Raw genomic sequence first — 57,671 nt, forward strand, 5'->3', positions numbered from 1 at the left:
AAATTTTGAACCCCTGTCTGACACCGCTTCGCTGGAACACTTGGACAAAGCTTTTCTAACCGAGAGCCTTAAAAAACTTTCAGACATTCACCTGGAGAATATTTTGGTAACCATCAACAAATAATGAAGACAACATATTTAACCCTATTGGCAGGTGCTTTGGCCGTTGTAGCAGCTGTAAGCTGTAACAATCCCAGCCAACACAGAGATGAAACCCAGGCCAAGCTGACTACAAAATCAGATGATAAGGAACAAATCTCTGCCTCTACGGAATCTCAGCCAGATACCATCAAGAAAAGTATTCCGTCAGAAACCACCGGAAAGATAGGCAAGGCCAACGTGCAAATTAACTATCACTCACCGGGTGTGAAAGATCGGACAATCTGGGGCGGACTAGTAGCATTTGACCAAGTATGGGTGACCGGGGCACACAAAGCAACTGCTGTCAAGTTTGATAAGGCAGTAAAAATTGACGGAAAGGAAGTGGCAGCAGGTACTTATGCCTTATTCACTATACCGGGGAGAGAAGAGTGGACCATCATCCTGAACAAAGATTATGAGCAACACCTGGCAGATGACTATGATCAGAAAAAAGACGTTCTGCGGGTAAAGGTAAAGCCGAAAACGCTTGATCAACACCAGGAAAGACTTAAGTACGAGATACATGCTACTACTACCGAAGAAGGAGCAATCACCATTTCTTGGGAGAAAGTCCAAGTTTCCTTGCCAGTAAGCACGAACTTCTAATAAGTATGGTGGCAAGGGCAAACAGTTAGAGTTCATTTCCTAGATAGGCAAAAGTACTGGCATGAGCGGCGCTTTCCTGTTACATATGGTGCTGCCTGTGGTTGTTCCATTGGCTATTGCGTGGTTGTTCTATCAGTCAATATTCAAGCGAGCCACCTGGTTGCTGCTGGCAGGGATCCTGATAGACTTCGACCACCTGCTGGCCAATCCAATTGTTGATCCCAACCGGTGCAGCGTAGGGTATCACCTGCTGCACCAATACTGGCTTATCCCCGTGTATGGACCAGGGCGTACGCATCAAAAATTCTAGACTTCTTTTCTAGCTTGTGAGAGCATACTGAGTTCGAAAACCTGAATGCTATAGCTGATGGTAAAACGGCACTAGCGCCGCAAAGGCACTTCGCTAGGTTTGATGCGTAAGCCCTGATCAACTACCCGCGATAAGGACTGATAAGAAGGGCTTATCGGTCCTTATGGTGAGGAGTAAAGCGGTTTACAACTCATTGTTGACCAGCTTCCACCCACTATAGGCACCCGCAGAGAGGAATAAGCCGATAAGGAGAAACCCTGACGTCCACTCTCCTGACTGCAGATCAAAGGATCCGGGCGCGACGAAGAGGTCAGGATAAGCGGCAGAGTGAAACAGCGGGATAGCACGGCGCCCGCTCACTTGCTGCCAGTAGGACCGAGTAACGAGAATAGAGTGCGCTTGGCCATGGTAGCAAAAGTGGATATAATAGCGTTTGCTCTTATTGCTATACCCCATATTTCTACTTACCACGTCAACGGATACGGTCTGACCTGCCTGCGCTACTTGTCGTGCGTGATAACTATTGTGTTGGACCAAACTCATCATCACGGCCATAAACGCACTCACAAGCAGCAGCAAACTCCACGGACTCCACAAGCGTTGAGCGAGGGGAACTACAGGCTGCATGGGTAATAAACCATATTTTCTAATACTCCCATTGGGCGATCTAAATCTACCACTTTTCCCAGACGGCGGGTATAACTACTGTGACTGTTGCAAAACACCCAACAGGGAATCCATGAGGTTGCTTTGGCGACAACTAGCGGCAAAAAAGACTGAAGGAGCGTTCCTTGTTGGCTGCCGAGGGGACTCACTGATCTGTTTGCAGCTACTGCCAGACTTTTGCAACAGCCACTACTCTTATGTTTAGCGACGAAAACAAGACGAAGGTGGAGCGTTTGGAGCTTCCCTACTGCCCCTAAAATCCTGTTTAGCCGTGCCTACAACATCGCCTAGCTCGGTGTTGAGGAAAGGCCTCCTTGTCGGCGGGGCGTACCCACCTGCACCGCTATACCTATGCCGGCCGCCTGGTCACGCCCCGCTTCGACTAAGCGACGGACGCCGAGCAAGAGAAAGAGGTAGAGCTGTCGCGCGCGGACCTGCCTAAGGGCGAGTTCTTCTGTCGTCGGCTGGCGGCGGGCACAGTAACGACTGCGCGTGTGGTGATACCACGTTACTACCGGTTGCCCTAATCAGCAGCCTGGGATAGCAAGGAGGTTCAGTTGTACTGGGCCTCCTTTTCTGGGGGCTACCTTTCGGCTCGCTACGCCAGCGCTAGTGCCCTTTCCGGCGCGCGCAACCAGCCTACCGGCCCAGCCGCTGCGGAAGAAGCGGAAGCGTGTGCGTTACCGTTACTGGCGGAAGGGGAAGGAGCATTAACAGAGAGGGAACTGCTCCCTTCCTTCGGATAATTCCGGCCAGAAGAACCCCGCGGTCAGCGGCGGACAAACCCGCTCAACGTGATATGGTGGGTTTGGGGCGCTGTCCCCGTGGCATAGATATTATACGTGGTGGGATAATACGTGTTGGTCTCCTGAAAGTAGAGAGGCTGCGCAAACGGGGTAGAGGTGCGGTTGCCGCTGCGCAGCTCCTCGAGGAGCACGTTGGGGACCATAAACGTATACTGGCCGTTATACGTCCCTAACACCATGGTATGAGTCATGCCCGCGAACGCCTGTGCATCGCCCCAGTGCCGGCCTAACCCCGGTAGGTCCCCTAAGACAGCGCGATACGGGGCGGGCAGATAGCCGGCGGGGGGCAGCACGTTAAACCGGGCAGTGGGATCCGCGCCGGCTGGGATGGCCTGCCGTTCGGCCCGCGAGGTCATGTAAAAGCGCGTATCATAGTGCGGACCAAATGGAATCGGACCATTCGGACCCTGCACCGGATGGCCTTGGGCCGACCACCCCAGCTGAATATGGTCGAAGGGGGTAAGCGCTTTGGCCTGCTCCGGCAGGGGTATTTCATCCACGCCAAAGTTGGTCGGGGGCAAGTTGTATAGGGCCTCATTGGTGAGTTCTAACCCTAGTTCAATTGGTTCCTGCCGGGCGTTGACGGAGATCCAGGCCGTGGCTTGTCCGTTGCCGACCTTCACCGAGGGGCCCCGGTACACGGTGAGCCGCGGCTTGGGCTGGAGCCCGTAGTCTTCCAAAAGGTCACAGGAAGGAAGCAGCAGACTGCTGGCCAAGAAGAACAGAGCGTGTACTAAGCGTTTCATCGTAGGAATGGGTTAACGTGGGGGTAAGTGAATGGAAAGTAGGCAGTCAGAAGATGCTGCCGGAAGAAGTATCCGGACAGGCCAGGGAGCAAGGTGTAGCTAAGCTGTGGAGCTTCCTAGGGTTTGTGCGGTTCGGTTGAAAGAGGAACTGCCAGCAATAAGGCGCCCGTAAAAACGGACCCGGGCAGGTGCTGGGCTGTTTCTGTCGGAGGCGTGCCGGGGGCTTGCGTGAGGAGGCCCGGGCGACCGACAACCCGGGCTTAGTGCCGGGCTAGGCGGCGCACGGCGCGGATGCCCGTTGTCTGAATCTGCACGGCGTAGATGCCGGGCGCGAGGCTATGCAGGTCTAGCCCAGTGGCGTGGGCTTTCGCGGAGGGGGCCACCGTACGGGTCCACACGACCCGGCCCCGCGCATCCAGCAGGGTGAGCGTGGTGGGGCTTCGGCTCGGGGGCAACCGCACGGTCGTACTTCCCTGGGCCGGATTGGGGTACAGGCTCAGGGCCTCGGCCCCTGGGTCGGCGTCGGCCGTAGCCAGCGGAAGGCCATCGGGGAGCGTGGCCAGGAAGCCGGTGCCCGTATTCGGCGGGCTAAGCAGGGGGATGGGACCAAAATCGGCCGGGCCACCGATCACGCCCGCCACATACACCGTGCCCCCCTGCACGGCCAAAGCGGTGCTTGCATCAAACGACTCCCCCCCGGCTTGCTGCACCCACATAAAGCGGCCACTAGGTCCCTCATCCGTGAGCTTAGTGACGAATACGTCGGAGAAGCCGGCACTGCTCAGACTGCTAGTACCAAAGCGGGCCGGCGTGCTCGTAAACCCACCCCCGATATACACGGTGGATCCGCGGACAGCCAGCGCCTGCGCAATATCGCTTCCCGGCCCGCCGACTTGCTGCACCCAGGCAACGCGGCCACTGGGCCCACTATCCGTTAGCTTAGTGACGAACACATCGGAGGCGCCGGCACTACTCAGGCTGCTACTCCCAAAGCGGGCGGTCGACCCCTCGAAGCTGCCAGTGACATACACCGCGGACTCGCCCAGGGCCAGCGCCAGCGCCCAATCATCGGTCGGCCCGCCCGCTTGCTCGGCCCAGGTAAAGCTACTGCTGTTGCCCGCCTCCGTGAGTTTGGCCACAAAAATGTCCCCGCCGCCGGCGCTCGTCAGCGCAACAGGACCAAAGCGGGCAGTCGACGTCCCGACCGGAAAGTCCAAAAAGCCAAAGTAGCCGGTGACATACACCTCCGCCCCCCGCACGGCCAGGGCCATCGCCCTGTCCCCGTACTCCCCCCCCGCGCGCTGGACCCAGCTAAAGCTACTCGTCGCGCTGTTCCACTTCGCCACCAACACATCCTCCTCGCCCGCACTGGTCAACGTCGTCGCTCCCACCATAATCGTGCCCGCGAACGAGCCGGCCAAATACACGTTCCCACTTTCGTCGAGCGCTAGGGCCTGGACCTGGGAGAAGCCGTTCGGGGTGGGGGCTAGGCTGAGGGCCACCGCCGTGGCCCACGGCGGCGCTTGCGCCCGGACTGGGGAAGCGGCCAGCAGCAGCAGGAGCAGCAGCCCAGTCCAACCGAGCAAATGCTTCCGTCGAAGCGCGGAAGCGTGCAGAAGAGCAGGGGGGTTCATCACGAGCCAGGACGTTAGCCCAGCCAACCGATAGGCTGGGAAGGAACCGAAACAAAAGATGTAATACTAGAACAATATAAAGAAATGATTTAATAATATTAAGTATGACTTTGCCTAGTCTGGGTTTCATCCCTTGCTTCACGGCGCGGCGGCGCGAGCTAGTAGCGCTTAACCTTTGGCTTGTATAAAAGAGGGGAGTGGCGGCAAGCTAGGGTTGACAGCTACTGACTGGTGTGGATAAGGTGCTCCTTGCAGACTTATTGCTGTCCAAGAAGGGCCGTGGCTGTTGCAAAAGTCTGGCTGTAGGCTGCCAACCGGCTATTCAGGCTTCATCCGCTGTCAACCAGGGACCTCCCTTGGGGCTTGCTAACCTCTTCTCGTCGCTGAGGCGACGTAAGACCTGCACCGTTGGGCGTTTTGCAACAGCCACGGCCCTTATGCTAACCAACTTTTCAGGACCTGACCCTCTCCTGTCGGGTCCTTAGACTCCCCTTGCCAGGAGGCCAGGCCCTGCGCGGCGCGACGTGGGCGGGTCCACCGGGAAGCCGTACCTTCGACCCGGCTTTTTGCTGCGTATGACCTCTACTCTTCCGTTTCCCGCTGCCGCCCCCCAGCCCGTGCTCATCGTGGGGGCCGGGCTCGCTGGCCTGACCGCGGCCCATGTTCTGCTGGCCGCCGGCATGCCGGTTCGGATCCTAGAGGCCCGGGACCGGGTTGGCGGACGGACCTGGGCTGTTCCAGCCTTGCCGGCGAAGGGAGAGAATGACCTACTCGACCTAGGCGCCACCTGGGGCTGGGCCCACCATCCGTACCTGCTACAGCTGCTGGGCGAGCTGGGTATCCCCTCGTTTAGGCAGCCCAGTGCCGGGGCCACGGCCTACCAGACCCGGCAGGGCGTGCACCGGCTGGCTCAGCCGGCCGGCTCGGCGGGCTATCGGCGCTTCGCGGGCGGGGCAGCGGTGCTCTGCCGCACCCTGGCGGGGCGGCTGCCGGCGGAATGTTTGCAACTGAACACCCGCGTTACGCAGCTTCGGCTGCTGGTTCCCGGCCAAGGAGTAGCCGTTCAGGTGGAGCAGGGCGTGGCCACGCACACATACCCCGCCGCGGCCGTGGTCCTGGCGCTGCCTCCGCGGCTGGTGGCGCAGTGCATTTCCTTTACGCCCTCCCTGCCCGCGGCCCTGCAGCAGACGTTGCGGGAAGTGCCGACCTGGATGAGCCACGCCATGAAAAGCGTGGTGGTGTACGAGCAGCCCTTCTGGCGGGCGCAGGGCTGGTCGGGGTTTGCCGTCAGCCAGACCGGCCCGCTGACGGAAGTGCACGATGCCTCGCCTGCAGGTGGGGCTCCCGGCGCGCTGTTCGGCTTCTTTGCCGCGCCCCATCCGCTGCGCGCTGCCCCCCTCGCGGCGCGGCGCGCAGCGGTGCTCGCCCAACTCGAGCTCCTCTTCGGGGCCCCGGCCGCCGCCCCGCTGGCTTACCACGAGTGGGACTGGGCCCGGGATCCGCTTACCAGCGGGCCGGGCGACGAGCAGCCCCCCCGGTCGGTGCCCCTGCAGGGCCCCGCGCTGCTGCGGCAGCCGGCCTGGGCGGGCCGGCTGCACTGGGCCGGAGCCGAAACGTCCGTCAGCGAGTGGGGACGACTCGACGGGGCGGTGGAATCGGGACGCTATGCGGCCGCGCAAGTGCTGCGGCAACTAACCACCGGTTAGGCCGTAGCTACGTCCGAACAAGAGCGGCGCTCCCGGCGAATGCGCCTACCGGGAGCGCTGGCGGTGTGGGCGTTGACGCAGGGCCACCACGTGAGCGGGCCTCTGGCGGTCTCCTAGTTTTTGGTTGCCCCAACCGGCCCGGGCGTCGGTAGTCGGCGGCTGGTCAAGGGCTCGGCTTTGAGCAGCAAGTCCGTGGCCAAGAAGGAGTCGTCCTTATTCAGGTACCACTTGCGCGTTTTCGGTAGCTTGACCCCCTTCACGGTCAGCTCTTGGTCGAGCAGCACGTATTCGCCGTCGTTGGGCTCTTTATTGTGGGAAAAGCGGTAGGCCCGCAGCGCAGAGGTGCGCGGGTCCAGGTAGAAGGACCAGGTGTCCTGGCCCACGGCCGGGTCGTAGCTGACCTGTACGGTGGGGTAGGTCTTGCCGCGTAGCGATTGCTGGGGGGCTTCGGCGGCCACCCGCGTGCCGGCGTCACGCAGCTTCATGGGCAGGCCGTAGAGATAGGTGTAGAAGTTGCGCGCAGCCTGCACCGCCCCGGCCACCAGCCGATACTGTTTTTGCTCGGCCGCGGTGAAGTGGGGTTGGCCATCGAGCAGTAGGACCTCTTGCCCGTTGACCACGCCCTTGACGACTTCGCGCCCCCCGGGGTGGCTGATGTGGCAGAAATAGCCGGTGGCATTGTCCAGCTCCACTTCAAAGGTGCTGGCTTGGCCCGCGGCCGAAGTCGACTGGAAAAACAGCCGCGTGCGCAACGTAGGCCATTTTCCTTGCGGGTCGTGGTAGGCAATGGACTGCTGCACCAGTTGAGGACCCGTCAGGGGTGGGGCCGGAGCAGCCGGGAGCAAGGTTAGAGCGAGGAAAAACAGCAGTTTGGGCATCATGGCGGGAAAGCAGGGAAAAGAGGAGTAAGCGGGGAGCTCTTAGTAAATAACTCCTGCATAAAGAACGGAGCCTGTTTACCCTACGCTTCTTCCTCGCTTCCGTTGGCGGCCTAACCGGCTAGCCCGCCTCGGGTACCAGGGGCTTGGTGCTCCAGACCAGAATCGTGCAGCCCGTGGGGCTGGTGGCTTGATGCTCGGTGCCGGCCGGATAATACAGATAGGAGCCTGGCCCAAACACGCGTTCCTACGCTACTCCTGGGTCCACGTACGTGCCCTCTACCACGAACACTTCATCGGGCACGGCATGCGCATGCACGGGGTAGCCCTGCCCGGCGGCGAGGCGCAAGAGTACCCGCGAGTCGCCCCCCTCGGCCCGTAAGACCTGCTTGTCCACCCCGTCGCTCACCCGCTCCCACGGCGCGGCCGCGCGCTCTACACTGGTTACCTGTGTCATATGCTATGCTTTTTGTTATAACGGTTGTTATACCAGGCAAACGGTCACCCCGGTACGGCTCCAACTAGTACGCGAAGCAGGGTCCGAAGGACGGGGTATCAAGCAGATGAACCGGTAAGCTGGCCTCCAGCCCTAGGCTGGAAATGGCTGGGGGACGCGGCAGCTAGGGTGCCCGGAGTGAAGACTGGAACCCGCATAGCCTTTGACCAGGTAGTCATTCGAAGATAATTACTACCACCGGGTGAAAAGCATAATGAAAGAGGTTTAGGCTATTTGTAAATAATATTTAGGCTAATCTAAACTTATTTACCTCTAAGCGGTAAGGAAGCTATCGCCGGCTACCGCTCCCCCGTGTGTTGACGGACAGAACCTCGGGTTATGTTGCTTCCCTTCCGGGCTTTCCTTCTATTGTCGCTGCTGCTAACGTTAGGCAGCAGCCACCCGCCAAAGCCTGGGGTTATCCGCTGGCTCGCGCCCCAAGACCTGGCCGATAGCCTGCGGGTACGGCCCCGGCCCGTGCTCGTAAACATCTACACGCCCTCATGCCGCTACTGCAAGTTGCAGGAGCTGACGACCTTCCAGGATCAACGCGTAGCCGACCGCTTGAATGCCCGTTTTTACGCCGTGGCCCTGAACGCGGAAAGCCCCGAGCCGGTCCGGTTGCTGGGGCACACGTTCACGTTTCAGCCCACGGGTCCCGGCCGCGGGGTGCATGCGCTGGCCCTGGCCCTGGCCCGCGACGAGCGCGGACAGATAGCCTATCCCACCCTCGTGCTCCTGGATGAGCACTTACAGGTGCGCGGGCGCTGGCCCGGGCTTATCAAAGCCGAGCAACTCACCCCCGCCTTGGATAAGGTGGCGCCGGAGGCCGGGCCGTAGCTACCGGCGTGCTTGCCCGCACTGTGTGTTATCCTTGGCTGGCGCAAGTAACGGCCTGGTTTTACCCACTTTGCAGTCAGGCTTGACCACCGGAAAGCTTCGTGGGCCCAGCCGACCCCGTTATTCAATGATCATATGGCAGACGTTGGTTTCGGCCCGGCCATCGGCGCTGACCAAGGCCCAAAACAGCCCCTCCGTGCTGTGGGGCATCGCTGCGTGCCCCTGCCAGTCGAGGGCAATAACGCCCCCTCGCCCCCCCGCCCGGGCTACTTTGTCGATGACTTGCTGCGCCGCTTCCTGCACGCCTAAGCCTGTATACTCCACTATGGCGGCAATATCGTGGGCGACCGCGTGGCGGATGAAGTACTCCCCGTGGCCCGTGCCGGACACGGCGCAGCCGTGGTTGGCATAGGTGCCCGCCCCAATCAGGGGAGAATCCCCAACCCGACCGTAGGCCTTATTGAGCATGCCCCCGGTGGAGGTGCCGGCCGCCAGGTGGCCGGCCTGGTCGAGGGCGACGGCCCCTACGGTCCCATACTTCGTGGCGGGGAGGTCAACGTCCCAGCGCGTCGAACCGGGAGCAGCGCCCCCTTGCAGCGCCTGCCACTGCTGCCAGCGCTCCTCGGTGCGAAACCAAGCCGCAGGGGCCGTTTCCAGCCCCATATGGGCGGCGAACTCGTCGGCCCCGGCCCCCGTGAGTAGCACGTAGGGCGAGCGCTCGAGCACGGCGCGGGCGGCCGTGATGGGGTTTTTCACCGTGCGCACCCCTGCCACGGCCCCGGCCCGCAGCGTCGCGCCGTCCATCAGGGCCGCGTCCATCTCGTTCACCCCGGCCCGGGAGAACACTGAGCCCCGGCCCGCGTTAAACAAGGGCGAGTCCTCGAGCAGCTGCAGGCTGGTTTCGACCGCGTCCAGGCTCGTGCCGCCACTAGTAAGTACGGCATACCCCGCGTGGGCGGCCTCGCTTAGGGTGCGGGTGTAGGCGGCCTGCTGGGGAAAGGGCGTGCCGGGGGGATGCAGCCGGCCCGAGCCGCCGTGCAGCAGCAGGGTGGCGGGGTAGAAAGAAGGAGAGGGCATAAGAAGAGCGGAAGGTGGGGAGAATAAAGACTGGTGTACGGGCGCTCAAACGCCGGCACTAGGGACGGCAAGATAGGAGCTATGACCGCCTGTTGGGTTTGCCGCCAGCAGATGCGCTGGGTCCGTCGCTCCAGCAGCTCCTCCTAGAACTCAGGTCCACCCCTTTCAACGGACCCACGCGCTTACCCATCCGGCTGCCTATCTTCCACTTACGGCTGGTGATGCTGCCGACCACGGCATACCCGTTAGCCCCCTTGGCCAGCCGCGTGGCGCAAGCTGCGCAGGGCCGCGCGGGTGCGAGTCCGGACCGTGCCCAAAGGTAGTTCCAGTTCCTGCGCCGCCTCGCGCACGGTGTAACCCTCGACGTAGAGCAGCTCGAGCAACTGGCGCTGGGCCGGCGGCAGTTGGGCGACCAGTTCTCGCACCCCGACATGCTCGGGTTGAAAACCGGCGCTGGCGTGGGCCAGGGCGGGGCTGCCCTCCAGGGACTGGGTCTGGCGGGCCTGGTGGGCGCGGCGGCTGCGCAGCTGATCCAGGGCCAGGTTGCGGCATAGCGTCAGGGCCCAGGTGAATAGGCTACCTTTGGCCGCCTGGTAAGTCGGGAACTGCTGCCAGATCTTGACCAACGCTTCCTGCAGTAGGTCTTCGGCTAGAGCATCGTCGCGCAGCAGGCGCCGCAGCAGGCCGTACATCGCCGCGCCATAGCGGTCGTAGAAGTCGACCATGGCGGAGGGATCGCGGGCGTAGAGGCGCTCGAGCAGCGCCGACTCTGAGGACGGCAACATGGGGGTGGGCGGGGGTGGAGCCTGTGTACGCGAACGCCCCATACAAGGTCACCGCCGCCCCTGGGGCTGGTACCGGCGCGCTAATGGAAAAGGGGCGCATAAATCGACCAAGGCGACTGCTAGGTCGGTAGACGTCCCCGCGGAGACGCTGAAAAAGGTTGGCCTTCAATTCCCGGCCCGCGTACTTTTACTGCTATGTACTCTCCCCTCAGCCTGCCTACGCGCACGATTACCTTTCGTCCGGACCTGAACGTGCTGGTCGTGCGGTGGCACACCCATGCGGCGGTGGAGGTGGTGCAAGCGGACTACGCTCAGATGCTGGACGCGGCCGAGGCGAGCCGTTGCACCGACTGGCTGCTAGACGTACGCCGCCGGGAGGCAGCCCCGGCCGCGCTGAGTGCCTGGGTGAGTCACGTATTTTACCCGGGGGCGGTGGCGCGGTTGAGCCCCCACCGGCTGCGGATGGCGGTGCTTAGCTCGCCGTCCTTGACGGAGCTATACCGCACTGACCCGGAGCACCAGAAACACGTGGCCTACAGCACGGACCCCGCGCGGCCCTACGACATTCGCTTGTTTGACGACGAGGGGCAGGCCATGCACTGGCTGAGCACGCGGCTGCGCTAACGGATAACGCGGCCGCTAGGCCAGCTGCCGCAGCCAGGCCACGGCCGTTTCTTCGCGGTCGAAGACGCGGTAGGTCAGGGCTGCCGTTTTCGCTTCGTGCATGACCTGATCGTTGGAGAGGCGGGCGAACACATCGTTGGCCAACAGGACGGCCCCGTAGAGCCCTTGCGGTCCTTGCCGGGAATGGTCGAGCCAGTAGTCCACGATCCAGGCACTCTCTTCCTCGGTGAAGGGGGCCATCAGGCGCTGGTCGCCGAGCAGGCGGTGCCACCGGTTGCGCACAAGCAGGTTGCGGGTGTGGGTGAGCAGGGCCTGCAGCTCGGCGAGTTTGCGCTTGCCCGGCTGGTACTGGAAAATCACGTAGCCGTCGGGGTGTTCGAGCACACGGCCCACGGGGTTTTCAAAATACAGTTTCGGTGTAGCGAGTGGAATCATCCGAAAGGCAATGAAGGGCGGGTGGAAGGGGCGGGAGCAGACCCAGGACAGAAGCAACAGCCCGCGAGACGGGCAACAGGCAGCGGGAAGCAAAGCAAGGGATTTTTCCGCAAACCAGCCAGCTCGAGCCAGGGGCGCAAGCCCAGTGGTGGCCTACGAGGCCGGGTATAACAGGCTTACGTTCGGGGGAGGAGCAGTCCATGTGCTGCCTGGCACGCCACCCCACCCCAGCGCCGGCAGAGGCTACGGCTTCGTATGTCTGGCCTGGCGGTGTGCCCAGGAAGCAGAAAACAGGTCGTTGGTACGCGCGGCCGTTCCCGGGCAATACAAGCCAGCTTTCCTACCGCTGCTTCAACGGGGGGCAGTCTTTCGGCGTACTGCCGGGTCTATGGCTACCACCCCCTTGTCCGCCGTTATCTTCCTACACGGTTACCTGGAAAGCCCCGCCATCTGGTCGGCCTTTATTGGCGACCATTTTGCCGACTACCAGGTGCTCACGCCGGCTCTGCCCGGCTACGACCCCACGCATGCGGCCACCGACTACAGCCTGGAAGCGGCGGCCGAGGCGCTACGAGCCACGTTAGCCGCGGCGGGCGTGAGCCGGGCCGTACTGGTGGGCCACAGCATGGGCGGCTACGTGGCCCTAGCCTTTGCCGAGCAGTACCCTGGCCTGGTCGCCGGGTTAGGCTTGTTTCACTCTTCGGCCCTGCCCGACAACGAAGAGGACCTTGAGCGGCGGACCCGCAACCGCACCTTTCTGCAGGAGCACGGCGTGGCCGCCTACGCGGACGAGTTTCTCCAGCCGCAGCTCTCGCCCACCCACCGTGAATCCTTAACCCACGAGGTGCAGCAGTTGCAAGCAATCGCCGCGGCCGTGCCCTTAGCCGTGGCGCTGGGCAGCTTGGACGCGATAGGGCAGCGCCCGGATCGGCGCGCCGTGCTGGAAAAGGCCACCTACCCGGTCTTGTTTATTGCCGGCAAGGACGACCGGGCCGTCCCGCCGGAGAAAACCCACGCGGAAAGCTTGCTGCCCGACTACTGCACGGTGGTCTGGCTGGCGGGCGTGGGCCACCTCGGGTTTGTGGAGCGGCCCCGCGACACGCGCCGGGCCGTGCGCCAACTCGTGGAGGCGGCCTTCCGCCCCGAGGTCGGCAGGTAGCGTAGCCCGTTAGTGGCCAGGTTCCAAGGGGCCGGGGGGGAGTGACCTGCTGGTAAGGGCACGTGCGGCCGCGTGCGTTGTTTTGAATGGGCTCTCTGCCCGAACCGGACCCAACGCAAACCCCGGGTGTACGTACAGGAAGGCTTCCCCGAACGCAACCTCCGCGTTGAGTTCCTATCCCCTGACCATGCACCGCACCCTCGCCCTGACGCTCCCCCCTGACGCTACTGATGCCCTTCTGCGCGAGTTAGAACCCCTAGACGAGGTGATTGGCCTGAGCGTGCAGCGCGGAGCCGCCCGCAAGCCCGTGGGCGACGTGGTGACCGTGCAGGTGCTCAACCGCGGGGCCGATGAGGTGCTGCGTCGCGCCCGCGCCGCCGTCTCCAACCCGGCGGCCCTCAGTATCGTGACCACCGAAGTCACCAGCTTCATTGCCCCCGCCCAGCACCAGGCCGTCGATGATGACCGGGACGAGGCCATCTGGGAGGAGATGGAAAGCGGGTTGCGCCACCAGGGCCGCATCACCACCAACTACCTGCTCTTGATGGGCCTGGGCGGCATCGTGGCCGCCATTGGCCTCGTGTCCGAGCCGGTGCCCCAGGCCGTGGCCTTCGTGGCGTCGGCCATTATCGCCCCGGGCTTTGACCCAATGACTAAAGTGCCCCTGGGCCTGGTGCTCCGGCACTGGTCCCTGGTCCAGCGCGGAGTCCGCTCCGCGCTGGCCGGCTACGCCGTGCTGGTGGTGGCCGCGGCCCTGACCATGCTCGCGTTGGTGGCCGCGGGCGAGGCCTCGGGCGAGCAGCTGGCCACGAACCCGGAGGTGCAGCACCTGGCCCACCCCAAGCTGCTGGAGTTGTTGCTGGCCGGGGCCGGGGCGCTGGCGGGCGTGGTGATTTTGGCCGCCTACCGACGCAGCTTTCAGGCCGGCCCGCTGATTGCCATGGCCTTTATTCCGGCCGCGGCGCTCATCGGGGCCGGGCTGGCCGTGGGACGCTTGGATCTGGCCCTGGAGGGACTGGAGCGCTTCGGGGCGGACTGGGGCTTTATTCTGGCCTTGGGTATTCCCTTTCTGTGGCTTAAGCAGCGCCTGGTGCACCGCCGCCAGCCCCTCGTCTAGGTAGAACTACAGGGGCTGTACCCGGCCGGGAGCTGGTGCGGCCCTAGGCTGCTGGTTTACCTGGGGAGCAAGTAAGGCAGGACCGAGCCGGCAAGGGTCTCCTCCCCGTCCGCGTGTCGGCTGCCTCTCTTAGTCCACGTTGCTGCATACAGCTCACGCCCTCCTGACTTTCGCTAACCATCAGGCTATCCGGACCGTATCGTGGAAAAGTATGCCCCTGCCTGATTCGCTCCTGCCCGCCAACGATGCTTCCCGCCTGCAAGCTTTGGCGCCCTATCTGACCTTAGGCACGGCGCCCGACCCGGTCTTCACGGAAATGGGGCGGCTGACGGCCAAGTTATTTGCCGTGCCCATCGCCCTGGTCTCCTTGGTGGAAAAAGACAGTGTCTGGTTTAAAGTCAACGAGGGCTTAACCGGACAGGAGCGGGTAGCGCGCCACGAGAGTATGTGTTCGGTGGCCATCCTGCAGGAGGAGACCACCCTCTACGAGGATCTGCAAAAGCAGCCCTGCCACCTCACTGATCCTCAGGTGGCCGAAACCCTGCACCTGCGCTTTTATGCCGGGCACCCGTTGCTAACGGCCGAGGGGCACGCGATTGGCACCTTGTGCGTGATTGACCGGCAGCCCAGCACCCTCTCGCTGCCCGAGCTGAAGCGCTTGCAAGCCTTGGCGACCATTGTCATGAAGATGCTCGACCTACGGGTACGGATGCAGAAACAATCCGAGCAGGTTAATGCCCTGTGGTTGGGCCTCTACCTGCAGATGGAGGAATCACTCAACCGACTGACGACCTTGCGCGACTTGGCCAGTTGGGAAGAGAATAGCCACACGGCGGCGGCCCTGGGCTACCAGCAGTCGATTGAGGAAGAAGCGGACCGCATCCTGCGCGTGCTCGACGAGCAGACTACGGCCGCCTTAGCTGCCTACCTGGGGCCCCGCACCTAAGGCGGCCAACTACAGGCAGCGCTTTCCCCGCGCTACTGGGGACGACAAGACCACCCGAAAGAGTGCGTAAAGAGCTCCTAACCGATGCGCTGACTCTATGGACGGGTATATTAGATGGAGTAGCGTTGCAAGCACGAGTAGGTGTCCCTACAGAGGCTACTAGGCCGCTAGTAGCCTCAAACCAAGCCCTTAGCTGTGTTCTGCAACAGCACCACTGGTTAACGTAATGGCCCTGTTGCAAAAGTCAACTTCCTGCAGGTGTGCGAGGTGGGTAGCGTAGGCTCGCCTTCCCCCCCGTCAGACGTCGCTGCTGAAACCGGTGCCCGCGCACCATTACTACCAGCCACGGCTGCCGACCGTCGATTTTTGCTTCGTGCGGCCCCTGCTTCCCCCTTTCTATAACCCTGGCGGTCGTCCCTCGCTCGATCCCGTCGTGTTGGTCAAGTTGCTCTTGGTGGGGCACGTGGAGAAGTAAAAAAGCCTTTTCATACTTGAAAAGGCCTTTCTGTTAACTAGCAACGAACACTATAATCCGTACATACCTATTTATTGTAGAGTAGCATTTACCGCGGCATCCGCCGTAATAAATCCTGCCCCTGCCTCCACGGGGGTAGCCATAGGCAGGGCAGCACGTTCTAACGTACTTTCGGCCTGAGCGGCCGTTATCGTCTTATTCTTTTGTGCCATTAGCGCTACGATGCCCGCTACGTGCGGGCTAGCCATGGAAGTACCAGAAAGAAAATAATAAGAAAGCTGGCCGCTGTTCAGCTGATACGGTCCTACTACATTATGACCAGGGGCCGTTACATCTAAATCCTGACCAGGTTTTTGCCGGCTAGAAAAGCCAGAAATAAAAAAATCAGCTGGGTTAGTAGGATCAGGCACATTCAAGCGCAACCACCAGGTAGCAATAGAGCCCTGTGCTTTTAAGCCCGCACTAGCTACACTAATCACAGGCGCATAAGCCCCCGGATAGCCCATACCAGCAGGCCCACTATTACCGGCCGAAGCGACAATAATGACGCCTTGTGCAATAGCATAATCAATCGCTGCCTTCTCGATAGCATCTAACCCAGGACCACCTAAACTCATGTTTATCACGACCGGAGAATTCTTTAGCGGGCCAGCCTTTAAATCAGCTATGTGCACAATACCCTGCGCGACGACGGACGACCAGCCCGAACCATTCTGATTTAGTACTTTAACCGGAATAACCGTAGCTTTAGGAGCTACCCCATTAATAGAAGTGCCATTCAGGTTAAACCCAAGAATAGTACTGGTTACATGGGTTCCATGGGAGTTCTGATCGTGTTCCCACTTGTTCGGCTGATCTGATACATTGCCCCTTTCACCCCCTCCGCCGCCAAAGGACTTGGCGTATTGGGTAGCAATTCTTTCCTGCGGAAAATATTGGCGCCAAGAATCCGATAAACCCGTATCCAAAACTCCGATGTATACACCCTCTCCATCTTGCTCAATCGTTCGTCCAACACCTAAATCAGTAACATTAACGGCATCCAGATTCCAGGTATTTACCCCCCCACTAAAGTCCGATACGGCGACCGCATCTACGGGCGCCCCATTTCTACTGGCATCTGGATTAGCCTGACTTACATAAGAAAGCTGTTGAATGCTCGCTAATTTATCACTCGTGGTTTTCATGGTTAACGCATCGAGCTTAACCATGACTTCCCCGACTGTACCATACGCTTTCAACTCATTCAGAATGGTGTCGGTTATTTTCGTATTCAGGACCACATTAATGCCAATCATTTTGGTGGCCGTGGCATCGGCAGATGGCGAAGCACCAGTAGCAGGAGCAACTTGGTCTTCCGGCATTTTCTCGCAGGACATGAGTAAAGCAAGCGAAGGCGCTACCACCAATAAGGAGCAGAGCTGGCGAAAATGGGTACTCTCTTTGAGCTTCAGTAAGCTGGGTACAGATAGATAGATCTTTTTCATTGGGATGTTTATGTAGTTATGTAGAAAAAGCGGATGATCCGAGTACTAGCTACCAAGAAATGAATTAAAGTCCTAATAATTTGTACTTTATTTACGTATAAATAGAATAATTGATAAAGTTGCTTGTTGCTGATAGCACAGAAGCCATAGGATGTGATGAAACTACCCAGCACCGGTTCGACCGTGGAAGCCCGCAGTCGCCGCCTGTGCTAGCCGACATGCGTGGCGAAGCGCGTGAGCATGCGCTCGTAGGGGGCTTTGGCCGAGCCGTGTAAGGCAGGCGCTTTTCCCGCGCCTGCCTTACACGGCTCGGCCAAAGGCCAGTGCTTGCACTCGGCGGCCTTGGCCCTGTTGCGCTTTTTGGGGTTGCCCTGAGTCGACGGATTCGTTGTCGGTTGATGATACGTCCATCACGCGCCCGTTCTTCGGACGCAAACCGCCACAGCCGTAAGCCGGGCTACCCAGGGAGACACTCCACGAGGCTATAGGGCTCTCGTTTGGCGTGTACGAAACGCATCCCTCCTGCCCGTTTCCTACACGTTGAATTGTAGCCGGGTTTTGTACACTCCCCTGACCCTACCATGGCCCACGGGCACCGGGTGCCATGGTAGGGTCAGGCGTTCACGGAAAGGAGGAATAGGTCAGCCGACGGGTCGCGCGAATGCTCCCTTCGCGCTGGCCTCTACGGGGAGGCTAACCAGCTCTTTCCGGGCAATAAACGGGCCCCAGTGTCTCATTTGGGGGGTATGAACATAAATACCCACCAAAAAGCCGTACGACCCGGCAGGGGCAGCGGCTTGTCGAGGGAGGCAATCCCCGGGGCTTACCCGGCGTCGCCGGACCTGGAACCGGTGGGCTCCGGGGCTTGGCGGGCCCGGGCCGAAGCCAGCAGCCGACAGGCGTCGCGGTGCAACGCCGTCGCCGCGCGGGCCACCAGCTCGTTCAGTTCCACGCCCGGCAGGGCCCCACCCAGCGCCACGATGCCCGCGAGGCAGGCCAGGGCGAGCCCCGCCGTGAGCAGCGCGGCCGCCCGGAACAACAGATGGGCGTAGAACGGGAGCAGGGGCATAGGGCGGGGCAGCAACAGCAGAAAGGGGAGTCCTTCCGGCGGGCCAAGTTAGGGAAGAAAAATAGGCCAGCACCCGGGCGCGGGTGGCCGTGTCCACCGGGTTGGTCAGCCGAGCAGAACTGGCGTTCAGGAAAACGGTGATTTAAATTAAGGGAGCCCCCTTTTACATACTGGAAACGACCTGCTACTACATGTACAAGCTTGGTTAGGATTCGAGTAGAGCGGCGTTATGGGCCCTTATTTCTTGCCAGGTCCAGGTCCCTCACGGAGCGGAAGTAGACAGACCGGGAAGACAGAGAGGGCCATTGCCTGCCCAATACCTCGGTGGCAGTCCGCTGTTACCGCAAGTTTGCCAGCAAGGCTAAAGAGGGCTGAGAGGGGGCAGCAGGAGACGCAGCGAACGACATAGCAGCAAGCACAGGATGACCGAATTATAGGGACGTTACTTCCACGTTACCTGAAGGGGCGAAGCCAGGCGACGAGCAAACTCACTGAGATACTTATCCCAGTCCTCGGGTGAGAGAAATTGCCCACTCTTCTGCCACCCAAAGCCCGCGTAGAAAACGACGCCGCCCCGGGCGGGCTTGGTCACCACGTAAAGCTGGCTCTGATCTTTCTGGGTAGAGCGATGCTCTTGATAGTCTGTGAGGTAGTGGGGCTCCACGACCACCGCCGTGCCCAGGTAAGAGGCGTCTATTTTCTCCCAGTAACGAAACCACCCCGCTTGGCGATCCGCGCGCACCTGCCCTTGTTGCTCGTGCAGCGTCAAGCCAATAGTTAAGTTCGGTAGCGCCGGGGAAGCGCTCAGGTGATCTTCGTAGCGAGTTAGGTTACTGCCTAGATCCAAGGAAATACGCTTTGTTTCCTGTACGGTGCGGCCATTCGCCAGCCAGGGGGCATACGCGAGTTCAAACACCGTGCGGATGGGCCCCGTGGCCAAGATTTTATAGTGCGTGAAGTTTTTGGAAACGTAGAGCTGTCCGTTATCCAGCACGCCCGTGCCGCCCGTGCCCCGGCTGCCACCCACGTGGTAGGGGTCGTAGCCTTCGCCCGTATCCGTATGGTAGGCAAATGGTTTCTCGTGCACGTGGCGCCCGTACCACTTGTCAATGATCGGGTAGTCCACCCGCTTCAGCCAGCAATCCATACCACTGGTGAGCGTCCCACTGGGGTCTTTCGCTTCGTAAAGCTGCTGCGCGACGGGGCCGTAGGTGCGGAAGGCTACCCGCTCGTTTTCCCAGGCAAAGTCGTCCGTGCGCTCCGGCACAAAGCGCGCAAACGTGGTGTGCGGGCTAACCGGCAGAGGGCCGCCACTAGCGGCATCGACCAGTTTAAACTTCTTGGTGGCTCTAGCCGGCATATCTGTTTGAAAGAGCAGCTCGTCGGGCCGCCCATCGGCATCGCTGTCCAGCACTTGGCTAACTAAAGTGGTGGACGTAGCGGCATCCTGTACGCGCAGTTTTGCGGGGCTCATTTTGCGCAATGAGGCTGGCAGCTTCGCCAGAGGCAGGCTGATGGTTTCGGCGCGCCGAACCAAGTTTAGGGGGTTGCGCACCGTGACGGTTACGACGGCCGGGGAGGGGCGCTGGACTGCACCACTCAGCAGTAAGGCGGTGAAGGGCAAGATGGCTAGGGAGCGGATGGCTAGGGAGCGCGGCACAGGCTGGTACATGGGCAAGGAAAAGACGGCGGACAAGGCTGGGTTAACCCTGCTACTCCGGGTGGCGTAGCTAACAGAGTTTTTGCTGAGGCACCGGACGTGGCTATAGTGGGGCCCCAGAGTTGATCTTTCCTGAGCAAAAGGTGGCGAATCGAACGCTTAGCTACAGGGCGTGGTCAGGTTTTACGTCCTGGCCCGACCATATTTGACGGGCTGTCCAGTCTTGGGGTGGCTGGGCCCAGAATGCCGCCGTGGGGGGCAGCCCGAGGGGCAGAAAGGCGGTGGTGCAGAGGTAGAGGCTACCCGTAGAAATGTAGCGTTCGCCAATGCTGGGCTGATGGCCGCACAAGCCAATCTGCAGCCAGCCCATGCTATCAAAGGTGCCTTTGGGTTCCAAAGTGCGCCGGATGACGGCCGTCAGGGCGCTGCGCACCTGTCCGGGGGGCAAATCCGGTGGCAGCTGCTGGTGGAGGGCTACGTGGGCCAGGTGCTGGAAGGCGCCGCAGCGGTAGGCCAATGAGCGGCCGAAGGCGGCAAAGGAGCCCTCGGGCCCAATCAGACGCTCCTGCACGGTGGCGTAGCGCTGGGCGCGGGCCCACAGCTGCGCCAGCAGGTCCTTGTTTTCTTTGCCGGCCGCGACGAGGGTGCTCACCACGTCAAGCAGCATGGGCTGAATGACGTAGCTGTTGTAATAGTCCCAGTGAAAGTCCGGGCCGTCGCCGTAGGTGCCATCGCCCTTGTACCAGGTCTGATGCTCCTTGATGGCGTAATCCATGCGCATCAAATCGCCACTGCCCGTAAATTTTAGCAACGCGGCTTCGATAATGGCGCTGAACAGCAGCCAGTTGCTGTACCCGGGCTTGATCACCCGCGTGCTCTGTAAGGCCTGTACTACCTGTTGCTGCGTGGCGGGGGGCAATTTTTCCCACAGCTGGGTCGGGGCGCGCAACAGGCTGTGCGCCAGGAAGGCCGCGTCGACCACCGGCTGCCCGCCCTGCGTAAAATTCAAAAAATCCCTGGACTGAGGGTTGGTGGCATGCCCGATGGCCTGGCGGGCTAACCCAGCGTAGCGCAGCTGGCGGGCCTGCTCCGTCCGCGGCACCTCCGTCAGCTCCAGCCAGGGCGCGAGCCCCGCTAACGTCCGGCCCAGCGCTTCGAGGTGAGACACCTTGCGCCGCTCTTCCTGCTGCCCGGGCGCGGCCTCGATCGGCAGGAGGGCCTTCAACTGGCCTTGCGCTCCGGCTGCCAACACGGGCTCTGCTAGGCGCAGGAGCATTTCCAGCCAATACTCCCGGTCGGTAGCTTTCGCGACGGAGGGGAGTGCGCCCCCCCCCAGCGCGGGCCCGTTGCTCGCCCAAGCCGGGAGCGTATAGGCCGAGAGGCCCGTGAGGGTGCTAGCAACAAAAGCACGTCGTTTCATGCAGTCAGATAAGAGGCGGAGCAGATATGGGTTCCTACTAAAACTTAAGCTTAATCACTTCTGAGCCGGCCAGCAGGAAGGCGCCGGTGCTGTACACTTCCCAGCTGTCGGCCGAAAAGTCGCGGCGGGGATCGGCCCCAATGGGCTGCACCCACCCCACCCGGCCCTCGGGCGAAACGCACTTATTCAGGGCTACCCATGCCTTCTGCACGGCCGGCCGGTACTGTGGCCCAGCGAGGATACCTTGATTGAGGCCCCAGGCCAGGGCATAGCAGTCAAAGCCGGAACCGGACGCTTCCCCGCCGGGATAGGCCTGCGGGTCGAGCAGGCTGGAGCGCCACAGGCCATCGGGCTGCTGCAGTTGCACCAGGCGGGCACTCATTTCCTGGAATAAGTGCACGTAGAAGTTCCGGCTAGGGTGGTCCTGAGGCAACTCTTGCAGGAGTTGCACCAGTCCCCCCATCACCCAGCCGTTGCCTCTCGACCAGAAAATACGCTGGCTGTTACTCTCCTTTTTACCCTCCCCGGCTTCGCTCCACAGGTAGCTGGCATCCCGCGCGAACAGGTGCTCCCGGTGGTTGTAGAGGCGACGGTAGGTTTGCTGGTAGAGGGTGTCATTCAGGGCTAGGTACTGGGGCTGGTTTTCGATTACCCCCAGCTTAACCAGCACGGGCGGGCCCATGAACAGGGCGTCGCACCACCACCAGGCAATGCCGTGGGCCTGCACTTCGGGACCCGGCATCGTCCGAAATTTCTCGACCACGGCTATGGTCGGCTGAATCATGCGCCGGTCCTTTTTTAAACGGTACAGGTTCAGGTAGGTTTGGCAGATGACGATGTCGTCGGCGTGATCGTAGCGCGGGCCGGGCTGCCACTGGGTGCGCTCGCCCATGGCCAGCAGGGAATCCAGAATCAGGGGAGACTTGGTCGTCTGGTACGCGGCAAAAACGCCCGAGTAGAAGGCGCCATTGGTCCAGTCCGTGAGCGGATGCTTGGGATGGGCTAGCTGCCACTTGGTTGCCTTGAGCAGTTGCTTCTTAATAAACTTAGGCTTGAGGAAAGCTTTGTCTGGGGCGGAAACCGACTGCGCGTGGGTCGCGGGAGCCAGAAGCAGGGCCAGCAGGGCGCAACAAGTAAGCAGACGAGAAAGTCGTAATGTATACTTCATACAGCAGGGGGTGGTGGCCGGGGCGGAAAAAGCCCCCGTACGACCCAAGGGGGCGAAAACAAACCTAGCGAAATAGTCCCGCAAGGCTGGGGGGCATTTTAAGACATTACAGGGGCTGGACTCGTCGCCGGCAACCGCCCTGCGATTCGTAGATGAAGGCCACAGACAACGTAACTGCTTTGGTTAAAGCAAGATACCCGGGCTCATGCCCCTTCGCTCTTCTCTTACCCCGCACCATAGGCTAGCCCTGAGTAGTCGTGGAGGCCGCTTCCCGGCTTTGTCGGTGTTGTTTGGCGTATTCGGAAGGGGAGAGCATATATATTTTTTGGAAGGCTTTCCGGAAGTATTTTGCATCCTCGATACCTACTTGAAAGGCAACTTCGGACACCCGCATCGGGGTTTGGGCCAGTAGCTGGGCCGCCCGCTTCATGCGCACATCCCGAATAAACTCCACGGCCGTCTGGCCGGTAATGCTCTTGATGCGGCGGTAGAAAACGGACTGGCTCATGCCTACTTCCCGCACGAGTACCTGCACGCTGAACTCGGCATCTTCCAGGTGCTTTTCCACGACGCTCATAGCATTTTCCAGGAACTGCCGGTCGGCGTCAGCCACCACAATCTCCGTGGGCTCGAGCAGGATCTGCCGCTGGTAGTACTCGTGCAGCTTGCGGCGGTTGCGCAGCAGGGTGGTGACCTTGGCTTGCAGCAGAGTCGGGTTAAAGGGCTTACTCACGTAGTCGTCGGCGCCCATGCCGAGGCCTTCGAGCTGGTGGGTTTCCGCCGTGCGGGCGGTGAGCAATAGCACGGGAATGTGCGCCGTTTTGGGGTGCTGCTTTATTTTCTGACACATCTCCAGGCCGTCACTACGCGGCATCATCACGTCACTAATAATGAAATGGGGCAGGTGGCTTAAGGCTTTTTCCCACCCTTCGATTCCGTCTTCCGCCGTGAGTACCTCATATTCCGCCTCAAAGAGTTGGTGCAGATACTGGCGCACTTCCTCGTTGTCCTCCACGATCAGCAGCTGGGGCGGCCCGGCCGGTACCTCGACGCCCGGCAGGCGTGGGTGGTCATTTTCCAGCAGCGCGGCCACGGGCAGTTCCTCTTCGTGGGCTACTCCATCCTCTTCCTGCATATCCTCGGTCCGCAAATGCTGGCGGCCGAAGGGCAGGCGCAGCTCAAAGGTGGTGCCTGCTCCCTCCCTACTGGCTACTAACAGTTGGCCCCCATGGCGCTCGGCAAACTGCTTGGCCAACGACAGGCCAATGCCGGTGCCCGTCATGCGCAGGGTGCTGGTGTGGCTGGCCTGATAGTACGGGTCGAAGATGAGGTCCAGCTCCGTGGCCTTGATACCCACGCCCGTATCGGTCACGCTTATCTTCAGGTAGTTGCCCGTTAGCTGGCCCTGGCTACATACCGCTTCGCCCCCCGGATTGCCGACGATGGTCGCCGATAGCTCCACTCGACCCTGGTCGGGGGTGTACTTAAAGGCGTTGGCTAACAGGTTCGTGAGGATGATTTCCAGCTTGCTGCGGTCAAAGTACAGCATAATGGGATCAGCGGGCACATCCAGCACGTAGTCCACGGCGCGCTCCTGCGCTTTCAGCTGAAAGATCGAGAACAGGTCGGCTAGAAAGCGGACTGCATCGCCATAGCTGGCGCGCAGGGGCACGTTGCCGGTTTCCACCTTGCGAAAATCAAGGAGTTGATTCACCAAGTCGAGCAGCTTGCGGGCCTGCTTTTGCATGAGCTGCACCTTGGGGCGTAGGTCCGCCACGGGGCCGGGGCTGCTGATGATTTCCTCCATGGGCCCCAGAATAAGCGTGAGCGGGGTGCGCAGCTCATGGGAGACGTTGGTGAAAAATCCGAGCTTTAAGTCGGTCAACTCCTTCTCCTTTTCCGCCTGAAACTGCTCCAGGCGCAACTTATTCTGAAGCTGCTGCTGGCTCATCTCAAAGCGGCGATACAAAGCCACGAAGCCCAGCACCACGAGCCCGTACAGGGCGTAGGCCCACCACGTGCGCCACCAGGGGGACAGCACCTCAAAGCGCATGGTCGCGTAACGCTTGCTCCACACGCCCTCCCCGTTGGTGGCTTTGATCTGCAAGGTATAGGTGCCCGCCGGCAGGTTGGCAAAGCTGGCCGTGCGCTGCCCCGGGGCGGGGTGCACCCAGTCCTGGTTGTAGCCCACTAATTGGTAGGCATAGCGGTTTTTTTGGGGGTTAGCGTAGTTGAGGGCCACGAACTCTACTGCGAAGTCATTCTCCGCAGCGCGAATGGTAATCGTCTGGGGGACGGACAGCGCCTGCTGGAGCAGGACGCGGTCGTTCAGCGTGTCACCCACGGCCACCGGCTTATTGCTGACCCGCAGCCCCGTAAGCTGCACCACCGGGGGGGAGGGGTTAGCCTGAATTTCCTGGGGCTGGAAATAATTGATGCCATTGATGCCCCCAAAATACAGGGTGCCATCCTGGGCCCGGGTGGCGGCACCAATCTTGAAGGCGTTGCTTTGCAGCCCATCGGCCACGTCGTAGCGCAGGTACTGGCCGGTACTGGGGGTGAAGCGATACAGGCCGGTGCCCCCGAGCCAGAGGTTGCCCGCGTCATCGGCCAGGATGCTTTCCACGTCGCTTTCCGGCAGCTCCTGGTCGTAATAGTGCATGGTTTCGCGCCCCTGCGCATCGGTGCGCAGCTGGTGCAGCCCCCCGCCAATGGTGCCAATCCACAGTGCCCCCCGCTCATCCAGCAGCAGGGGCCACACGTAGTTGACGCGCAGGCTGTTGGGGCGCTTTGGACCGTACTGGTACTGGGCCAGTACCTGCAGGGAGTCTCCCCGCACGCGGAGCTTGAGCAGGCCGGCATCGCGCGTGCTGGCCCACATCACATCGCGTTGGGGGTCGAAGAGCAGGAAGGTAAACTGATCCGACGGTAGGGCGCTGTTATCGGTGCGGTAGGAGCCCAGGTGCTGGCCGGTAGCGCTGAAGCGGTGCAGGCCGGTCGTAAAAGTAGCCGCCCAGATCGTGCCGTCGCGGTCCTGAACAATGCGTTCGATGCTTTCCGCGCTTAAGTCCGTGCCATCCGCCAGCTGGGTGTAGGTAGTCAGCTGCTCGCGGCCGCCCAATTGCGATAGCGTCACTAAGCCATCGGCGCGCGTACCAAACCACAGCATTCCGTTCCGGGCTTGAAAGACGGCGGAAACATCCACGCCACGCGGGCTGCTCTCCAGTTGATTAAGGTAGTGCCGGTAAGTGTGTTGGGCCAAGTCATAGCTCGTCACGCCGTTGCGGGAGCCGAACCACAGGGTGTTACGGGCTTCGTCCTTATAAATGGCGTTGATGTAGTTGTTCGACAATGCCAGGCGCCCGGTAAGCCGCTGGCGGATCAGGCCGAAGGGCTTCTGACGCAGGTCTACCTTATTTAGTCCCCCCGCCGAGGCGCACAGCCAGATAATCTGGTTGCGGTCCTCAAAGATCTGGTGGATGCGCTCCGAGTTAATGCTGAACGACTCATCATCCTGGGGCAGAAACAAGGTGGGCGCGGTAGGGCGCAGGGGCGGCGTCCCGGCGGTGACCACGCCGGCCTGCCACACATACAACCCGTAGGTGGTGCCCACCCAGAGCTGCCCCATGGAGTCGAGAAAAATGGACTGCAGAATAGGGAACTGCTGGGGGAGGGGATGGGCGGCCAGCTCCCGCATGGTGCGGCGGTTGGCCGCCCCCACCCACAGCACCTGGTGATCAGTGCCCAGCCACAGATCGCCGCGCCGGTCCAGGTGCAGGGCGCGGATGGGCGTAGCGGCCAGCGGGGTCGACTGCACGGGGAGCGCCGCTTCCGTAGCGCGGATGACCTGCAACCCGGCATCCAGGGTGCCCACCCAGACCTTGCCCTCGGGGTCCACGGCCAACCCCGTCACGCGCGACAGGGACGCCCGCCCGTTGACGCGGGGCGGCAGCTGTTGCAGCTGCCGCACCCGGCCCTGCCTATCGAAGGTGAGCAGGAAAACGCCTTCGTTAATGGTGCCCACCCATAGCCGGCCCAGGCTGTCCGAGGCTAAAGCCGACACGTCGGACTGAGCCAGTTGCTGGGCTAGGGCCTGGTAGGCGGCAGGGACGTGGCGTTCGTCGAAGCTGAAAAAGGTGTCGTGGGCCGCATCGTATAAACTCAGCCCTGCCCGTTCCGTCCCGACCCAAAGGCGCCCATCAACGCCCACGTAGACCACTTTAATACGGTTGCCCGAAATGCCATTGCGGGGGTTCACGGGCAGGGAGTACTGCTTTAAGCTGTAGCCGTCGTAGCGGTCCAGGCCGCGATTCGTGCCCACCCAGATAAACCCCGCCCGGTCCTGAGTGACGGCCATGCCGTCACTGTGCGACAACCCCTGGTCCACGGTGAGGTGCTCAAACCTAAAGTCCCGGGGAGCTATATTTTGGGCCGGACTGTACCCCGCTCGCAGTAGCCAGAGCAGAAGAACGGGAAGAATCCGCTGGAAAAGGAGAGGAGAGGGCACGAGGAGAGGAGGGATTTCAGCGTGGGTGGCGAAAGCCGAAGATAGGGGGAGCGCGGGAGGGTAGGCGCCCGCGTCTGCCCAGAAGCCGAATTTAACAATTGCTTTGCATTCAAAGCTTACGCCGCGCCCGGTACGCCATCGTAACCATTTTGCCCCCCCTTTTCAACCAAAACGTCCCCGCAGGGCGGGGCGGGTGGTCAGTACTTTTAGATTCTCCAACGGGCCCAACGCCGCTCTACCATCCGCCCCCCGGTCTCGGTCTGCTACCCGCTGGGCCTACTCCATTTCATCCTTGTTCGTCATGCGAAACTGTTTCCTCGCTTTCCTCCCCCTGGTCATCCTGCTAGCGGCTCCCGAAGCCCCGGCGCAGTCAGGCCCAGGAGAGGCCCCGCAGGAAAAGCCCCCCACCCGGTACACTTCCTTTAGGCCGGGCGAGTTGTGGTACGACACGGACGGTAACCTCATCAATGCCCACGGCGGGGGCATCTTGCTGGTAGGCAACACCTACTATTGGTACGGGGAGAAGCGCGCGCAGCACCAGGAGGAGGGCGTGAACGTGTATTCCTCGCAGGATCTCTACAACTGGCAGTACGAAGGCGAAGCCCTCACCCCGTCTTCGGATCCGGCGCACGACCTTGCCTTGGGCTGTTTGATGGAGCGCCCCAAGGTTATCTACAACCAGCGCACGGGCAAGTATGTGATGTGGTTTCACCTGGAGCTAAAAGGCCAGGGCTACCAGGCGGCCCGAGCCGGCGTAGCCGTAGCGGACAAGCCCACCGGCCCGTTCCGTTATGTGAGCAGCTTTCGGCCCAATAACCATATGTCACGTGACATGGGCCTGTACGTGGACGAGGATGGCGCGGCTTATCATATCTACTCCTCCCGCGAGAACTACGACCTGCGGCTAGCCCGCTTAGCGGACGACTACCTGACCCCAACGACCCAGGATACGCTGCTCTTCGCCAGCCACCGGGAAGCCCCGGCGGTGTTCAAGAAAGACGGCAAATACTACCTTATCACTAGTGGTTGCACTGGCTGGGCCCTGAACGAGGCGTCGCTGCACGTAGCCAGTTCCCTGTTTGGTCCCTGGCAACTACTGGGTGACCCTATGACTGGCCCCCAGGCCAAGCTCACCTTCGGCGGGCAGTCCACCTTCGTGCTGCCGGTAGCGGGCCAGCGGGGGGCTTTTATGTTCATGGCCGACCGCTGGAACCCCAAGGATTTGAAAGACAGCCGTTACCTATGGCTGCCCGTGCAGTTTAAGAACAACCGGCCGAGCATCAGCTGGCTGGATCAGTGGAACCTGAGTTTTTTCAATCAATAACAATACGTCACTATGCGTAAGCACCTTTTGCGGGCTTTGCTAATGGGAGCGCTAACCCTAGCGGCAGCTTCCACTCATGCGCAAGCGCCTAAGCACACCTTCACGCTGGGCGACGAGAGCTTCCTGCTCGACGGCAAGCCGTTTCAGATGATTTCGGGCGAGCTGCATTACCCGCGCATTCCGCGGGAAGCGTGGCGCCACCGCATCCGCATGGCCAAGGCCATGGGTCTGAATACCATTGGCACCTATGTCTTCTGGAACGCGCACGAACCGGAGCCCGGCAAGTACGATTTTGCCGGCAACCACGACATTGCCGCCTTTGTGAAGATTGCCCAGGAGGAAGGCATGTGGGTGGTGCTGCGGCCCAGCCCCTACGTGTGCGCGGAGTGGGAATTTGGCGGCTACCCCTACTGGCTGCAGAAGGATAAAAGCCTGGTGGTCCGCAGCAAAGAACCCAAATATTTAGCTGCCTATGGTCGCTACCTGAAGGAAGTGGCCAAGCACCTGGCGCCCCTGCAAGTCAACCATGGTGGCCCCGTGCTGATGGTGCAGGTGGAGAATGAGTACGGGTTCTACGCCAGCGACAAGGACTATTTGGCCCTGAATCGCAAGATGTTCGAGCAGGCGGGCTTCGACGGCCTGCTGTACACTTGCGACCCGGCCGAGAAAGTAAAAGAAGGCCACCTGCCCGGTTTGCTGCCCGCCGTGAACGGGCTGGACAAGCCCGAGGCAGTGAAACAGCTCGTGCGCACCTACCACGGCGGGAAGGGCCCGTTCTATATTGCCGAGTGGTACCCGGCCTGGTTTGACTGGTGGGGCACGCCCCACCACACGGTGCCGGCCGAAAAATATGCCCCCCGCCTCGACTCGGTGCTGGCGGCGGGCATCTCCATTAATATGTACATGTTTCACGGGGGCACCACCCGCGGGTTTATGAACGGGGCCAACTACAAGGGGGAGGGCACCCGCTTCGAGCCCCAAATCAGCAGCTACGACTACGATGCGCCCCTGGATGAGGCCGGCAACGCCACGCCTAAGTTCCGGTCTTTTCGCAGCGTTATCGAAAAGCACCTGCCGAAGGGCACCACGCTGCCCCCGGTGCCCGCGGCCAAGCCCGCGATGCGGATTCCCACGATCAGCCTGACCAAGGTAACCACCCTGACGGCGGCGCTGCCCAAGCCCGTGGTCAGCCCCAAGCCGCAGACCTTCGAGGACCTGAATCAGGATTATGGCTTCGTGCTGTACCGCACCCTGGTGCCCGGCGGCCGCCAGGGCATCCTGAAAATCAAGGATCTGCGTGACTACGGCGTCGTGCTCGTGAACGGGCGGCGCGTGGCTACCCTGGACCGCCGCCTGGAGCAGGACCAGGTGGAGTTAACGTTGCCCCCCGGCCGCGTCACGCTAGAAATTCTGGTCGAAAACCTGGGCCGCCTCAACTTCGGCCCCTTCCTGAATCAGAACCGCAAGGGCATCACCGAGCAAGTCACCTTCGCGGGTACGGAGCTCACAGGCTGGCAGCACTTCCGTCTGCCCTTCGATGACATCTCCAACGTCGCAGAAGCCCCAGGGGCTAAGTCAGTTGCCCTGGGGAATGGACCCGTGCTGCGCCGCGGCTCCTTTACCCTGGACAAAACGGCCGACACCTACTTTGACATGCGTCAGTGGGGGAAGGGGTGCGTGTGGATCAATGGTCACCACCTGGGCCGCTACTGGGAAATTGGGCCCCAGCAAACCCTGTATGTACCCGCCGAATGGCTAAAGAAAGGCTCGAATGAGGTAGTCGTGCTGGAGCTCTTGAAGCCTCAGCAGGATAAGCTCACGGGGGTGGACAAGCCCATCCTCGACGTGGTCGGGACCCAGGGCGAGGCCCATAAAACCAACTAACAGCAGTATGCCCACTTCCCACCCCCTGCTACCCTCGTTCACTCCACCTGCTCTGCGCCGCACCATCCCGCGGCGGCTGGGGCTGCTGGCGGCCGGTCTGTTGGCGGCCAGCCTAACCCACGGCCAGCCGTCCCCGTCGGCTCCGCCCTTTAAGACCGCCGTCGCCCCGGCGTCCCTGAAGTTGCCACTTTTCGAAGTGAAGCAGCCGGACCGGCAGCGAAGCCCCTTTACGGGCATGACCCGCCAACATTGGCAGGACGCAGCCCAACACCTGCTTACTGGGGCCTTCAGCTACGTGCATCGCCTGGATGACCCCCTGCAGTTTCCCCAGCAGCCGGGCAAAAGCTACCCGCGCAACCTGGGCCAAGTGCCGACCGAGAAACTCGAAGGGTTATGCCGCACCCTCTTTATGGCCGCCCCGCTGCTGAAGGAAAACCCGGCGCTGGAATTGAACGGCATTCCAGTGGCTGAGTACTACCGCCACCAATTGGGTCGCTTGGCGGACCCCGCCAGCGACACCTACATCAAGCCCCGGGCGAAAGACGGGGGCCCCAGTCAAAATCTGGTGGAGTTCGGCGGCTTGGCCGTAGCCTTGTTTGCCGCCCCCGAGCTGTTGTGGGACCCCTTGCCCGAAACGACGAAAAAGGCCCTGGCGGCAACCATGCTCAGCTACGGCGACGGGCCCACCGTCCCGCAAAACTGGCGGTATTTCAACATCTTCATCCTGAGCTTTTTTAAAAGCCGGGGCTACGCGGTCAACGAAAAGCTGCTGGAAGAATACCTGCACAAGCAGCTGACCCACTATAAAGGCGAAGGCTGGTACGACGACGCGCCGTCCTTCGACTATTACAGCATGTGGGCGTTCCAGATGTACGGCTGCCTCTGGGCATTGTACTACGGGCAGCAGCACTACCCCGCGGTAGCCGCGCAGCTGGCGGCAAATTTTGCCCCCCTGAAGGAAAACTACCCCTATATGTTTGGGCGGGACGGGCACATGATCATGTGGGGCCGTAGCATCAGCTACCGCTTCGGGGCGGTGGTGCCATTTCCGCTCATGGGGCTCAACCCCGACCCAAGCACTAACTTTGGCTGGATGCGGCGCATCGCGTCGGGCGCGCTGTTGCAGTTTTTAGAAAACCCTGATTTTTTACAGGATAACGTTCCTACCCTCGGCTTTTACGGCGCCTTTGAGCCGGCCGTGCAGCCCTACAGCTGCCGGGGCAGCGTGTTCTGGATGGGCAAGGCCTTCCTCGGCCTGCTGGTGCCGGCGGATAGTCCCTTCTGGACGGCTACTGAAAATGAGGGGCCTTGGGGCAAGGAGCTGACAAAAGGCACGGCGCGGAGCAAGTTCGAGTCCGGACCCAACATGCTCATTACGGACTACCCCAATAGCGGCGCGGCCGAAATCCGGACGACCCCGCATCAGCGCAGCACGGACCCCTATCGGGGCGATGAGAACTATAACCGTCTGAGCTACAACAGCGCCTTTCCGTGGCAAGCGGATGGCCCGGACGGCGAGGTGGCCATGAACTACGTGTTCAAGAACAAGGACAACAAGTGGGAGCCCCTGCGCCTCTATACCTTCAATAAATACGAGGACGGGGTGTATTACCGCACGGCCGAGCTGGAAACCAACCCCAACATCAAGCTCCGCTTGGCCGACCTGCCCCTGCCCAATGGTATCCTGCGGATTGATCAGAATGTGAGTACCGAGCCCGTGGCCGCGCGCCTGGGCCACTACGCCCTGCCCAACCTGACGGGCACGATAAAACGCACAACCCGGAAGGTAAAAGGCCACCCCGTGCAGCTTATCGACAACGGAACCCATCAGCTCGCCTTGGTAACGCTCAGCGGCTGGGACAAGGTGGAAACGCTTGACACCAAGGGCTTGAACCCTGTGAAGCCGGAAAGCACTATCCTAAACGTGGCGGCCACGATGGTGCCGGCGCCCACTAAGCCCACCGTGTACGCCACGCTGATGCTCTGGAAAAAATCTGGAGAACCCTGGAAAAACGAGGAACTGCTGCCGGTCAAGAAAATAACGTACTCCGATCCGGGCAACGGCCCAGTAGTTCTTTTCACGGACGGCACCAGAAAACAACTAAAATTCAATTAAGCAGCTTCCCCCAATAGGTAGCTGACGGCAACGCAACGGGCGGTACCAACCGGAGCAGGGCAGGGTCGCGTTTCTCCTTCGTGGTGGGAGGGGAGTAGGACGTGATTATAAGACTTTGCTCCTTTGCTTCCTAGGAAGAAGTGGCCAGACAGGCGTGGGAACCTGATTGGGGCACTGGGTGGTGCCGCTCGTTCATTGTCCTTACCCCAACCATACGACTATGCGAAATCTTGCTCTGCTGTTGCTCTCTTCCTGGCTGGCCGCCTCGACTGTAGTAGGCCAAGCGCAAACAAAAGAGAAGTACAGTGCCTACCTGTTTGCGTACTTCACCGGCAACGAGAAGCAAGAGGAAGCCATCCGGTTTGCCCTCAGCAAAGACGGCTATCAGTACACGGCGCTAAATGGCAACCAGCCCATTATCAGCTCGGCCGCCATCAGCGAAACGGACGGCGTGCGCGACCCCCATATTCTGCGCGGGGCCGACGGCAAAACCTTCTACATGGTCGCCACGGATATGGTGTCGGCCAACGGCTGGAGTTCCAACCGGGGCATGGTGCTATTGCGCTCCACCGACCTCATCACCTGGACGTCCAGTGCCATCAACTTTCAGAAGCGCTATCCCGGCCAGGAAAACCTGCAACGGGTGTGGGCGCCGCAAACGATTTATGACGCCCAAGCCGGCAAGTACCTGGTGTACTTCTCGTTGAAGCACGGCAACGACCCGGATAAAATATACTACGCCTACGCCAATAAAGACTTTACCGACCTGGAAGGGGAGCCCAGGCAGCTGTTTTTCAGCCCCACCAACGGCTCGTGCATCGACGGCGACATCGTGGCGAAAGACGGCAAGTTTTACCTGTTCTTCAAAACCGAAGGCCAGGGCAACGGCATTAAAATCGCCGTGTCGGACAAGCTAACAGAAGGCTACGTGCTGCGCGACCCGTACGTGCAGCAAACCACGGACCCGGTGGAAGGGGCGGGCACGTTCAAGCTCAACAACTCCCACGACTACATCCTGATGTACGACGTGTACACGAAGGGCAAATACCAGTTCACGCGCACCCGCGACCTGCAAAACTTTGCAGTGGTGGATAGTGAGGTAAGCATGAATTTTCATCCCCGGCACGGCACCGTGCTGCCCATCACGGCCGCCGAAGCCAGCCGCCTAGCTACCCGCTGGCTCCGCCCCGCCGACGCGCTGCTGACAGCCCAGAATCCCGCTATCCGCCAGAATAATACTGTGGTGGACAGCGTCGCCGGCAACGCGGCCTTCCTGGTGCTGCCAGGCACCAATGTTCAGTCCTTCAACCCCCAGTTTCCTGACCTGGGGCTGAACGTAATGCCAAGCGGTCCGCAGGATTTCACGAAAGGTCCCGTGACCTATACAGTAGGGCAGGGCGCGGCCAAGCAATGCTATAAGGTCAGCGTAACGGAAACCCACAACCCGGCCCTGAACGGCTACTATGCCGACCCGGCGATACTGTACGCCGAGAAAACCGGCAAATTTTATATCTACCCCACCAGCGACGGATTCACGGGCTGGTCTGGCACCTACTTCAAGGCGTTTTCGTCAGCTGATTTAGTGAGCTGGAAGGATGAAGGCGTGATTCTGGATTTGCCGCGCGATGTGAAATGGTCGCAGAAGAGTGCCTGGGCACCCAGCATTATCGAGCAGAAAACACCCACCGGCTACCGCTACGCCTACTACTTCTGCGCGGGGGGCAAAATTGGAGTGGCGCTGTCAGATAGCCCCACGGGCCCGTTCAAAGACACCGGCAAGCCCCTGCTCGATAAGCTGCCCGAGGGCGTGAAAGGCGGTCAGCAAATTGACCCGGCCGCATTCCGTGACCCCAAAACCGACAAGCTCTACCTGTACTGGGGCAACGGCTACATGGCCGGGGCCGAGCTCAGCAACGACTTGGTGTCGTTGAAGCCCGGCACCACGCAGGTGATGACGCCCGACGCTACCTTCCGGGAGGGCGCCCACGTGCTGTATCGCAACGGCACCTATTACTTTATGTGGAGCGAGAACGACACCCGCGACGCCGATTATCGGGTGCGCTACGGCACCTCGGCCACGCCCCTGGGCAAGATTACGGTGCCGGCCAACAACCTGGTTGTCAGCAAAGACCCTTCGATGGGAATCTACGGCACGGGTCACAACTCCACCATTCAGGTGCCGGGCCGTGACGAGTGGTACCTGGTGTACCACCGCTTCACCTATCCGAAAGGTATTACGATGGGTAAGGCCGCCGGCTACCACCGCGAAGTGTGCCTTGATAAGCTGGAATTCAACGCCGACGGCAGCATCAAACCCGTGGTGCCCACCCACGCCGGCATCAAGCCCGTGAAGGTGAAATAGCCTTTTTCGACAAGTACTTTTTTAACTACACTAAAAATCGTCTTGGCAGCGCTCCTATCCTTGGGTCTTGGTCGAGCCACCGCTTGGGGCCTGGGATGCACCGATTATGGTGGAAAAATAGCAAGGAGCCAATGGTGCCAACCCACTGGATACGTATGAAAACGACGTGGTTAGCCTTATTTATCTGCCTGCTGCTAGTGATAGCCAGCAAAGCGCAGGACGTGAAACTACCAGCCGTCCGAAGAAACGTTCTGCTTGACTCGATTGGATTGAGCGACCCCTTTATCCTGGCCGATCAGAGGACCCACCAGTATTACATGACCGGCACGGGCGGTCTGCTCTGGAAGAGCAAAGACCTGAAGCGCTGGGATGGTCCCTACCCCGTGGCCCAGCCCGACCCTGCTTCCTGGATGGGGCCCAGGCCGATGATCTGGGCGGCCGAAATTCATCCTTACCAGGGCAAGTACTATTACTTCGCCACCTTCACCAACCCAGCGGTCAAGATTGATACCGTGCAGGGCAATGCCATTGAGCGCCGGGCCTGCCACGTGCTGGTCAGCAACCAACCGGACGGTCCCTACGTGCCCCTGCAGGAGGCCACTTACTTACCCGCTAACAAGCCTACCCTTAATGGCACCCTGTGGGTAGATAAGGACCGCAAACCCTACCTGGTGTACTGCTACGAGTGGTTGCAGAACCTGAACGGCACCATTGAAAAGATTGAGTTGAAGCCTGATTTGAGTGGTACGGTAGGAGAGAGCAAGCTGCTCTTTCGCGCCAGCGACTCACCCTGGAGCCGGGAGAACCCGCGTACTGGCCCCCCGCGCCCCAACAAAGTAACCGATGGACCTTACTTGTTTCAAACCAAAACCGGCCGCCTGGGTATGATCTGGACTAGCTGGGTGTACGACGTGTACACGCAAGGCGTGGCGTATTCGACTGGCGGTACTCTCGATGGCCCCTGGGTGCAGGAAAAAGTGCCCATCACCCCGCCCAACTACGGACACGGGATGCTGTTCCGTACGCTAAATGGTCAGCTCCTGATGGCGGCGCACAGCCACAAAGACATTAATGGAGAGTACCGTCGCATTCCGCACCTGTTTGAAGTCGATGTCGCGGGCAATAAGCTGGTCGTAGGCAAGCCCCACCGGCCCTGAGGCTATACCAAGGAAGTTGATTTACCTGAAGAGCCGTTTGGTTCCTCCTTACTTATTGAAAAAGAGGGCCGGGGGTAGACGAAACGTCAGCCCTACCTACCGAGTCAAGAAAAAGCGACTATACCTAGCCTTTCACTACATGAACCGTATTCCTACCTACCTGCTCGGCGCAAGTTTGCTGCTGGGGCTGCCCACCGGCTGCACGACCGCTAAAACCACCTCGACGGCGCACGTTCAGCCTCAGCAAGCAGCGGTACTGGCGCTTATCACCAAAGTCAACGACCACTGGCAGGCCACGCATCCGCCCCAGGTGTGGTCGTTCTGGGACGCGGCCGCCTACCAAACGGGCAACATGGCCGCGTACGCCGTCACCAAAAACGAAAAGTACCGCCAGTACGCTGAGGCCTGGGCCGAGCACAACCAGTGGAAGGGCGCTACCTCGGATGACCGCGCCACCTGGCAATATAAGTACGGCGAAACGGCGGACCACGTGCTGTTTGGCGACTGGCAGATCTGCTTTCAGACTTACATCGACCTGTATAACCTCAAGCCCGAACCCCAGCGCATTGCCCGCGCCCGGGAGGTGATGGAGTACCAGATGAGCACTCCTCAATCCGACTACTGGTGGTGGGCCGATGGCCTCTACATGGTCATGCCGGTGATGACCAAGCTCTACAAGGTGACCAACAACCCGCAGTATCTGGAAAAGTTACACGAATACTTCAGCTACGCTAATAGCATCATGTACGACGCCGAAACGGGCCTCTACTACCGCGATGCTAAGTACGTGTATCCCCAGCATAAGTCGGCGAACGGCAAAAAGGACTTCTGGGCCCGCGGCGACGGCTGGGTGCTGGCGGGCCTGGCGAAGGTGCTTCAGGACTTGCCCACGGGCGACCCGCACCGGGCCGAGTACCTCAGCAAGTATCGCGGCCTGGCCGCGGCTATCAAACAGGCCCAGCAACCGGAAGGTTACTGGACGCGCAGCCTGCTGGACCCCGCGCACGCCCCCGGCCCCGAAACCAGTGGCACAGCTTTCTACACCTACGGCCTGCTCTGGGGCATCAACCATGGCGTGCTGGATCAACAGGAATACCTGCCCACCGTGCAGCGCGCCTGGCAGTACCTGACGACCACGGCGCTACAGCCCGACGGCACAGTGGGCTACGTGCAGCCCATCGGCGAGAAAGCCATTCCCGGCCAAATAGTGAATCAGAACTCGACTACCAACTTCGGGGTGGGGGCCTTTTTGCTGGCTGCCAGTGAGATGTACCGCTATTTGGACAAGAGACCAGCAGGGCATTAAAAACAAGCAGCCAAGGAAAGAGCCCCATGAAACGCGCCGGCAAAATAATAGCCTTCGTTGTAGCCAGCTTGTTAGTAGCGGTTCTTATAGCGGTATGCCTCAACGGGCGGGTGGGCTTAGGAGAATTTTTGTATGGCTTTTTCATGATACGGTTTTATGGGTGGTTCGGCTACCTCCCGTTTGTAGCATTATACCACTGGCCAAGCACCCGCTGCTGCAGCTGGCAAGCAGATGTCGGTAGGGGAGTGGTGCTAGCCACGGGCCTGCTTGGCTTGGGAATAGTGCCCCAACTTGTCTTCGGCGGCAGCGATGCCGATGACATCCTCCTAAGTATCGGCCTTGCCGGGGCGGGGGGCGTGTACGGGGGGCTTTATCACCAGTGAATTAATCCCCACTCAGTTAGCGGTGTTTACCCGTCCGGCGAAATGAAGTGAGAGTGGTAATGGCCGCGTTGGGGCCTGGGTAAAGGATGTTGACGAATCAGCCCCCGCTATTCACTGAAATTAGACCCTGCTCACGCCGCGCGCCGGTTCTAATTTTGTGGAAGCATAGCCAGAGCAACAAAATTCTCCTTGCGTGTCGGCTGTAAAATCCGCCCTTGCCCAACTCACCATGGCTCATTCCCGTTTCCTAACGGCCGTACTACTTTTCTGTGGGAGCCTGGCCGCCGCCCAGCCGTCGCCCAGTGAGTGGGAAAATCCGCAGGTAGTGGAGCAGAACAAGGAAAAGCCCCGGGCCAGCTTTATGCTCTATGAGCGCGCAGCGGACGTCGCGGTGGATGACTACGCCCGCTCGCCCTACTACCAGTCGCTGAACGGAACTTGGAAATTTCACTACGCCCCCCGCCCCGCCGAGCGGCCCACCAATTTCGCACAGCCGGGCTTCCAGGACGCGAGTTGGCCAACCATTGAGGTGCCCTCGAACTGGGAAGTGAAAGGCTTCGGCACGCCGATTTATACCAACATCGTGTATCCGTTCCCTAAGAACGCCCCCTACATCGACGGGCGCGACAACCCGGTGGGTACCTACCGACGTACGTTCACAGTGCCGGCGGGCTGGGCGGGCCGACAGGTGCTGCTGCATTTCGGCTCTATCTCGGGCTACGCGGTGGTGTACGTGAATGGGCAGCGCGTAGGCATGAGCAAGGTGGCTAAGTCGCCGGCCGAGTTCGATATTACGCAGTATCTGAAGGCTGGCGACAACCAACTGGCCGTGCAAGTGCTGCGCTGGCACGACGGCAGCTACCTCGAAGACCAGGACTTCTGGCGCCTCTCCGGCATTGACCGGGACGTATATCTTACTAGCCTGCCCCAGCAAACTATCTGGGATTTCTTTACTCACGCCGACCTGGACCCGAGCTACAAACACGGCCTGTTCTCGGCTGACGTGACCCTGCGCTCCTTTGCTGCCGCCCCTGGTGGGCAGTTACTAGTGGAAATATTGGATGCCAATGGCAAAAGTGTGCTACGCCAGCAGCAGGCCGTCGCTGCCAGCAGCGCCGCCGGCACCCAGACAGTAAAGCTCTATGGCCGCCCCAACAGCGTTCGCCCCTGGACGGCGGAAACACCCAGCCTCTACCAGTGCCGCCTTACGCTGCAGGATGTGCAGGGAAAGACCCTAGCTATTACCGGCACCCGCCTCGGCTTCCGCAAGGTGGAAATCAAAAATGCCCAGCTACTGGTGAACGGTCGCCCAGTGGAAGTGCACGGTGTGAACCGCCACGAGCTAGAGCCCACCACCGGCCGGGTGGTGACAGAAGCCGGCATGCGCAAGGATTTGGAGCTCATGAAACGATTTAACGTGAATGCAGTGCGCACCAGCCATTACCCTAATGATGAGCGCTGGTACAAGCTCTGCGACGAGCTCGGCTTTTACTTAGTGGATGAAGCCAATATTGAGACCCACGGCTACGGGGCTGAGCTTCAAGCCCCATTCGATAAAAAGCAGCACCCGGCCTACCGCCCCGAGTGGGCCGCAGCCCACCGCGACCGCATCGAGCGACTGGTGGAGCGCGACAAGAACCACCCCTCCGTCATCATCTGGAGCCTAGGCAACGAATGCGGCAACGGCCCCGTATTTCACGACGCCTACACCTGGCTCAAGCAGCGCGACCCCTCGCGCCCTATTATGTTTGAGCAAGCCGGCGAAGACGTGAACACGGATATCGTGAGTCCCATGTACCCCAGCATGAACTCGATGAAAAAGTACGCCGAGGCCACTGACAAAACGCGTCCCTATATCATGTGCGAGTACTCGCACGCCATGGGCAACAGCTCCGGAAACTTTCAGGAATACTGGGACTTGATTCGCAGCAAGCCCCACCTGCAGGGCGGCTTCATATGGGACTGGGTGGACCAAGGCTTGCAAACGCAAACCCCGGACGGACGGCCTTTCTTTGCCTATGGCGGCGACCTGGGGGGCTATTACTTGCAGAACGACGAGAACTTCTGCGCTAACGGCCTGGTAGCCGCCGACCGCACGCCGCACCCGGGCCTTTACGAGGTGAAAAAGGTGTACCAGGACATCCGCTTCCGCGCGGCCAAGCCCACAGAAGGCCGAGTTACCGTCGTTAACGGCTTCTCTTTCCGCAACCTGGACGGCTACAGCTTCCGCTGGGAGCTGCTGCGCAACGGCCTCGTCACGAAGTCCGGCACGTTTGCCGTGGGCAAGCTGGAGGCACAAAAGCAAAAGGAGGTGAAGCTGGCCCTGCCCCCGCTGAAGCCGGAAGCCGGGGTGGAGTACGTGCTGAACGTGTTTGCCCGGACCAAAGCCGCTGCACCGCTGGTGCCCGCCGGCCACGAGGTAGCCCGGGAGCAGTTCCTGTTGACGCCCGCGGCCTCGTACTTTGCCGCGGCCCCTGGTGGAGCCGGCGCGCTGGACGTGAAACGGGAAGGCGACAAGTTAACGTTTGCCGCCGGGCAGGTGCGCGGCGAGTTCGATACCAAGCAGGGTCGCCTAACCAGCTACCGCCTGCAGGACCAGCGGATCATAGACGGCTTCCCCGAGCCTTACTTCTGGCGTGCCCCCACTGACAACGACTTCGGCAACGGTATGCCCCAGAGCCTAGGCGCTTGGCGCACGGCCCACGCCGCCCGCCGCGTACAGCGGGTAACCGTAGGTGAGCAGTCCGCCAACGGTCTGCCGATCAAAGTGGAATATCAGCTTACTGACATCAACGCGCCGTACACGGTGGAGTACCTCATCGGCAACGACGGGGCGGTGCAGGTGACGGCGGCTATTGATTTAACTGGCCGGGACCTGCCCGAAATGCCGCGCTTTGGCATGCGTCTGGATTTGCCGCGCCGCTTTAACCGCCTTCAATATTATGGTCGCGGCCCCTGGGAAAACTACTCGGACCGCAGCACGGCAGCCCTGCTGGGCACCTACCAGGACTCGGTAAACGGGCAGTATACGCGCAATTATATCCGGCCCCAGGAAAACGGCTACCGCACGGACGTGCGCTGGCTGACGTTGACCGATCAGACTGGGCTGGGCCTGCGGGTGGAAGGACGCCAGCAGCCCATTTGCTTTAGCGCCCTGCCTTTCCGCACCGAGGACCTCGACCCTGGCCTGACCAAAAAGCAGCAGCACCCCACCGACCTGAAGAAGCGCGGCGGCGTGACCTTACAAGTAGATCTAAAGCAGCGCGGGGTGGGCGGCGACAACAGCTGGGGGGCCTTGCCCCACGACCAGTACCGCCTACTGGATAAAAAGTACGCCTATAGCTACACTATGCGCTTAGTGAACGAGAAAGCCTCTCAGCCTTAACAGGCGGTAATCAGTCTATTTTGGTGAGCTCCGCGAAACTTTTCTCCCGTTTCATTGAATCCGTAATGCCTATACTTTAGTAGAGATGCTTGGTGGGGTTCAGCAAGACCAGCTGTATTGCCAACCTATTTATTGCTTAGGCTCTTCGGGTATTTCAATACCACTGCATGAAACATACCCATAGGCTGCTAGGCCTGCTGCTCAGCGGCGTTTGCCTGCTTACCCAGTTCAGTCACGCCCCATCGCCGGTGGGTCTAGGATGGGCAAAAAACAACGTGAACGGAGCAATTTTCCGCAAGAATTCCGTCGCGACGCACAAGCAGGAGCAGTATACGGCCTACTATGATTCCCTGGGCTACGTGGTGCTGGCTAAGCGCCGGCTGCCCGCCGGAACCTGGCAAGTGCAGCGCACCCCCTACCAGGGCAAGGTGCAGGACGCTCACAATGTCATCAGCCTGATGGTCGACGGGGCCGGCTACCTGCACCTGTCCTTCGACCATCACGGCAACCCGTTGCGCTACTGCCGCAGCGTGCGGCCCGGCTCCCTGGAAATGAGCGCCCTACAGCCCATGACCGGCGAGCGGGAAAAGAACGTGACCTACCCGGAGTTCCACCGCTTCCCCAACGGCGACCTGCTGTTCCTTTACCGCGACGGCAGCTCCGGCAACGGCAACCTGGCCCTCAACCACTACAGTCCGAAAACCCAACGCTGGACGCGCCTCCACGACGTTCTTATTGATGGGGAAGGGCAGCGCAATGCCTACTGGCAGGCCTGCATCGACCGGAAAGGCGCCATTCACGTGTCGTGGGTGTGGCGGGAATCACCGAACGTGGCTTCCAACCACGACATGGCCTACGCCCGCTCCCTAGACGGCGGCAAAACGTGGCAGCGGAGTACCGGCGAAATGTACCAACTGCCTATTACGGCGGCCACTGCTGAGTACGCGGCCCGCATTCCGCAGAATAGTGAGCTGATCAACCAAACCTCCATCACCACCGACGCGGCCGGCACGCCCTACATTGCCACCTACTGGCGGCCAGCGGGTACGCAGGTACCGCAGTACCAGCTTATTTATCGGGCGGGAAAAGAATGGAAAACCGCGCAAATATCGCAGCGCACCACCCCCTTCAGCTTGAGCGGGGTGGGCACCAAGAAGATCCCTGTTTCGCGCCCACAGCTGCTGGTGGCGACCCAAAAGGGCCGGACGGCGGCCTACCTGCTCTTCCGCGACGCCGAACGCCAGGACCGGGCCTCGTTGGCCACCTGCTCTGATTTGCAGCTAAACCGCTGGCAGGTGACGGATTTGACTTCTACCTCCGTCGGCAACTGGGAGCCCAGCTACGACACAGAGCGCTGGCAGCGGCAAGGCGTTCTTAGCCTTTTCGTGCAGCGCACGGGCCAGGGCGACGGCGAAACTCTGGAAAAGCTGCCGGCCCAGCCCGTCTATATTCTGGACTGGAAGCCGACGCCACGGGCTAAGAGTTCTACTTCCAACTCCTGGTCTCTGGTAGGTGCCCCAGCTGTTACCCCTTCCACGGCTGCGGCCTCCGCGCCCGAAGGCTGGCGGCTGGTGTGGGCCGATGAGTTCAACACCAATGGCCGCCCCGACCCTCAGAACTGGCAGTTTGAAACCGGCTTCGTGCGCAACCACGAGCTACAGTGGTACCAGCCCGACAACGCCCGCTGTGAAAACGGCCTGCTCCTAATCGAAGCCCGCAAAGAGCAGCGGCCCAACCCGAACTACCAAGCCGGCAGTCCGGACTGGAAAAAAAGCCCCCCACTGATTGAATACACTTCTGCCAGCCTCAATACCCGCGGCCGGCACAGCTGGCAGTACGGCCGCTTCGAGATGCGTGGGCGCATTGATACCAGCGCCGGCTTGTGGCCCGCGTTCTGGACCCTCGGGGTAAGCAAGCCGTGGCCCAGCATCGGCGAAATCGACATTATGGAGTTCTACCAGGGCAAGGTGCTGGCCAATGTGGCCTCCGGCACGGCTCAGCCCTACACGGCCAGGTGGCACAGCAAAACCAAGCCGGTAGCGGAGTTTACCGACCCGCAGTGGAGCCAGAAGTTTCACGTCTGGCGCATGGACTGGGATGCCACGGCCATCCGCCTCTACGTGGATGATCTGCTGCTCAATGAAACCCCGCTCACCCAGACTGTGAACCAGGACGGCACCGGCTTCAACCCCATGATGCAGCCCCACTACCTGCTGCTCAACCTGGCGCTGGGCGGTGACAACGGCGGCCCGCTGGGCAACACGATCTTTCCGAATCGCTTCGAGGTTGATTACGTGCGCGTGTACCAGCACTAAAGAAGCCTTATCCAATAGCGGCGTTGGTGGTGGCGTGTGCCGACTACAATCAACTTCAATATCTTCTCCAAACCGGGCAAGCGCTTGATACTGTAGATTGCTAATGCAGCTATGAGGTCAGTCCTTAAGCGCATGGTGTTGCCCCTGTTACCGAGCATCGCCGTGATGACAGGACAAGCCGTGCCAAGGAGTTACGGGAGATTTTTCAGGTTGATTTAACACGAAAAAAGCCCCCCAGCTGCTGGGGGGCTTTTTTTGGATGCCTATCCGTTGCCGGGTTTAGTAGCCTGGGTTCTGGCCCAAGGGAGCGTCGCTATTCAATTCAATAGACGTTTGCGGAATGGGCAGCAGCAGATTTTTTGCGGTCAAAGCCGTGACAGAGGCCCCGTTCAGGCGCTGGGTCCGCTCGATCAGCGTCCCCGTGCGCACCAGGGTCAGGCGGCGCTGCTCCTCGCCAATCAACTCGCGGGCGCGCTCATCCAGAATGAAGTTCAGGGTAATGTCGGTGGCCGTCACCAGGGCGGCTTTCGCGCGGGTACGCAGCACGTTGAGGCTGGCGGCGGCGGCGGCCGTGTTGCCCTGCTTAAACTGTGCCTCGGCCAGCAGCAGATACGTTTCACCCAGCCGCATCATGGTCAGGTCCTTGATGGTGCCGTACCCGAAGGTGTCGGTGGGGTCAAACTGATTCCACTTGGTCGTGTAGGGTGTAATGTTGAAGATCGTGTCTGAACCCCGCAGGCCCGTCACAGGTTTGCCGAAAAGGGCTGTCTGCGAGGGGTCGTTGTAGTAAAATTTGCGTTTGAGGTTATACTTCGAGTTTCGCATATCCTGGGTCGAATATAGCCGGTAGTCCACCCAATTACTCAGGCGCAGGCGGCCCAAGCCGCGGCCCCCCAGCGAATCGGCCAGGGCCATGCCCCGGATGTTGTAGTAGGCGGGCACCCACATGCGGCGGTGCTGGGCCTCCGTGGTGCCACCGGGCACGAGTAGCTGTTGCTCAATGCCCCAGATCAGCTCGGTATTGCCCTGGCTGCGGCGCTGGTTGCCAATAATAAACATGTCGGCAAAATAGTCGCCGGGCTGACTGGCGCGCACGCCGTAGCGGGCCGTGATGAGCTTGTACTGCCCGCTGCTAAGCAGCTCCTGGAGCACCTTCTCAGCCAGTGCGGGCTGATTGTCGCGCAGATACACCTCGCCGAGCAGCTGCTGGGCGGCCCCGCGGGTAATACGCCCGGAGGCGGCCCGGCTGGCCGTGAACATACTGGGAATGGCCGTTGTCAGGTCGTTGATAATAAAGGCATTGATCTCCGCTACCGGGGTGCGGGTAAAATCGGTGCGCGGGGCCGTGATGGCTTGCTCAATCAGCGGCACGTCGCCCCAGAGCGTTGCCAGGAAGTTGTAGGCATAGGCCCGGTAGAAGCGGGCTTCGGCACTGATGCGGTTTTTGTAGCCCTGCCGTACCGTGGCCGGTGCGGTTTCAGCGCCCTGAATAATCTGGTTGGCGTTGTTGATGGTGCGGTAGGCCCAACTCCACATCACGGCGCTGGCCTGGTCCTGCGAGTTCAGCAGCGCGTAGTTGTAGTAGGGCACCTCCACGCCCTGCACCTGCCCAGGAATAGCCACGTCGGTGCCCAGCTGCATCATGCCCAGTAGGCCCTGCTCGTTGGCACGAGTGTACTGCTCGCGCACCACCGATTGCAAGCCGGCCATAGCTGACTCAAAGCCCAATGAATCGACGAGCACCGTCTGGGGGGTATACAATGATTTGGGGTCCTCCTCCAAAAACTCCTTGTCGCAGGAGCTCAGAAGCTGGGCCGACCCTAACAGCCCGATACAGGCGAATATTATACGTTTCATGCCAGAAGCGAAAAGACAGATGGAAAGTAGATTAGCGGAGGCTCAGATTGAGGCCGAACACGTAGGTTGCTACGTTGGGGAAGTTAGGCGGACCATTGCCGTCCGTGTTGCCGGTGCCGTTGCCCAGGGTGTAGTTTTGTTCAGGGTCGTAGCCCACCCAGTCGGTCCAGGTGTAGAGGTTGCGCCCGCTCAGGTAGGCCGAAATGCCCCCCAGCTTCAGGCGCTCGGTCAGCGCGGCCGGTACGGTGTAGCTCAGCGTCACGTCCTTGAGACGGGTAAAGCTGGCGTCGCTGGGGTAGCCGTAGCCGCGGGGGTTATTGTAGTTCAGGCCGGGACGCGACTGGCTCTGGTTTTCCGGCGTCCAGTAGCCCACTTCCTCTGGCGTATTCAGGCGGCCGCCTAAGTCCACGAAGTTTAGAATGCCGTTGTTTTTGAGAACTCCCTGCACGGTCTGGAAGAAGATGCGCAGACTTAATCCCTTATAAGAGAAGGTGTTGGTTAAGCCCGCTGAGTAGTCGGGCAGCTGCGTGCCCAGGTACTCGCGGTCCTGGCTGTTGATGAGGTTGTCGCCGTTGAGGTCCGCAAACTTCAGGTCTCCGGGCTTAGCGCCCGGGTCCAGACCGGCCGGGTCTTCGCCTACTTGCCACACCCCCGTCACGCGGTAGTCGTAGATGGCGCTCAGCGGTTTGCCAATGAAGCGGCGGTTGCCAATGTCGTCGGCCCCGTTGCCGTACAGCTCCAGGACCTTGTTGCGGTTGCCCGAGATATTGAAGGCCGTTTCCCAGGTAAAGTCCGGCTGTTGAATATTCACTGAGTTGATACTCAGCTCAATGCCCCGGTTCTGTACCCGTCCGATGTTGTCGAGAATAGAGCCGTAGCCCGAAATAATGGGGATCTGACGCGCCAGCAGCAGGTTGTCGGTCTTAGCGTCGTAGTACTCCACGCTGCCCTGAAGGCGATTCTTTAGGAAAGCATAGTCGATAGCATAGTTGGTGCTGGTGGTGCTTTCCCACTTCAGATTTACGTTGCCAATGGTGTTGGCCCGTAGTCCAATGGCCGACACGCCGCCGTAGGCGTACTGCAAGAGCGCGTTGCCGGTAATTGTTTGATAAGGATTAATGCCTTCGTTGCCGGTCGTGCCGTAGGAGAAGCGCAGCTTCAGTTCGTTGATCAGGCTGTTATCGCGCAGAAATGCCTCGTTGGCAATGTTCCAGCCCACTGCCACGGAAGGGAAGATGGCGTACTTATCGGCATTGGCGCCGAACACCGATGAGCCGTCGCGCCGGGCCGTAACTGTAAACAAATATCGACTGTCATATGAGTAGTTGAGGCGCGCCATCTGCGAGACCAGCGCCCGGCTCTCACTATAGGAGCTGATGGTAGGCGTGTTGCTGCCCGAACCGATGCTGTTGAAGCCAATCGCGTCGTTGATAAAGCCGCTCGCGTTTTCGGTGGTTGTAAAGTAGTCGTTCTGCTGTGAGCTGTAGAGGGCCGTCAGATCGAAGTGATGCTGGTCGATGTCCTTATTATAGATCAGCAGGTTCTCAATGGTATAGTTGGAGCGCTCATCGTTTAGCAGCTGGGCCGTGCCGCGCAGGTTGCCGGCCGCCCGTCCTTCGTAGAAGGTGGAGCGGTAAGGCCGGTACGAATAGGTAGCGTTCAGCCGGTACTTCAGGCCGCTGACAAAGGTGGGCTCCACCTCGGCGTAGCCCGTGCCGGTCAGTTGGTTCACGCGGCTCTCGCGGGTGGTTGCCAGGCCCAGCAAGGGGTTGCGAATCAGCTGTTCCGGCGGCTGGGGGAAGATGGTGTAGCTGCCGTCGGGGTTAAAGGGGGTGCCGTAGGGACTGGATACTTGGGCCAGGCTCAGGTCGGCGCGGCCCCCGTCGTCGTTGTTCGTCGAGTAGAAGGCTGAGGTGCCAATGCGCAGCCAAGGGGTCAGGTTTGCGTCGATGTTAGAGCGCAGGCTGATGCGCTGAAACTGAAAGCCCTTCACCACGCCCTGCTGCTTAAAGTAGTCGCCCGACAGGAAGTACTTCACGTCGTCGGTACCGCCCGAGATGGACAGGTTGTGGTCCTGAATAAAACCCTGCTGCGTAACCAGATCCATCCAGTCGGTGGTAATGCCCGCCTCGTAGTTGGCCAGTTCCCCCGTGTTGGGTACGGGCGTCAGGTTGATGCCCCGCTGGCGGGTGAACTCCTGCCACTTCGCGGAAAAGGCGGGGCCCGACAGGGGCGTGAGTCGGTTGTTCAGGTACTCGGGCCCACCGTAACCGTTATAGCGAATCTGGGGCTTGCCGGTTTTGCCGCGCTTGGTTGAGATCAGAATAACGCCATTGGAGCCCCGCGTGCCGTAGATGGCCGTCGAGGAGGCGTCCTTCAGAATCTCAATGGAGGCGATGTCATTGGGGTTGATATCATTGAGGTTACCCGGAAAGGGTACCCCATCCACAATCAGGTAGGGGCTCGTGCTGGCCGTAATGGAGCGCACGCCCCGAATCTGGATGTTGGGCTGATTACCTGGCACGCTAGAGCCGCCCGTAATCTGCACCCCCGCTACCGCGCCCTGGAGGGCCTGGGCGACGTTGGAGACGGGGATTTTATCCAAACGATCCTGCGGTACCGACACAACCGAACCCGTCACGTCGGCCCGTTTCTGGGTGCCGTAGCCCACGATTACGACCTCATTCAGGGCCTGAGCATCGGGTCTAAGCTGCACGCTGATAGTGGTGCGGCCGTTGATGGGCACTTCTTGGGGCGTATAGCCAACGAAGGTTACTACCAAGGTGCCGTTGGCGTTGACCTCAGGCACGTTCAACGTGAAGTTGCCTTTGTCATCGGTGCCGGTGCCGATGGTTGTGCCTTTCACCACGACGGTGGCGCCCGGTAAGCCGCCCCCATTCTCGTCCGTGACGGTTCCCGTAATCGTCAAGTCGGGAGCAAGCAGCCCGGCCTTATCGGGAGCAGCAGAGGAGGCCAGGGACCAGGAGGACCCGGCTCGGGAAGCGGTGCTCGGCGCACTGAAGGCGTCCGTCCCTTTCAGGGATAAGAGCGTTCCGCACAGGAGTAGCCATTCTCGTTTCATAGAGGGAAGTTTGGCATTCCGGCTCACGCCGGAATAGGTGGGAAATGAAGAAAGTGAAAGCCTACTTAGCTCAGTCAGTGGATTACCTTATGGCAGGAGGAACTTAAAGAAGGTCCTAAAAAAGAAATCCGTGGTAGCATTTACTTTTTTAGTTTGACTTGGATAAAAGTAGGGTCGCAGGCTCAAGAAAAGGCGGGTTGATTTAGTCGAAATGGGGGGAGTAATTGAGCCAGCGTAATCGTTTGCCGTATTTTAGAGAGCATTATGACCTTTAGAACCTAAGGGGTTGAAAGCCGATTACTGCCTGGTGTACTCGTTAAAATCAGGACACTCACTTACCCGTCCAGCTACCCGGCCAGGGGCGCTTCGATTTGATTTCTCTTCCCCGATGGCTTTTGTAGGGCGAAGAGATGCTAGGAGTGATAGTTCGCGCTACTGAAGTTTTTTAGGATGAAGAGCAGCATCGATCAGCTTTTCAGCGCCGCGAGGAATCCCGAATTATCAGCTCCGGTTTCAGAAACACGTTGGGGTGATTCACCTGGGAGTTCCGTTTCAGTAGTTGGAGCAGTAAGCGTACGGCGGACTGGCCCATCTGCTCGGCCCGCTGATCGACCATGGTCAGGTGCGGCTGGGTCATGGTGGTAAAGGGTTCGTTGCTAAAACCAGCCAGCGCTATCTGCTGGGGAATCTGCACTCCTCGCTCGTGCAGCACGGCTAAAGCACCCACTAACGGAATGGCGGAAGCCGCGAACACGGCGTCGGGTGGGTATGCTCGTTTTAGCAGATACTCCATACCCCGTCGGCCTGACTCGGAGCAGGAAGGGGAAACAGGATACATCAATTCTTCCCGCGCGGGGAGCTGATGGTCGCGCAGGGCGGCTAGGTAGCCTTCTTGGCAGTTGCGGCTGGTGCTGACTTGCTGCGGGCCCGCAAAATGAGCGATGCGCCGGCTGCCACCCTTAATTAAATGCGTTACCGCCTCATAGGCACCGTTATATGTATCTAATAGCACAGCCGCACTGCCAGGTAAATCGGCGGGTGCCCGGTCAAAAAATACGAGGCCGGTACCCGCTTGCTGCACCTGGGCTAAATGGTTGACTTCGGCCAGGGTTGTCGCCGACACCGGGATCAGAATGCCCTCCACCTGCGCGGCGAGCAGCGCCGCAACCCGCCGCTGCTCGCAACGCACCTCGTCGTGGGATTGGCATACCAGCACCTGGTAGCCGTGCTGACTGGCCATCTTTTCTATGCCATGCAGTACCGTAGGGTAAAAGGCGCCCGAAAGATGGGGAAGAATCACACCTAAGGTTTTACTTTGTCCTCTGCGTAGTCCCGCGGCAACCAGGTTAGGTTGATAGTTCATAGCGTGGGCCACCTGACGCACCCGTGCTTTAGTGGCTTTACTTATGTCCTGCTGATCCGATAAGGCCCGCGATACCGTGGAGGCCGATACTTGGAGCACCCGTGCCACGTCCGTGATGGACGTTCGCCGTGAGGGAGCCTTTGCTTTCTCTGCCTTCGTTTCCACCACGCTGTTTGGTTAGTGTCCTAGCCTAATAAGATATTGTGGGCTCGACCCAGTAGGTGGAAAGTTTAACCGGTGACATTCTTCCCCGCCTAAAGCCTGACTAAAAGTATCCGTTCTCGCCCCAATGGAGCGGGGTGATTTTAGGCAAAAAGGGAGTCGTATTTGACTTAGCAGGAATCTTAGCCCGCTGGAGGAGGGCAACTAAGTAGTAGGCCTTACGGGACGTAAACTGTAAACCAGTAAGCCTCGTGTCAGTGGGAGGTCAGGACGGGACATACCACCTGACAGAAATAGAGCTGTAAGGACGAAAAAGCTATACTCATCGGCTTTAGCAGACTTTACCAATTTATAACTAGGTAGCCCAAAGTCAGGTGTATTTCCTGTGATGCGTTGGGGCCTGGAGCAACGCTATTTCTCTGTGGCGGTAGTCCTCCTTATTCCAGCTATGACTGCGTTGGCCGTCTTCATGGTTTTGTAGGCTACCCGCCGCTCCAAGAAGTTGTAGGGGTGACTCTTCTTGCGGCGAAGGGCCTATCATTTCCACTGTCTCAACTTTAGGTACGAAGATGCTTCCTGTTAATCCCTCGCTCTGGTTGCTGTTCTTGCCCAAACTTAGGGTCAATAAGTCTTCCTTATGCTCCCTTTTTCCTGGTTGGTGCTTTTCGCGAAACTTAGAGTCGCTAACTCTTACTTATCATCCCTAAGCTGGTCGATTTAACAATCGCTTTTTCTTTTTATGATAGGTTCCGATAACATTTACCGGGAGGAACCTATCCTCTACCCGTTATGAGAATGATACCCTTCGTTTAGTAGACCTAAAAGCCCCTTTATAAGGTCTACCTAAAGCCGGCTTTGCCCCGACCCACATGGGACAACGCCCCTGCCCCCGGTCCGCCATCCGGTAGGCCGTGGCCGGCTCCGCCAGCCAGCCGTCAGCCTACTAAAAGCCGCTACTGGTATTTCGTCAGAAAGTCTTTCGCATTAGCGCGGTAGAAACGGGTCCATTTCAGCGTGTGGCCGCCCGTGAGCTTGACCAGGTATTCGCCATTGAAATAGCCTTCGAGCTCTTCCACATAGTTCAGATTGATCAAGTACGAGCGGTGGATGCGCGTAAAGTCGGACGAATCCAAGCGCTGCTCGAGTTGAGTGAGGCTCTCGTAGAGCAGATACGTGCGCTGCCGCGTATGCAGGGTGATATAGTTGCCGTCGGCCTCGAAGTAGAGAATATCATCGACCTTGATGAAGAACAGCTTATGCTGGTCTTTCACCAGCAGCCGTTTCAGGGGAGGGCTGCTGGGGGGCACCTGGTCGCTGGGGAGCCGACGCGCCGGGGTTTTTCTTACGGGCAGTGACGGAGAGGAAGGTAAGGTAGCTTTCATGAGACACAGCAGAGGTAACACGGGGAAGTAACGGGGCGCGGGCTAGGCAATAGGCTGATTAAGAGGAGCAAGGGGAGCAAGAGGAAGCAATTTACGAATCTATTCGTAGATCTTATACGGGGGCGCGCAGGCAAAGGGGCCGCTCAACATGCTTCTTCTGGGGTACATCTTAGATAGGTTTTTTAGTACTATCAGGACTCCAAGCAACTGATAACGGCTCCCTAATTTACAGTATTTGGCAGTACTATGCAACACAAGGTACTTTTATAGGCAATCATCCTTTTTATGGACTAGGTTAGCCCTTGGATGACCTTAGAGCATTGCTAGGCCTGATCAGGAGGGAGGCAATGCTTCCTCTACCAGCGCGTTTTAGTCTGATTGCCCCAGCTCCTGCCGTCAAACAGTTCGGCGCTGAGGCAGCTCAACCCCAAGAGGATAGGCATGTGACCATAGCCCGAGCCCCGCCGCGTCGGCCCTCAATTTTCAATCTTCACCTTTTGGTCATTATCCTCCATTTCCAGATCGATCAACAAGTGATTGGGGTCAAGGCCGGCGCGGACCGGCTGGCGCGGCACCATCACCGTGATCGTCTGCTGGCCCGACCGGAGGCGGCGTTTCTGTAAGTAGAGCGGTTGGCCTGCCTTTTGGCCCTTCCCGGCCGGGGCGAACACCCCGACCTCCACCCAATCATTCATCGGTAGCTGCGTTTCCACCCCTACACTGTCAACCACTACTTTTTGTGCCTCCACTTGGAGGCTCACCTGCCAGGTGCCGGACTGGGTTTGCTTGGCCGTAGCTTGCTCCGTCTTGAGTTTCCAAAAGGTGTTGGCCTGGAAGAGGTCATGCAGCAGGTAGCGCAGCGAGTCGGGCGTGGCCGCCTGCAGCTCCCGGTACAGATCAAGCGTGGTGGGCAGGGGCGGACTGGGAGAATAGGCGTGCAGCACCCGCCGGAGGGCATTGTTGACCCTATCTTTTCCAATGTAATTCCGCAGCGCGAAGAGCGCGAAGGGCCCCTTGCGGTAATTCATGAACGCGTCGTTGGCCCGGAGCAGGGGAGGAGCCGCCCGGGAGCGCGGCACTTCATACTCCTGGCGCATCTGCGACAAATAGCGGAGCAGATGCTCGTAACCGAGCGTTTGCTCCACTACTTGCATCGCGGAATAGGTGGCGGTACTTTCAACGAGCAAACCGGCCCCCTCCACGGCGGCGGGGGCCAGCTGAAACCCCCACCACTGATGCGCTACTTCATGGGCCATGATGTGGTAGGGCAGGTCGAGGCCCCCGGGCCGCGGATTCATCAAGGAATATCCTTCCTGATAATCAATCGTCATGGGCTCGGCGTGCATGCCGCGGCCGGGCCCGGGGCGCTCCAGCACCCGAAAGTGACGGTAGGGGTAAGGACCGAACTCCTGGGAGTAATAATGCAGCGAAGCTTGGGCGCTTTTCACCATCCGCGCCACGTTGTCCGCATGCGCCGGATGATAAAAGATCTGGATCGTAACGGGGTTGGCTGTACTTCCAGCCCCTGGAATGGAGGGCGCTGCTGCTTGGCTTGAATTAAGCTGGGGCACCCACTGCGCTTCCCGTACCGCATACCGGGCCGAGAAAAAGGCATACCCGTTCTGAATCGGGGCCTGGGTAGCATAATGGAAATAGCGGCGGTCTCCTCTCGTCCACGTCCGGCGCAAAGCGCCGGGCGCCACGGCGATCTGGTCCTTGGTGGTTCCTACCACCGCCTCAAAATCCATCAGCTCCGCGTGACGGGCCTCCTGGCGCGCGGCGACATCATAGAGGGAGGGTCTGGGGCGGCGCGGCGGTAGTCCCTGCATTTCCCGCTCCCGTGCGTCGCCTAAACGCCGGTCGCGGTGGTAGCCAATGATCGGCAGCCAGTCGCTCGTAATATGGGTCCCATTCGCCACGACAGCCGCCTCGGCCCCGCCGTTGGTGAAGCCCCGGGCAGCGATGCGCACGGCGAAGCGCATTTGCACGGAGTCGCCGGGCTCCAGCCGATTTTGCAGCCCATAAATCCGGTAGCCAAGCTTCTCATCCGCCAGGAGCGGGGTAGTCGCCCGATCAAAGGAGATGTCGCTAATATCAAGGTGCGGGATAGTAGAAAGGTGAATAGAGTCTATGGCCACCTGGCTGCGATTCACGAGCTGGTAGGAGCCCCGGATGTCGGCTGCTTGCTCGTCGGGATAGATCTCGACCTGCAACTCGGTTCGCACCAGGGCGGGGCGGGGCGCCTGTTCATACGAACCATAGCGCCGCTCGTAGTCCGCGCGCATCTGCCTTCGATCCGCCTTACTGGCATACTCATTCAGGACGTTGGTGTGGTAGAAAATGCCCCCCCCGGCGGCGACGACGAGTACTAGGGCTAGGAGCGCAGCCAGTCTATGCTGGGCTAGCCGGTGCTGGGCCCAGCGCAGCCGCGCGGGGAGGGTGACGTCTTGGCTGCGCACCCAGAACAGGGTCGCTACCACCGCCAACAGGAACGCCCAGGCGGCCCAGTAGAATTTAAACCACAGCCAGGGCTTCATAAAGGGGCCGAAGCCCCGCATGTCACTGTAGGTCCAGCCTGGGTCGGAAGCGTAGATAAGGAGGTGGTGCTCCACGCCGAGCATCCCGGCGAACAGGATGCACCCGTAGGCGCCGAAGGCCACCAGGTGACCCACGTATTTTTGATTCACCAATACGTGGATGACCAAGACGAGGAGGGCGAAGAGCAGGTAGTTCGTGAGTTGAATGCCGAACAGCACCTGCACGTAGACCCCCAGCTCAAAATGGTGATACTCCATGACGAGCTGATTGATTATCCCCGCCCCCAGCAGCCAGGCAACCCACGTGGTGATGACCAGCGCCAGCCCCATGAATTTGCCCAGCAGCAGCACTGATTCGCGCACCGGCGTCGTATCGGAAAGCTCCTGCAGGCCCGCTTCCCGTTCTCGCCAGACGAGCTCCCCGGCGTAGAAGATGGTAAGCAAGGGAATTATAATCCATTGGGTTTTAAAGCTGCTCAGGGGAGGAGCTAACGTTCGTAACACCTCCTCCGTGCGGGCAAGCAAGGGGACGCCCAACCACTCCATGTATTCGGTGGCAAACAGCCCGGTGCCCAGGGCTAACCCGGCCACCAGCGTGAGGCCACCCCGGCCGCGGGCGATCATCCAAAAGGAAGTCTGGGCGACCGCCAGGGTCTGGCGCGCAGACGTGGCGAATCCGAACTCCCGCCGGCTATCGGGTAGGGTGATCGGACTGGCAGGCTGCAAGCTGGTAGGCACGGCGCCCCTGGCAGCCAGCACCTTGGGACGACCGGATTCGGTTCGACGCTGGAAAAGGCGCCCCCCGGGGCCATCCGTCACGAGGGCGAACTGAAAGCGCCAGTAGGTGAAGGCCAGTGCGCCCCCCGCCACGCCCCCCCACAGCAGGCGGCTCCCGAGCCAGCTTCCTTCCAGCAGAATCAGCCGCGTATTCTTGTCCAGCGGCGTCCATCCTTCCATGTCCGCTACGATGCCAAGCCCCAGCAGGTCCAACAGACTGCCCAGGACCTCCCAGCGCAGATGGTACCTTATAGTAGTGCCCAGGAAATGGGAAACGAACAAGACCAGGATGCTGCCCATATAGGCCGCAATGGCCCGGCCGCTCCGGGCCGCGAAGGTGAACTGAACGGCGGTAACGGCTATGACAATAGGTAAGGAGATAAAACCGTAGGCGGTTAGGTAGGAGGCCAGATGGAAGGGCCCGATAAACGCTGCTTTGGCCCCGGGACCATAAAAGGAAAACAGGAACCCCGCATACATGGCCAGAAGAAGCAAGGCGTTCAGGGTAAAGGCCGCCAGGAAACGGGCTCCGAGGTAGCTGCGCTTGCTCAGGGGCTTCGTGTACACCAGCGGATGCATTCGGGTTTGAATATCCCGGGTGGCCGCATCGCCGGCCACGCCTCCTCCAATCAGGAGCCAGATGGAGCTGCCGAAAATAGCAAAGAAGGCAATGGTGCTCGGCGCATTCAGGTAGGTACCGTCGGGGAGCGTGACCAGTCTCAGGATCCCGAATCCGAACAAAAGAAAGGCCGCGAACAGTAGCCACGTGGAAACCTGCCGCAGCTGATAGCTGAACTCAAACCGAAAGATTGCTTTGAACTTCATGACCCTATATCCTTCAGGTTATCCTCCCTCTGCAAGTCGATCAGGAGGTGATAAGGATCCAGGCCCGCGCGGGTGGGCTGGCGCTTCACCGGCACCGTAATCGTCTGCTGGCCCGACCGCAGGCGGTGCTTGCGGAGGTAGAGCGGCTGGCCGGAGGGTTCCCCCTTTTCGGCGGGGGCAAACACGCCCACCTCCACCCAATCATGCATGGGCACCTCCCGCTCCCCGCCCGCGCTGTCGACTACCGCCTTGCGGGCCCGCACTGCGAGCGTGACCTGCCAGGTGCCGGGCTGCAGCTGCTTAGCCGTGGCTTGCTTGGTTCCGAGCTCCCAGTACGTGTTGGTCTCGAACAAATCCCGCAGCAGGTAGCGCAGCGAGTCGGGCGTGGCGGCCTGCAGCTCCCGGTACAGGTCGAGCGTGGTGGCCAGCGGTGCCGCCGCCGGGCGGTGGTTCTCGAGCAGGGTGCGCAGGGCCCGGTTCACGGGGGCCTCGCCGATGTACTGACTCAGCGCGTACAGCGCGAAAGGCCCCCGGCGGTAGGCAAGGTAGGGGTCCAGCCCCCGCAGCAACGGCTCGCCCCGGCGGATGGCCGGGTAAGGATAGGGTTGACGCATGTAGCGCAGCAGCTGCGCCAGCTGCGCGGGCCCGCGCGCGTGTTCCACGGCCTTCAACCCATAATACCAAGCCAGGCTCTCGGACATGACGGGGGCACCTTCGACGGCCGCGTAGGGCACCGTCCACTGGTGGGCCATTTCGTGGGCCACGATGGCGTAGGGATGATCATGGCTGCCCGGCTCCGGCGTGGGGTTCCAGGAAGTAAAGCCCTCGCCGTGGCTAAGCAGGCCGGACTCGGCGTGCATGCCCGTGCCCAGCCCGGGGTGCTCCACGACCAGGAGCTGGGGGGGGCGGTAGGGACCAAACTCCTGCGTGTAATACGCCAGGGAGGCGCGGATGCTTTGCAGGACGCGGTCCAGGTGGGCCGTATGGTGGGGGTGATGGTAGAGGCGGATAGGCACGACCTGGCCCGAGCCGTCGGGATTGTGCCACTCGGCTTCCCGCACCGCGTAGGCGGCGGAGAAGAAGGCCCACTCGCTGCCAAGGGGGTGGTCGGCGCGGTAGTGAAAATACCGGCGCCCGCCTTTGGTCCACGTCCGGCGCAGGGCGCCCGGCGCCACCGCCACCTGGTTCGCGTCGGTACCCACCACGGCTTCGAAGGCCGACCCGCCGCCGCCTTTCTGGCGCGCGGCGACGTCGTACAGGGAGGCAATCAGCGGCCGCGGGGCCAGGCCGTGCGCCCGCCGGTCGGCGGCGCTGAGCAGCTCCCGACTGGCCTGGTAGCCGAGGGCCGGCAGCCAGGCGTTGGTGAAATGGGTGCCGTTGGTCACGACCGACGCATCGACCCCGCTCTCGCCAAAGCCCCGGGGCGCGACGTGCACCCGGAAGTCGAGGTGCAGGGAGTCGCCGGGACGCAGGGGTTGCCGCAGCACATAGATCCGGTGGGCCAGCTCCTCGTCGGCGTCCACGCGGGCCACGGGCCGGTCGAAGGCCACGGCGCGGGTTTCCAGGCCGGGCGTAGTAGCCAGGTGAATGGAGTCGATGGGCCCGGCGCTGCGGTTGACGAGGCGGTACGTGCCGCGGATGTCCACGGTCCGCTGCCCCGGGTAAATTTCCACCCGCAGCCTGGTCCGGGTCAGCTGGGGCTGGGGGCGGGCCGCGTAGCGCGCGTACTGCCGCTCGTAGGCGGCGCCCCGCGCCTGCCGCTCGGCCGCGGTGAAGTACTGGTTTAGCACGTTGGTGTTGTAGAAAATGAACCCACCCAGGATTAAGACCAGCAGGCTGGCTGCGCCCGTCGCCCAGGCCACGGGACGCGTAAACCGCCGCCGCGCCCGCTGCAGCCGCTGCCCCAGGCTTCTTTCCTGGCCGCGCGCCCAGAGCAGGCTCGCGCCCAGCGCGAGCAGCAGGGCCCAGGCCGCCCAGTAGAGCTTAAACCACAGCCAGGGGCCCAGGGAGGAGCCGAAGCCGCGCATGTCGGTGTAAGACCACCCGGGGCCGGCCCCGTAAATGAGCAGGTTGTGCTCGACGCCGAACAGGGAAGCCAAGGCAATGAAGACGAAAGCCAGAACAGCCACCAGGTGGCCGAGGTATTTGTGGTCGACCACCCCGTGAATAAGGAGGGCCAGCAGGGCAAAAAGCAGGTAGTCGGGCAGCTGCAGCCCGAACATGACTTTTAGGTAGAGCCCGAGCTCAAAATCCTGGTACCCCCGGATGAGCTGCGCCCCGATACCGGCCGCCGTCAGCAGGGCCATCAGCAGGGTAAGCACGAGCCCCAGACCCAGCAGCTTGCCCAGCAGCGGCACCCAGTGCGGCGCGGGCATGGTATCGGTGATGTCGCCCAGGCGCGCATCCCGCTCCCGCCAGACCAGCTCGCCGGCGAAGAAAATGATGAGGAAGGGAATGATTACCCAGCGGCTCAGCTCATCGCCCATCGAGCCGGTCAATTCCGTCAGGACCTGCGCAGTGGTGGGCAGCAGGGGCACGCCGTTGGATTCCAGCTGATCCAGCACCACGGGCACGGTCAGCAGGGGAATGACGACCAGCAGGGCCAGGCCGGCCCAGCTGGTCACCATCATGCGCAGGGAGTCCGCCGCGATGGCCAGGGTCTGGCGTCCCTGGGTGGCCAGGCCAAAGACCCGCCG

The 57,671-nt window shown here is 60.6% G+C and carries 37 protein-coding genes and 1 pseudogene (1 of these 38 running past the window's edge); 18 read left to right on the forward strand and 20 right to left on the reverse strand.

Going from position 1 to position 57,671, the window contains the following annotated elements; translation table 11 throughout:
• Nucleotides 1-123: 123 nt before the first annotated feature.
• Entirely contained in the window at nucleotides 124-747 is a 624-nt protein-coding gene (locus IEW06_RS18990) for a DUF2911 domain-containing protein (protein WP_187734475.1), read from the forward strand.
• 85 nt (nucleotides 748-832) lie between these two features.
• On the forward strand, nucleotides 833-1,057 hold the full coding sequence (locus IEW06_RS20800; protein WP_229743179.1) for a DUF6122 family protein: 225 nt from the start codon (nucleotides 833-835) through the stop codon (nucleotides 1,055-1,057).
• Between the two features lie 1,435 nt (nucleotides 1,058-2,492).
• Here the strand turns inward: IEW06_RS20800 and IEW06_RS18995 are convergent.
• Together IEW06_RS18995 and IEW06_RS19000 are read right to left on the reverse strand one after the other, a co-directional pair.
• Nucleotides 2,493-3,275, reverse strand: coding sequence for a DUF5602 domain-containing protein (locus tag IEW06_RS18995; protein ID WP_187734477.1), 783 nt, complete (start codon nucleotides 3,273-3,275; stop codon nucleotides 2,493-2,495).
• 260 nt (nucleotides 3,276-3,535) lie between these two features.
• Nucleotides 3,536-4,909: a T9SS type A sorting domain-containing protein gene (locus IEW06_RS19000; RefSeq protein WP_229743185.1), complete on the reverse strand. Its 1,374-nt coding sequence runs from the start codon at nucleotides 4,907-4,909 to the stop codon at nucleotides 3,536-3,538.
• Between the two features lie 575 nt (nucleotides 4,910-5,484).
• On the opposite strand from IEW06_RS19000, the gene IEW06_RS19005 reads away from it, so the two are divergent.
• Nucleotides 5,485-6,615: a flavin monoamine oxidase family protein gene (locus IEW06_RS19005; RefSeq protein ID WP_188548760.1), complete on the forward strand. Its 1,131-nt coding sequence runs from the start codon at nucleotides 5,485-5,487 to the stop codon at nucleotides 6,613-6,615.
• A 113-nt stretch (nucleotides 6,616-6,728) separates the two neighbouring features.
• Here the strand turns inward: IEW06_RS19005 and IEW06_RS19010 are convergent, their stop codons facing one another.
• Together IEW06_RS19010 and IEW06_RS19015 are read right to left on the reverse strand one after the other, a co-directional pair.
• Nucleotides 6,729-7,496: a DUF6503 family protein gene (locus IEW06_RS19010; protein WP_188548761.1), complete on the reverse strand. Its 768-nt coding sequence runs from the start codon at nucleotides 7,494-7,496 to the stop codon at nucleotides 6,729-6,731.
• A 244-nt stretch (nucleotides 7,497-7,740) separates the two neighbouring features.
• Nucleotides 7,741-7,950 carry a cupin domain-containing protein gene (locus IEW06_RS19015; RefSeq protein WP_188548762.1) on the reverse strand — a complete coding sequence of 70 codons (210 nt, stop codon included), beginning with the start codon at nucleotides 7,948-7,950 and terminating at the stop codon, nucleotides 7,741-7,743.
• A 378-nt stretch (nucleotides 7,951-8,328) separates the two neighbouring features.
• Between IEW06_RS19015 and IEW06_RS19020 the strand changes: the two genes are divergently transcribed.
• Entirely contained in the window at nucleotides 8,329-8,829 is a 501-nt protein-coding gene (locus tag IEW06_RS19020; RefSeq protein ID WP_187734485.1) for a thioredoxin family protein, read from the forward strand.
• Between the two features lie 120 nt (nucleotides 8,830-8,949).
• Here the strand turns inward: IEW06_RS19020 and IEW06_RS19025 are convergent, their stop codons facing one another.
• On the reverse strand, nucleotides 8,950-9,906 hold the full coding sequence (locus IEW06_RS19025; protein WP_188548763.1) for an isoaspartyl peptidase/L-asparaginase family protein: 957 nt from the start codon (nucleotides 9,904-9,906) through the stop codon (nucleotides 8,950-8,952).
• 245 nt (nucleotides 9,907-10,151) lie between these two features.
• Complete coding sequence (locus tag IEW06_RS19030) at nucleotides 10,152-10,691, reverse strand: RNA polymerase sigma factor (protein ID WP_223285018.1); 540 nt, start codon at nucleotides 10,689-10,691, stop codon at nucleotides 10,152-10,154.
• A gap of 195 nt (nucleotides 10,692-10,886) precedes the next feature.
• On the opposite strand from IEW06_RS19030, the gene IEW06_RS19035 reads away from it, so the two are divergent.
• Complete coding sequence (locus IEW06_RS19035) at nucleotides 10,887-11,315, forward strand: hypothetical protein (protein ID WP_188548764.1); 429 nt, start codon at nucleotides 10,887-10,889, stop codon at nucleotides 11,313-11,315.
• 15 nt (nucleotides 11,316-11,330) lie between these two features.
• On the opposite strand, the gene IEW06_RS19040 is transcribed toward IEW06_RS19035, so the two are convergent.
• Nucleotides 11,331-11,750, reverse strand: coding sequence for a hypothetical protein (locus tag IEW06_RS19040; RefSeq protein WP_187734488.1), 420 nt, complete (start codon nucleotides 11,748-11,750; stop codon nucleotides 11,331-11,333).
• A 388-nt stretch (nucleotides 11,751-12,138) separates the two neighbouring features.
• On the opposite strand from IEW06_RS19040, the gene IEW06_RS19045 reads away from it, so the two are divergent.
• The 4 genes from IEW06_RS19045 (at nucleotide 12,139) to IEW06_RS21100 (ending at nucleotide 15,447) form a co-directional block, all read left to right on the forward strand.
• The gene (locus tag IEW06_RS19045) at nucleotides 12,139-12,909 is read left to right on the forward strand and encodes an alpha/beta fold hydrolase (RefSeq protein WP_187734489.1); all 771 of its coding nucleotides are present in this window, start codon (nucleotides 12,139-12,141) and stop codon (nucleotides 12,907-12,909) included.
• Between the two features lie 187 nt (nucleotides 12,910-13,096).
• The gene (locus IEW06_RS19050) at nucleotides 13,097-14,026 is read left to right on the forward strand and encodes a DUF389 domain-containing protein (RefSeq protein ID WP_188548765.1); all 930 of its coding nucleotides are present in this window, start codon (nucleotides 13,097-13,099) and stop codon (nucleotides 14,024-14,026) included.
• 211 nt (nucleotides 14,027-14,237) lie between these two features.
• Nucleotides 14,238-14,972 (forward strand): GAF domain-containing protein, encoded by a 735-nt coding sequence (locus tag IEW06_RS19055; RefSeq protein ID WP_187734491.1) that lies wholly within the window; start codon nucleotides 14,238-14,240, stop codon nucleotides 14,970-14,972.
• A 319-nt stretch (nucleotides 14,973-15,291) separates the two neighbouring features.
• Complete coding sequence (locus IEW06_RS21100) at nucleotides 15,292-15,447, forward strand: transposase (protein WP_505693850.1); 156 nt, start codon at nucleotides 15,292-15,294, stop codon at nucleotides 15,445-15,447.
• 71 nt (nucleotides 15,448-15,518) lie between these two features.
• Here IEW06_RS21100 and IEW06_RS19060 read toward each other — a convergent pair whose 3' ends face one another.
• From IEW06_RS19060 to IEW06_RS19085, 7 genes are all read right to left on the reverse strand, one after another.
• Nucleotides 15,519-16,934, reverse strand: coding sequence for a S8 family peptidase (locus IEW06_RS19060; protein ID WP_187734492.1), 1,416 nt, complete (start codon nucleotides 16,932-16,934; stop codon nucleotides 15,519-15,521).
• Between the two features lie 300 nt (nucleotides 16,935-17,234).
• Nucleotides 17,235-17,369, reverse strand: coding sequence for a hypothetical protein (locus IEW06_RS20875; RefSeq protein ID WP_262891927.1), 135 nt, complete (start codon nucleotides 17,367-17,369; stop codon nucleotides 17,235-17,237).
• Between the two features lie 388 nt (nucleotides 17,370-17,757).
• Nucleotides 17,758-18,003 carry a hypothetical protein gene (locus IEW06_RS19065; RefSeq protein ID WP_187734493.1) on the reverse strand — a complete coding sequence of 82 codons (246 nt, stop codon included), beginning with the start codon at nucleotides 18,001-18,003 and terminating at the stop codon, nucleotides 17,758-17,760.
• Nucleotides 18,004-18,445: 442 nt separating this feature from the next.
• On the reverse strand, nucleotides 18,446-19,699 hold the full coding sequence (locus IEW06_RS19070) for a BT3233 family polysaccharide utilization protein (protein WP_187734494.1): 1,254 nt from the start codon (nucleotides 19,697-19,699) through the stop codon (nucleotides 18,446-18,448).
• Nucleotides 19,700-19,826: 127 nt separating this feature from the next.
• Nucleotides 19,827-21,083 (reverse strand): DUF2264 domain-containing protein, encoded by a 1,257-nt coding sequence (locus tag IEW06_RS19075; protein WP_188548766.1) that lies wholly within the window; start codon nucleotides 21,081-21,083, stop codon nucleotides 19,827-19,829.
• Nucleotides 21,084-21,120: 37 nt separating this feature from the next.
• Nucleotides 21,121-22,251, reverse strand: a complete 1,131-nt coding sequence (locus IEW06_RS19080; protein WP_187734495.1) for a glycoside hydrolase family 88/105 protein — start codon at nucleotides 22,249-22,251, stop codon at nucleotides 21,121-21,123.
• Between the two features lie 241 nt (nucleotides 22,252-22,492).
• A complete protein-coding gene (locus IEW06_RS19085) occupies nucleotides 22,493-26,758 on the reverse strand; it encodes a hybrid sensor histidine kinase/response regulator transcription factor (protein WP_188548767.1) in 4,266 nt (1,421 codons plus the stop codon).
• Nucleotides 26,759-27,059: 301 nt separating this feature from the next.
• On the opposite strand from IEW06_RS19085, the gene IEW06_RS19090 reads away from it, so the two are divergent.
• The 9 genes and pseudogenes from IEW06_RS19090 (at nucleotide 27,060) to IEW06_RS21045 (ending at nucleotide 42,990) form a co-directional block, all read left to right on the forward strand.
• Nucleotides 27,060-28,082: a glycoside hydrolase family 43 protein gene (locus tag IEW06_RS19090; RefSeq protein ID WP_188548768.1), complete on the forward strand. Its 1,023-nt coding sequence runs from the start codon at nucleotides 27,060-27,062 to the stop codon at nucleotides 28,080-28,082.
• A gap of 12 nt (nucleotides 28,083-28,094) precedes the next feature.
• Complete coding sequence (locus IEW06_RS19095) at nucleotides 28,095-29,966, forward strand: glycoside hydrolase family 35 protein (protein WP_188548769.1); 1,872 nt, start codon at nucleotides 28,095-28,097, stop codon at nucleotides 29,964-29,966.
• A gap of 7 nt (nucleotides 29,967-29,973) precedes the next feature.
• On the forward strand, nucleotides 29,974-32,082 hold the full coding sequence (locus IEW06_RS19100; RefSeq protein WP_188548770.1) for a DUF2264 domain-containing protein: 2,109 nt from the start codon (nucleotides 29,974-29,976) through the stop codon (nucleotides 32,080-32,082).
• Nucleotides 32,083-32,302: 220 nt separating this feature from the next.
• Nucleotides 32,303-34,444: a glycoside hydrolase family 43 protein gene (locus tag IEW06_RS19105; protein WP_187734502.1), complete on the forward strand. Its 2,142-nt coding sequence runs from the start codon at nucleotides 32,303-32,305 to the stop codon at nucleotides 34,442-34,444.
• A 155-nt stretch (nucleotides 34,445-34,599) separates the two neighbouring features.
• Complete coding sequence (locus IEW06_RS19110) at nucleotides 34,600-35,601, forward strand: glycoside hydrolase family 43 protein (protein ID WP_188548771.1); 1,002 nt, start codon at nucleotides 34,600-34,602, stop codon at nucleotides 35,599-35,601.
• Between the two features lie 139 nt (nucleotides 35,602-35,740).
• Nucleotides 35,741-36,907 carry a glycoside hydrolase family 88/105 protein gene (locus tag IEW06_RS19115; protein ID WP_188548772.1) on the forward strand — a complete coding sequence of 389 codons (1,167 nt, stop codon included), beginning with the start codon at nucleotides 35,741-35,743 and terminating at the stop codon, nucleotides 36,905-36,907.
• Nucleotides 36,908-37,519: 612 nt separating this feature from the next.
• The gene (gene lacZ / locus IEW06_RS19120; protein ID WP_188548773.1) at nucleotides 37,520-40,675 is read left to right on the forward strand and encodes a beta-galactosidase, LacZ type; all 3,156 of its coding nucleotides are present in this window, start codon (nucleotides 37,520-37,522) and stop codon (nucleotides 40,673-40,675) included.
• A 167-nt stretch (nucleotides 40,676-40,842) separates the two neighbouring features.
• A pseudogene (locus tag IEW06_RS21040) lies at nucleotides 40,843-41,778 on the forward strand (BNR repeat-containing protein); the annotation flags it as partial.
• A 402-nt stretch (nucleotides 41,779-42,180) separates the two neighbouring features.
• Complete coding sequence (locus IEW06_RS21045; protein WP_187734512.1) at nucleotides 42,181-42,990, forward strand: glycoside hydrolase family 16 protein; 810 nt, start codon at nucleotides 42,181-42,183, stop codon at nucleotides 42,988-42,990.
• A gap of 279 nt (nucleotides 42,991-43,269) precedes the next feature.
• Here the strand turns inward: IEW06_RS21045 and IEW06_RS19135 are convergent, their stop codons facing one another.
• The 6 genes from IEW06_RS19135 to IEW06_RS19160 all read right to left on the reverse strand — a co-directional run.
• The gene (locus IEW06_RS19135) at nucleotides 43,270-44,847 is read right to left on the reverse strand and encodes a RagB/SusD family nutrient uptake outer membrane protein (protein WP_187734503.1); all 1,578 of its coding nucleotides are present in this window, start codon (nucleotides 44,845-44,847) and stop codon (nucleotides 43,270-43,272) included.
• 31 nt (nucleotides 44,848-44,878) lie between these two features.
• Nucleotides 44,879-47,929: a SusC/RagA family TonB-linked outer membrane protein gene (locus IEW06_RS19140; protein WP_188548774.1), complete on the reverse strand. Its 3,051-nt coding sequence runs from the start codon at nucleotides 47,927-47,929 to the stop codon at nucleotides 44,879-44,881.
• A 475-nt stretch (nucleotides 47,930-48,404) separates the two neighbouring features.
• Nucleotides 48,405-49,457 (reverse strand): LacI family DNA-binding transcriptional regulator, encoded by a 1,053-nt coding sequence (locus tag IEW06_RS19145; protein ID WP_188548775.1) that lies wholly within the window; start codon nucleotides 49,455-49,457, stop codon nucleotides 48,405-48,407.
• 950 nt (nucleotides 49,458-50,407) lie between these two features.
• Nucleotides 50,408-50,836 carry a LytR/AlgR family response regulator transcription factor gene (locus tag IEW06_RS19150; RefSeq protein ID WP_187734506.1) on the reverse strand — a complete coding sequence of 143 codons (429 nt, stop codon included), beginning with the start codon at nucleotides 50,834-50,836 and terminating at the stop codon, nucleotides 50,408-50,410.
• Nucleotides 50,837-51,312: 476 nt separating this feature from the next.
• Entirely contained in the window at nucleotides 51,313-54,975 is a 3,663-nt protein-coding gene (locus IEW06_RS19155) for an ABC transporter permease/M1 family aminopeptidase (RefSeq protein WP_188548776.1), read from the reverse strand.
• On the reverse strand, nucleotides 54,972-57,671 hold the 3' portion of the coding sequence (locus IEW06_RS19160) for an ABC transporter permease/M1 family aminopeptidase (protein ID WP_188548777.1). Its footprint extends 909 nt past the window's final position; the window shows 2,700 of its 3,609 coding nt (coding positions 910-3,609); the start codon falls outside the window, past its right edge; the stop codon is at nucleotides 54,972-54,974. Before IEW06_RS19160 ends, IEW06_RS19155 begins: the two co-directional genes overlap by 4 nt.

It is taken from the genome of Hymenobacter qilianensis, assembly GCF_014638675.1.
Taxonomy (GTDB): domain Bacteria; phylum Bacteroidota; class Bacteroidia; order Cytophagales; family Hymenobacteraceae; genus Hymenobacter; species Hymenobacter qilianensis.

What these genes read in the sequence shown, in the direction of transcription:
- IEW06_RS18990 (WP_187734475.1), top strand. Translation starts at nt 124, where the DNA reads ATGAAGACAACATATTTAACCCTATTGGCAGGTGCTTTGGCCGTTGTA.
- IEW06_RS20800 (WP_229743179.1), top strand. Translation starts at nt 833, where the DNA reads ATGGTGCTGCCTGTGGTTGTTCCATTGGCTATTGCGTGGTTGTTCTAT.
- IEW06_RS18995 (WP_187734477.1), bottom strand. Translation starts at nt 3,275, where the DNA reads ATGAAACGCTTAGTACACGCTCTGTTCTTCTTGGCCAGCAGTCTGCTG.
- IEW06_RS19000 (WP_229743185.1), bottom strand. Translation starts at nt 4,909, where the DNA reads ATGAACCCCCCTGCTCTTCTGCACGCTTCCGCGCTTCGACGGAAGCAT.
- IEW06_RS19005 (WP_188548760.1), top strand. Translation starts at nt 5,485, where the DNA reads ATGACCTCTACTCTTCCGTTTCCCGCTGCCGCCCCCCAGCCCGTGCTC.
- IEW06_RS19010 (WP_188548761.1), bottom strand. Translation starts at nt 7,496, where the DNA reads ATGATGCCCAAACTGCTGTTTTTCCTCGCTCTAACCTTGCTCCCGGCT.
- IEW06_RS19015 (WP_188548762.1), bottom strand. Translation starts at nt 7,950, where the DNA reads ATGACACAGGTAACCAGTGTAGAGCGCGCGGCCGCGCCGTGGGAGCGG.
- IEW06_RS19020 (WP_187734485.1), top strand. Translation starts at nt 8,329, where the DNA reads ATGTTGCTTCCCTTCCGGGCTTTCCTTCTATTGTCGCTGCTGCTAACG.
- IEW06_RS19025 (WP_188548763.1), bottom strand. Translation starts at nt 9,906, where the DNA reads ATGCCCTCTCCTTCTTTCTACCCCGCCACCCTGCTGCTGCACGGCGGC.
- IEW06_RS19030 (WP_223285018.1), bottom strand. Translation starts at nt 10,691, where the DNA reads ATGTTGCCGTCCTCAGAGTCGGCGCTGCTCGAGCGCCTCTACGCCCGC.
- IEW06_RS19035 (WP_188548764.1), top strand. Translation starts at nt 10,887, where the DNA reads ATGTACTCTCCCCTCAGCCTGCCTACGCGCACGATTACCTTTCGTCCG.
- IEW06_RS19040 (WP_187734488.1), bottom strand. Translation starts at nt 11,750, where the DNA reads ATGATTCCACTCGCTACACCGAAACTGTATTTTGAAAACCCCGTGGGC.
- IEW06_RS19045 (WP_187734489.1), top strand. Translation starts at nt 12,139, where the DNA reads ATGGCTACCACCCCCTTGTCCGCCGTTATCTTCCTACACGGTTACCTG.
- IEW06_RS19050 (WP_188548765.1), top strand. Translation starts at nt 13,097, where the DNA reads ATGCACCGCACCCTCGCCCTGACGCTCCCCCCTGACGCTACTGATGCC.
- IEW06_RS19055 (WP_187734491.1), top strand. Translation starts at nt 14,238, where the DNA reads ATGCCCCTGCCTGATTCGCTCCTGCCCGCCAACGATGCTTCCCGCCTG.
- IEW06_RS19060 (WP_187734492.1), bottom strand. Translation starts at nt 16,934, where the DNA reads ATGAAAAAGATCTATCTATCTGTACCCAGCTTACTGAAGCTCAAAGAG.
- IEW06_RS19065 (WP_187734493.1), bottom strand. Translation starts at nt 18,003, where the DNA reads ATGCCCCTGCTCCCGTTCTACGCCCATCTGTTGTTCCGGGCGGCCGCG.
- IEW06_RS19075 (WP_188548766.1), bottom strand. Translation starts at nt 21,083, where the DNA reads ATGAAACGACGTGCTTTTGTTGCTAGCACCCTCACGGGCCTCTCGGCC.
- IEW06_RS19080 (WP_187734495.1), bottom strand. Translation starts at nt 22,251, where the DNA reads ATGAAGTATACATTACGACTTTCTCGTCTGCTTACTTGTTGCGCCCTG.
- IEW06_RS19090 (WP_188548768.1), top strand. Translation starts at nt 27,060, where the DNA reads ATGCGAAACTGTTTCCTCGCTTTCCTCCCCCTGGTCATCCTGCTAGCG.
- IEW06_RS19095 (WP_188548769.1), top strand. Translation starts at nt 28,095, where the DNA reads ATGCGTAAGCACCTTTTGCGGGCTTTGCTAATGGGAGCGCTAACCCTA.
- IEW06_RS19100 (WP_188548770.1), top strand. Translation starts at nt 29,974, where the DNA reads ATGCCCACTTCCCACCCCCTGCTACCCTCGTTCACTCCACCTGCTCTG.
- IEW06_RS19105 (WP_187734502.1), top strand. Translation starts at nt 32,303, where the DNA reads ATGCGAAATCTTGCTCTGCTGTTGCTCTCTTCCTGGCTGGCCGCCTCG.
- IEW06_RS19110 (WP_188548771.1), top strand. Translation starts at nt 34,600, where the DNA reads ATGAAAACGACGTGGTTAGCCTTATTTATCTGCCTGCTGCTAGTGATA.
- IEW06_RS19115 (WP_188548772.1), top strand. Translation starts at nt 35,741, where the DNA reads ATGAACCGTATTCCTACCTACCTGCTCGGCGCAAGTTTGCTGCTGGGG.
- lacZ (WP_188548773.1), top strand. Translation starts at nt 37,520, where the DNA reads ATGGCTCATTCCCGTTTCCTAACGGCCGTACTACTTTTCTGTGGGAGC.
- IEW06_RS19135 (WP_187734503.1), bottom strand. Translation starts at nt 44,847, where the DNA reads ATGAAACGTATAATATTCGCCTGTATCGGGCTGTTAGGGTCGGCCCAG.
- IEW06_RS19140 (WP_188548774.1), bottom strand. Translation starts at nt 47,929, where the DNA reads ATGAAACGAGAATGGCTACTCCTGTGCGGAACGCTCTTATCCCTGAAA.
- IEW06_RS19150 (WP_187734506.1), bottom strand. Translation starts at nt 50,836, where the DNA reads ATGAAAGCTACCTTACCTTCCTCTCCGTCACTGCCCGTAAGAAAAACC.
- IEW06_RS19155 (WP_188548776.1), bottom strand. Translation starts at nt 54,975, where the DNA reads ATGAAGTTCAAAGCAATCTTTCGGTTTGAGTTCAGCTATCAGCTGCGG.